Source organism: Kaistia dalseonensis (assembly GCF_030814715.1).
GTDB classification, from domain to species: domain Bacteria; phylum Pseudomonadota; class Alphaproteobacteria; order Rhizobiales; family Kaistiaceae; genus Kaistia; species Kaistia dalseonensis.
This window is the reverse complement of record NZ_JAUSVO010000005.1, coordinates 54,350-112,020: the sequence shown is the minus strand read 5'-3', so window position 1 is coordinate 112,020 and position 57,671 is coordinate 54,350. Positions and strand designations below refer to the sequence as shown.

General features: G+C 64.8%; 48 protein-coding genes, 2 tRNA genes and 1 riboswitch (2 of these 51 running past the window's edge). Of the genes, 27 read left to right on the top strand and 23 right to left on the bottom strand.

The window, feature by feature from the left end:
* Both QO014_RS17625 and serA read left to right on the top strand, forming a co-directional pair.
* Positions 1-884 carry the 3' portion of a phosphoserine transaminase gene (locus QO014_RS17625; protein ID WP_266350053.1) on the top strand. 292 nt of this gene lie to the left of the window's left edge, so only the last 884 of its 1,176 coding nucleotides appear in the window; its start codon lies off the left edge, out of view; the stop codon is at positions 882-884.
* A gap of 200 nt (positions 885-1,084) precedes the next feature.
* The gene (serA, locus tag QO014_RS17620) at positions 1,085-2,671 is read left to right on the top strand and encodes a phosphoglycerate dehydrogenase (RefSeq protein WP_266350052.1); all 1,587 of its coding nucleotides are present in this window, start codon (positions 1,085-1,087) and stop codon (positions 2,669-2,671) included.
* A gap of 56 nt (positions 2,672-2,727) precedes the next feature.
* On the opposite strand, the gene QO014_RS17615 is transcribed toward serA, so the two are convergent.
* Positions 2,728-3,651, bottom strand: a complete 924-nt coding sequence (locus tag QO014_RS17615) for a DMT family transporter (protein ID WP_266350051.1) — start codon at positions 3,649-3,651, stop codon at positions 2,728-2,730.
* Positions 3,652-3,910: 259 nt separating this feature from the next.
* Between QO014_RS17615 and QO014_RS17610 the strand changes: the two genes are divergently transcribed.
* From QO014_RS17610 to QO014_RS17595, 4 genes are all read left to right on the top strand, one after another.
* Complete coding sequence (locus QO014_RS17610; RefSeq protein WP_266350050.1) at positions 3,911-5,203, top strand: adenylosuccinate synthase; 1,293 nt, start codon at positions 3,911-3,913, stop codon at positions 5,201-5,203.
* A 48-nt stretch (positions 5,204-5,251) separates the two neighbouring features.
* A complete protein-coding gene (locus tag QO014_RS17605) occupies positions 5,252-7,285 on the top strand; it encodes a hypothetical protein (RefSeq protein ID WP_266350049.1) in 2,034 nt (677 codons plus the stop codon).
* A gap of 97 nt (positions 7,286-7,382) precedes the next feature.
* A riboswitch (TPP riboswitch) is annotated at positions 7,383-7,488 on the top strand.
* Between the two features lie 113 nt (positions 7,489-7,601).
* On the top strand, positions 7,602-8,357 hold the full coding sequence (locus QO014_RS17600; protein ID WP_370877176.1) for an ABC transporter permease: 756 nt from the start codon (positions 7,602-7,604) through the stop codon (positions 8,355-8,357).
* Positions 8,358-8,371: 14 nt separating this feature from the next.
* A complete protein-coding gene (locus tag QO014_RS17595; RefSeq protein WP_266350048.1) occupies positions 8,372-9,316 on the top strand; it encodes an ABC transporter substrate-binding protein in 945 nt (314 codons plus the stop codon).
* A gap of 49 nt (positions 9,317-9,365) precedes the next feature.
* On the opposite strand, the gene QO014_RS17590 is transcribed toward QO014_RS17595, so the two are convergent.
* The 3 genes from QO014_RS17590 to QO014_RS17580 form a co-directional block, all read right to left on the bottom strand.
* The gene (locus QO014_RS17590; RefSeq protein ID WP_266350047.1) at positions 9,366-11,150 is read right to left on the bottom strand and encodes a tetratricopeptide repeat protein; all 1,785 of its coding nucleotides are present in this window, start codon (positions 11,148-11,150) and stop codon (positions 9,366-9,368) included.
* Positions 11,151-11,319: 169 nt separating this feature from the next.
* Positions 11,320-12,231, bottom strand: coding sequence for an RNA polymerase sigma factor RpoH (rpoH, locus tag QO014_RS17585; protein WP_266350046.1), 912 nt, complete (start codon positions 12,229-12,231; stop codon positions 11,320-11,322).
* A gap of 122 nt (positions 12,232-12,353) precedes the next feature.
* A complete protein-coding gene (locus QO014_RS17580) occupies positions 12,354-13,364 on the bottom strand; it encodes an RluA family pseudouridine synthase (protein ID WP_266350045.1) in 1,011 nt (336 codons plus the stop codon).
* Here QO014_RS17580 and QO014_RS17575 point away from each other — a divergent pair.
* From QO014_RS17575 to QO014_RS17565, 3 genes are all read left to right on the top strand, one after another.
* Entirely contained in the window at positions 13,363-13,755 is a 393-nt protein-coding gene (locus tag QO014_RS17575) for a DUF6476 family protein (RefSeq protein ID WP_266350044.1), read from the top strand. The two genes, QO014_RS17580 and QO014_RS17575, sit on opposite strands and share 2 nt — an antisense overlap.
* Positions 13,756-13,885: 130 nt before the next feature.
* Positions 13,886-13,960, top strand: a tRNA-Glu gene (locus tag QO014_RS17570).
* A gap of 368 nt (positions 13,961-14,328) precedes the next feature.
* A complete protein-coding gene (locus QO014_RS17565) occupies positions 14,329-14,655 on the top strand; it encodes an NIPSNAP family protein (RefSeq protein WP_266350043.1) in 327 nt (108 codons plus the stop codon).
* 226 nt (positions 14,656-14,881) lie between these two features.
* Here the strand turns inward: QO014_RS17565 and QO014_RS17560 are convergent, their stop codons facing one another.
* On the bottom strand, positions 14,882-22,024 hold the full coding sequence (locus QO014_RS17560) for an autotransporter outer membrane beta-barrel domain-containing protein (RefSeq protein ID WP_266350042.1): 7,143 nt from the start codon (positions 22,022-22,024) through the stop codon (positions 14,882-14,884).
* A gap of 31 nt (positions 22,025-22,055) precedes the next feature.
* On the opposite strand from QO014_RS17560, the gene QO014_RS17555 reads away from it, so the two are divergent.
* The gene (locus tag QO014_RS17555; protein ID WP_266350041.1) at positions 22,056-22,340 is read left to right on the top strand and encodes a hypothetical protein; all 285 of its coding nucleotides are present in this window, start codon (positions 22,056-22,058) and stop codon (positions 22,338-22,340) included.
* A 198-nt stretch (positions 22,341-22,538) separates the two neighbouring features.
* Here QO014_RS17555 and QO014_RS17550 read toward each other — a convergent pair whose 3' ends face one another.
* A complete protein-coding gene (locus QO014_RS17550) occupies positions 22,539-24,851 on the bottom strand; it encodes a glycosyltransferase family 2 protein (RefSeq protein WP_266350040.1) in 2,313 nt (770 codons plus the stop codon).
* A 698-nt stretch (positions 24,852-25,549) separates the two neighbouring features.
* Here QO014_RS17550 and QO014_RS17545 point away from each other — a divergent pair.
* Complete coding sequence (locus QO014_RS17545) at positions 25,550-26,539, top strand: tetratricopeptide repeat protein (protein ID WP_266350039.1); 990 nt, start codon at positions 25,550-25,552, stop codon at positions 26,537-26,539.
* Between the two features lie 81 nt (positions 26,540-26,620).
* On the opposite strand, the gene QO014_RS17540 is transcribed toward QO014_RS17545, so the two are convergent.
* The gene (locus QO014_RS17540) at positions 26,621-27,547 is read right to left on the bottom strand and encodes an AraC family transcriptional regulator (protein WP_266350038.1); all 927 of its coding nucleotides are present in this window, start codon (positions 27,545-27,547) and stop codon (positions 26,621-26,623) included.
* A 94-nt stretch (positions 27,548-27,641) separates the two neighbouring features.
* Here QO014_RS17540 and QO014_RS17535 point away from each other — a divergent pair, with 94 nt between their 5' ends.
* Positions 27,642-28,640, top strand: a complete 999-nt coding sequence (locus QO014_RS17535) for an oxidoreductase (RefSeq protein ID WP_266350037.1) — start codon at positions 27,642-27,644, stop codon at positions 28,638-28,640.
* 58 nt (positions 28,641-28,698) lie between these two features.
* On the opposite strand, the gene QO014_RS17530 is transcribed toward QO014_RS17535, so the two are convergent.
* Positions 28,699-29,091 carry a winged helix-turn-helix transcriptional regulator gene (locus QO014_RS17530; RefSeq protein WP_266350036.1) on the bottom strand — a complete coding sequence of 131 codons (393 nt, stop codon included), beginning with the start codon at positions 29,089-29,091 and terminating at the stop codon, positions 28,699-28,701.
* Between the two features lie 83 nt (positions 29,092-29,174).
* On the opposite strand from QO014_RS17530, the gene QO014_RS17525 reads away from it, so the two are divergent.
* From QO014_RS17525 to QO014_RS17515, 3 genes are all read left to right on the top strand, one after another.
* Positions 29,175-29,507 (top strand): nuclear transport factor 2 family protein, encoded by a 333-nt coding sequence (locus QO014_RS17525; protein ID WP_266350035.1) that lies wholly within the window; start codon positions 29,175-29,177, stop codon positions 29,505-29,507.
* Entirely contained in the window at positions 29,504-30,307 is an 804-nt protein-coding gene (locus QO014_RS17520; RefSeq protein WP_266350034.1) for an SDR family oxidoreductase, read from the top strand. Before QO014_RS17525 ends, QO014_RS17520 begins: the two co-directional genes overlap by 4 nt.
* A gap of 206 nt (positions 30,308-30,513) precedes the next feature.
* Positions 30,514-30,590, top strand: a tRNA-Arg gene (locus QO014_RS17515).
* Positions 30,591-30,804: 214 nt separating this feature from the next.
* Here the strand turns inward: QO014_RS17515 and QO014_RS17510 are convergent.
* The 6 genes from QO014_RS17510 to QO014_RS17485 form a co-directional block, all read right to left on the bottom strand.
* Positions 30,805-32,682 carry a bifunctional sugar phosphate isomerase/epimerase/4-hydroxyphenylpyruvate dioxygenase family protein gene (locus QO014_RS17510; protein ID WP_266350033.1) on the bottom strand — a complete coding sequence of 626 codons (1,878 nt, stop codon included), beginning with the start codon at positions 32,680-32,682 and terminating at the stop codon, positions 30,805-30,807.
* A gap of 66 nt (positions 32,683-32,748) precedes the next feature.
* Positions 32,749-33,576, bottom strand: coding sequence for a shikimate dehydrogenase family protein (locus QO014_RS17505; protein WP_266350032.1), 828 nt, complete (start codon positions 33,574-33,576; stop codon positions 32,749-32,751).
* A gap of 103 nt (positions 33,577-33,679) precedes the next feature.
* On the bottom strand, positions 33,680-35,278 hold the full coding sequence (locus tag QO014_RS17500) for a tannase/feruloyl esterase family alpha/beta hydrolase (RefSeq protein ID WP_266350031.1): 1,599 nt from the start codon (positions 35,276-35,278) through the stop codon (positions 33,680-33,682).
* The gene (locus QO014_RS17495; protein WP_266350399.1) at positions 35,275-36,069 is read right to left on the bottom strand and encodes an ATP-binding cassette domain-containing protein; all 795 of its coding nucleotides are present in this window, start codon (positions 36,067-36,069) and stop codon (positions 35,275-35,277) included. Before QO014_RS17495 ends, QO014_RS17500 begins: the two co-directional genes overlap by 4 nt.
* 5 nt (positions 36,070-36,074) lie before the next feature.
* Positions 36,075-37,094 carry an ABC transporter permease gene (locus QO014_RS17490; RefSeq protein ID WP_266350030.1) on the bottom strand — a complete coding sequence of 340 codons (1,020 nt, stop codon included), beginning with the start codon at positions 37,092-37,094 and terminating at the stop codon, positions 36,075-36,077.
* Positions 37,095-37,123: 29 nt separating this feature from the next.
* On the bottom strand, positions 37,124-38,074 hold the full coding sequence (locus QO014_RS17485; protein ID WP_266350029.1) for a substrate-binding domain-containing protein: 951 nt from the start codon (positions 38,072-38,074) through the stop codon (positions 37,124-37,126).
* A 311-nt stretch (positions 38,075-38,385) separates the two neighbouring features.
* On the opposite strand from QO014_RS17485, the gene QO014_RS17480 reads away from it, so the two are divergent.
* Complete coding sequence (locus tag QO014_RS17480) at positions 38,386-39,366, top strand: LacI family DNA-binding transcriptional regulator (RefSeq protein WP_266350028.1); 981 nt, start codon at positions 38,386-38,388, stop codon at positions 39,364-39,366.
* A 289-nt stretch (positions 39,367-39,655) separates the two neighbouring features.
* Here the strand turns inward: QO014_RS17480 and QO014_RS17475 are convergent, their stop codons facing one another.
* Entirely contained in the window at positions 39,656-40,432 is a 777-nt protein-coding gene (locus QO014_RS17475) for an SDR family NAD(P)-dependent oxidoreductase (RefSeq protein WP_266350398.1), read from the bottom strand.
* A 468-nt stretch (positions 40,433-40,900) separates the two neighbouring features.
* Complete coding sequence (locus tag QO014_RS17470; RefSeq protein WP_266350027.1) at positions 40,901-42,226, bottom strand: MFS transporter; 1,326 nt, start codon at positions 42,224-42,226, stop codon at positions 40,901-40,903.
* A gap of 199 nt (positions 42,227-42,425) precedes the next feature.
* On the opposite strand from QO014_RS17470, the gene cyoA reads away from it, so the two are divergent.
* From cyoA to QO014_RS17435, 7 genes are all read left to right on the top strand, one after another.
* Positions 42,426-43,598 carry a ubiquinol oxidase subunit II gene (gene cyoA, locus QO014_RS17465; protein ID WP_266350026.1) on the top strand — a complete coding sequence of 391 codons (1,173 nt, stop codon included), beginning with the start codon at positions 42,426-42,428 and terminating at the stop codon, positions 43,596-43,598.
* A gap of 14 nt (positions 43,599-43,612) precedes the next feature.
* Positions 43,613-45,616 carry a cytochrome o ubiquinol oxidase subunit I gene (gene cyoB / locus QO014_RS17460; protein WP_266350025.1) on the top strand — a complete coding sequence of 668 codons (2,004 nt, stop codon included), beginning with the start codon at positions 43,613-43,615 and terminating at the stop codon, positions 45,614-45,616.
* A 2-nt stretch (positions 45,617-45,618) separates the two neighbouring features.
* Positions 45,619-46,245: a cytochrome o ubiquinol oxidase subunit III gene (gene cyoC / locus QO014_RS17455; protein ID WP_370877166.1), complete on the top strand. Its 627-nt coding sequence runs from the start codon at positions 45,619-45,621 to the stop codon at positions 46,243-46,245.
* A complete protein-coding gene (cyoD, locus tag QO014_RS17450; protein WP_266350023.1) occupies positions 46,245-46,610 on the top strand; it encodes a cytochrome o ubiquinol oxidase subunit IV in 366 nt (121 codons plus the stop codon). The genes cyoC and cyoD overlap by 1 nt, the downstream gene beginning before the upstream one ends.
* 128 nt (positions 46,611-46,738) lie before the next feature.
* On the top strand, positions 46,739-47,467 hold the full coding sequence (locus QO014_RS17445) for an SURF1 family protein (protein ID WP_442358276.1): 729 nt from the start codon (positions 46,739-46,741) through the stop codon (positions 47,465-47,467).
* A gap of 54 nt (positions 47,468-47,521) precedes the next feature.
* Positions 47,522-48,862 carry an ATP-binding protein gene (locus QO014_RS17440; RefSeq protein ID WP_266350021.1) on the top strand — a complete coding sequence of 447 codons (1,341 nt, stop codon included), beginning with the start codon at positions 47,522-47,524 and terminating at the stop codon, positions 48,860-48,862.
* The gene (locus tag QO014_RS17435) at positions 48,852-49,385 is read left to right on the top strand and encodes a response regulator transcription factor (RefSeq protein WP_266350020.1); all 534 of its coding nucleotides are present in this window, start codon (positions 48,852-48,854) and stop codon (positions 49,383-49,385) included. Before QO014_RS17440 ends, QO014_RS17435 begins: the two co-directional genes overlap by 11 nt.
* On the opposite strand, the gene QO014_RS17430 is transcribed toward QO014_RS17435, so the two are convergent.
* On the bottom strand, positions 49,378-50,280 hold the full coding sequence (locus QO014_RS17430; protein ID WP_266350019.1) for a transglutaminase family protein: 903 nt from the start codon (positions 50,278-50,280) through the stop codon (positions 49,378-49,380). The genes QO014_RS17435 and QO014_RS17430 overlap by 8 nt on opposite strands.
* A gap of 246 nt (positions 50,281-50,526) precedes the next feature.
* Between QO014_RS17430 and QO014_RS17425 the strand changes: the two genes are divergently transcribed.
* From QO014_RS17425 to QO014_RS17415, 3 genes are all read left to right on the top strand, one after another.
* Positions 50,527-51,045, top strand: coding sequence for a flavin reductase family protein (locus tag QO014_RS17425; protein ID WP_266350018.1), 519 nt, complete (start codon positions 50,527-50,529; stop codon positions 51,043-51,045).
* Positions 51,046-51,220: 175 nt separating this feature from the next.
* Positions 51,221-51,502 carry a helix-turn-helix domain-containing protein gene (locus QO014_RS17420; RefSeq protein ID WP_266350017.1) on the top strand — a complete coding sequence of 94 codons (282 nt, stop codon included), beginning with the start codon at positions 51,221-51,223 and terminating at the stop codon, positions 51,500-51,502.
* A gap of 226 nt (positions 51,503-51,728) precedes the next feature.
* Entirely contained in the window at positions 51,729-51,899 is a 171-nt protein-coding gene (locus QO014_RS17415; RefSeq protein WP_266350016.1) for a hypothetical protein, read from the top strand.
* Positions 51,900-52,014: 115 nt separating this feature from the next.
* Here QO014_RS17415 and QO014_RS17410 read toward each other — a convergent pair whose 3' ends face one another.
* The 6 genes from QO014_RS17410 to QO014_RS17385 form a co-directional block, all read right to left on the bottom strand.
* On the bottom strand, positions 52,015-52,230 hold the full coding sequence (locus QO014_RS17410) for a hypothetical protein (RefSeq protein WP_266350015.1): 216 nt from the start codon (positions 52,228-52,230) through the stop codon (positions 52,015-52,017).
* An 86-nt stretch (positions 52,231-52,316) separates the two neighbouring features.
* Positions 52,317-53,327: a Gfo/Idh/MocA family protein gene (locus QO014_RS17405; protein WP_266350014.1), complete on the bottom strand. Its 1,011-nt coding sequence runs from the start codon at positions 53,325-53,327 to the stop codon at positions 52,317-52,319.
* 24 nt (positions 53,328-53,351) lie between these two features.
* Positions 53,352-54,593, bottom strand: coding sequence for a Gfo/Idh/MocA family protein (locus tag QO014_RS17400; protein ID WP_266350013.1), 1,242 nt, complete (start codon positions 54,591-54,593; stop codon positions 53,352-53,354).
* Between the two features lie 23 nt (positions 54,594-54,616).
* Positions 54,617-55,450, bottom strand: coding sequence for a sugar phosphate isomerase/epimerase family protein (locus QO014_RS17395; RefSeq protein WP_266350012.1), 834 nt, complete (start codon positions 55,448-55,450; stop codon positions 54,617-54,619).
* Between the two features lie 13 nt (positions 55,451-55,463).
* On the bottom strand, positions 55,464-56,609 hold the full coding sequence (locus QO014_RS17390; RefSeq protein ID WP_266350011.1) for a Gfo/Idh/MocA family protein: 1,146 nt from the start codon (positions 56,607-56,609) through the stop codon (positions 55,464-55,466).
* A gap of 140 nt (positions 56,610-56,749) precedes the next feature.
* Positions 56,750-57,475: a TetR/AcrR family transcriptional regulator gene (locus QO014_RS17385; RefSeq protein WP_266350010.1), complete on the bottom strand. Its 726-nt coding sequence runs from the start codon at positions 57,473-57,475 to the stop codon at positions 56,750-56,752.
* A 156-nt stretch (positions 57,476-57,631) separates the two neighbouring features.
* Between QO014_RS17385 and QO014_RS17380 the strand changes: the two genes are divergently transcribed.
* A protein-coding gene (locus tag QO014_RS17380; protein ID WP_266350009.1) for an ABC transporter substrate-binding protein crosses the window boundary here: on the top strand, positions 57,632-57,671 show its 5' portion. The gene runs 1,274 nt beyond the window's last position; the window shows 40 of its 1,314 coding nt (coding positions 1-40); it begins with the start codon at positions 57,632-57,634; its stop codon lies off the right edge, out of view.

Genomic DNA, 57,671 nt, shown 5'->3' with positions numbered 1-57,671 from the left:
GGGAAAGCTTCGGCGAGGGCTGGGTTACCGATGTCGTCAAGCAGCTGAAGCTCGCCGATGTCCGCACCTTCACCGCCGATTACGGTAAGCTCCCCGATCTGAACCAGGTCGATTTCGACCGCGACGTCGTCTTCACCTGGAACGGCACCACCTCGGGTGTCCGCGTGCCGGATGGCGAGTGGATCGATGCCGACCGCAAGGGCCTGACGATCTGCGACGCGACCTCGGCCGCCTTCGCGCAGGATCTCGCCTGGGACAAGCTCGATGTCGTGACCTTCTCCTGGCAGAAGGTTCTCGGCGGCGAGGGCGCCCATGGCATGCTGATCCTGAGCCCCCGCGCCGTCGAACGGCTCGAGACCTACAAGCCGGCCTGGCCGCTGCCGAAGATCTTCCGCATGACCAAGGGCGGCAAGCTGATCGAAGGCATCTTCGTCGGCGAGACGATAAACACGCCGTCCATGATGGCGGTGGAAGATTATCTCGACGCGCTCGGCTGGGCGAAGTCGCTCGGCGGCTACAAGGGCCTCGCGGCCCGCGCCGATGCCAATCTGAAGGTCATCGCCGACTGGGTCGAGAAGACGGACTGGATCGATTTCCTTCCCGTTTCCGAGAAGACCCGCTCGAACACCTCGGTCTGCCTGATCATCACCGACCCGGCCGTCAAGAAGCTCGACGTGGACGGCCAGGCGGCCTTTGCCAAGGCGATTTCGTCGGCGCTCGACAAGGCCGGTGTTGCCTATGACATCGGTTCCTATCGCGATGCGCCGGCTGGCCTTCGCATCTGGGCCGGCGCGACCATCGAGGCGTCCGACCTCGAAATCGTGACCGAATGGCTCGATTGGGCCTTTGCGACGCAGAAGGCTGCCCTGAAGCAGGCGGCGTAAGCCTTTCGGCCGGGCGGCGCGCCCGGCCCTTTCCCGATATCAATTCAAGCGCCGGCTCTCTCCCTTCGGCGTCATCCCCGCGAAAGCGGGGACCCATCCATGAACAGGCTTCGGCTGAATGGATCCCGGGTCTCCGCTGCGCTTCGCCCGGGATGACGGCCTTTGCGAGAGGGCGGCGCAGGCCCAAGGAACCAAGTCCAATGGCACCCCGCGTTCTCATTTCCGACAAGCTCTCCAAGACCGCCGTCCAGATCTTCAAGGATCGTGGCGTCGAGGTCGACTATCAGCCGGATCTCGGCAAGGACAAGGAGAAGCTCCTCGAGATCATCGGCAATTATGATGGCCTCGCGATCCGCTCCAACACCAAGGTGACCGAGAAGGTCATCGCCGCCGCCAAGAACCTCCGCGTCATCGGCCGCGCCGGCATCGGCGTCGACAATGTCGACATCCCGGCCGCGACGGCGAAGGGCATCATCGTGATGAATACGCCCTTCGGCAATTCCATCACGACGGCGGAACACGCCATTGCGATGATCTTCGCGCTCGCCCGCCAGATCCCGGAAGCCAATGCCTCGACCCAGGCCGGCAAGTGGGAGAAGAACCGCTTCATGGGCGTCGAAGTGACGGGCAAGACGCTCGGCATCATCGGCTGCGGCAATATCGGCTCGATCGTCGCTGACCGCGCCGTCGGCCTCAAGATGCGCGTCATCGCCTTCGATCCCTTCCTCTCCGATGAGCGCGCGCTCGATCTCGGCGTGGAAAAGGTCGAGCTCGACGCGCTGTTCCGCCGGTCCGACTTCATCACCCTCCACACGCCGCTGATCGACAAGACGCGCGGCATCATCGACGCCAAGGCGATCGCGACGATGAAGGACGGCGTGCGCATCATCAATTGCGCCCGCGGCGGTCTGGTCGTCGAGGAAGACCTGGCGGAGGCGCTGAAATCCGGCAAGGTGGCGGGTGCAGGCTTCGACGTCTTCGTCGAGGAGCCGGCGACGTCGAACATCCTGTTCGGCCTGCCGAACTTCATCGCGACGCCGCATCTCGGCGCTTCCACGACGGAAGCGCAGGAGAATGTCGCGCTGCAGGTTGCCGAACAGATGGCCGACTATCTGGTCAAGGGCGCGGTATCCAACGCCCTCAACATGCCCTCCATCACCGCCGAGGAAGCCCCGCGCCTGACGCCGTTCGTCAAGCTCGCCGAACAGCTCGGCTCCTTCGCCGGCCAGCTCACCGAGACCGGCATCAAGGCGATCAAGCTCGAATATGAGGGCGATGTCGCCGGCATGAATGTTCGGGCGCTGACCGCCGCGGCGCTCGCCGCCGTGCTGCGGCCGCAGCTCCAGACCATCAACATGGTCTCGGCGCCTGCGATCGCCAGGGAACGCGGCATCGCGGTGGAAGAAGTCCGCCGCGAGCAGCAGGGCGCCTATGAGAACTATATCCGCCTGACGATCGTCACCGACAAGCAGGAGCGTTCGGTCGCCGGCACGGTCTTCGCCGACGCCAAGCCGCGCATCATCCAGATCAAGGGCATCAACATGGAGGCCGAGCTCGGCCCCCACATGCTCTATGTCACCAATAAGGACAAGCCGGGCTTCATCGGCCGCTTCGCGAGCCTGCTCGGGACGGAAGGTCTCAACATCGCGACCTTCAATCTCGGCCGCAAGGCTGCCGGTGAGGACGCGATCGCGCTGATCGAAGTCGACGAGGCGATCTCGGACAGCGTGATCGACCGCGTCAGCGCGCTCGAAGGCGTGGTGCAGGCGAAGCGCCTGAACTTCTGAACGCGTCTGGACGCAATCAATCCGAAGGGCGGCGGGCAACCGTCGCCCTTTTTGTTTCAGGCGCGACGGGCCCGTCCGAACCGCAATTGTGCCAGGCCGATTCCGCCGAGGATCAGCGCGTAGCCGACGCCGTGATACCAGCGCGGGTGCTCGCCGAGGAAAATGATCGCGATCGCCGAGCCGAACACCGGCAGCAGGTGGAAGAACGGACCGGCGCGATTGGGGCCGATCAGCTCGACGCCGCGGTTGAAGAACATGTAGGCGAGGACCGAGGGGATGAAGACGACATAGCCGACCACGGCGAAGGTCAGCGGTGTCGGCTGGATGAAGCGCCCGCCCGACATTTCCAGGAGAAAGAACGGCACGATCATCAGCGCGCCGGCGGGAATCGTGAAGCCGAGCATCGAGAGATAGTGCACCTTCGGCCGCTTCTTCAGCAGCGCCGAATAGAAGCCGTAGCAGCTGATCGCGACGAGCATGATGACGTCGCCGATATTGAGCTTCAGGTGCAGGATCACGAGCGGATCGCCACGGCAGATGATCAGCACGACGCCCAAGAGCGACAGCATGACGCCCAGGATCTGATTCGGTGTCATGCGGTCGCGAAACAGGATCAGCGACCAGACGCCGATGACCAGTGGCGCGATCGACTGCATCAGGAGGCCGTTGATCGCCTCGGTATATTGCAGCCCGTAATAGGCGAGGGTGTTATAGGCGGCGATTCCGGAGGCGGCGAGCAGCAGCATCACGGGCAGACTGCCGCGAATCGCTGGCCAGTCGCGCTTCAGATGCGGCCATGCGAGCGGCAGGATGATCGCCGAGGCGCCGATCCAGCGGATCTGCGCCAGCGCGACTGGCGGGATCTGGCCGGCGATGAAGCGCCCGAGCACCAGATTGATGGCCCAGAACAGGAATGTCAGCGCGAGCAGCAGATAGGGTCGGTTGAAGAACCAGGCGAACGCCCGTTGCAGGATTGGCATGTTGGCCTCAATGATCGTGCAGCTTGCATAGGCCAACTCGGCGCGTGGCGAAACCGTCAGGCTGTTTGCGCTGCACGTGCTGACCAGCATCCTGGGAGACGATCGCGCGATTCCGGCGGAAAGAAGCAGTTTCCGGGGGTCGCGCGGCGCAGACTCTGTCTATATAGTCCGCGCGCTTCGCCCGGGACGAGCCGGGTGGAGCCTGCCGCGCGCTTTTAGGCGGCGCGGTATCGTTAAGGTGTCGAGAAGGGCTGTATCAATGGCGAATGTGGTCGTCGTCGGATCGCAATGGGGCGACGAAGGCAAGGGCAAGATTGTCGACTGGCTTTCCGAGCGAGCCGACATCGTGGTCCGCTTCCAGGGCGGACACAATGCCGGCCATACGCTCGTCATCGACGGCGTGAGCTATAAGCTGAGCCTGCTGCCGTCGGGCGTCGTGCGCCCGGGCAAGCTGGGCGTGATCGGCAATGGCGTCGTGGTCGACCCGCATGCGCTCGTGGCCGAAATCGGCCGTCTTGCCGCGCAGGGCGTCGCCGTCTCGCCCGAGAACCTGCGCATTGCCGAGAATGCGGCGCTGATTCTCTCGCTCCACCGCGAACTCGATACCTTCCGCGAGAATTCGAATTCCGGCACGCGGATTGGAACCACCAAGCGCGGCATCGGCCCGGCCTATGAGGACAAGGTCGGCCGTCGCGCCATCCGCGTCATGGACCTCGCCGATCTCCCGGCGCTCCGCGACAAGATCGAGCGGCTGCTCGCGCACCACAATGCGCTGCGCCGCGGCCTCGGGCAGGAGGAGATCCTCGCCGAGACCCTCTATGAGGAACTCGCCTCGATCGCCGACAAGGTGCTGCCCTTCATGGATTCGGTCTGGCGGCTGCTCGACGAGCAGCGCCGCGCCGGCAAGCGCATCCTGTTCGAGGGCGCGCAGGGCGCGCTGCTTGATATCGACCATGGCACCTATCCCTTCGTGACGTCGTCCAACACCGTCGCCGGCCAGGCCGCGACCGGATCGGGCGTTGGTCCGGGCGCCGTCGGCTATGTGCTCGGCATCACCAAGGCCTATACGACACGCGTCGGCGAAGGCCCGTTTCCGACCGAGCAGGTCGGCGAGATCGGCGATTTCCTCGGCACGCGCGGCCATGAATTCGGCACGGTGACGGGGCGCAAGCGCCGTTGCGGCTGGTTCGACGCCGTGCTGGTGCGCCAGACGGTGCGCACCTCCGGCATCACCGGCATCGCGCTCACCAAGCTCGACGTGCTTGACGGCCTTGAAGAAATCAAGATTTGCGTTGGATATAGGCTTGATGGGCGCGAGATCGACTATCTGCCGGCCGCACAGGCCGCGCAGGCACGGGTCGAGCCGATCTACGAAACGCTCGAAGGCTGGAAGGACTCGACAGCCGGCGCCCGGCGTTGGAACGATCTGCCGGCTCAGGCCGTCAAATATGTTCGCCATGTCGAGGAATTGATCGGCGCGCCGGTTGCGCTACTGTCGACCAGTCCGGAACGCGACGACACGATTTTGGTGCAGGATCCATTTCAAGACTGAGCCCGTTGAAGGCGCCGGTCTGGACATGCCAGTTAGCAGAATGGGACGATGACCGACTATTATGCGGTTCTGAAGAAGGCGGTTGGGGGGCTCGAAGGCGAGGCCGGCGAGGTGCGGCGTGCTGTCTATGACAAGGCGCGCAACGCTCTCATCGGTCAGTTGAAGTCGATCGATCCGCCCCTGACGACGTCCGAGATTTCGCGCCAGCGCCTCGAGCTCGAGGAAGCGATCCGCAAGGTGGAGCGTGAGGCCACGACCATGTCGCGTGCCCGCGCGACAGCGGCGGTCGCTGAAGCGCTGCTTCAGCCGCCGGCGCCTGAGCCCTCTCCGGAGCCGGAACCCGAGCCTGAACCCGAGCCCGAACTGGTTTTCGAAGAGGATCCAGAGTCGGAATTCGAGGAACTGGTTGCGCCGCCGCCTCCACCTCCTCCGCCACCCGTGCGGCAAGCGGTCGCGCCGCGGACAACCCCCACGCGTCCGGCGGCCCCGCCAATGCCTCCTGCTCGCCAGCCGGCGCAGCCTTCGCTGACCCGCGCCGCGCCGCAGGCTCCCGTGCGCCAGGCGCCTCCTCCTCCGCCGCCACCTCCACCTGTCGAACATTTCGACGAGCCGGACTATCCGGTAGAGCCGGAGCCGGAGTTCGAGCATTTCCACGACGAGCCGGCCTATGAGCCGCTCGACGCGGAGCCGGAATTTGTCGATGTGACGCCGCCGCAGCCGGCGCCGCCGCCACCGCTGAGGCCGCAGCCGCGCGCCGCCGGCGGTTGGGCGCCGCAGGTCGCGCCGGAGGATGCGCCGCCGTCGCGCGGCAAGAAGGCAGCGCCCGCGCCAGCCGCCGGTCGCCGCGAGCCCTCTTTCGCGCCGTCGCCGACCTATCCGCCGGAGCCCAATTTCGACATTGGCGCCGATCCGGAGCCCGATTTCAGCGCCGACCCCGATTGGGGGCCGGATCAGCGCCCGGTCGCCCGGCCGCTCGACAATCCCTTTGTCGAGGAGCCGCGTGGCCGTGGCCGTCAGCGCCCGCAGCCGGCCGAGAACCGCGCGCCGCGTCGCCCGCCGCCCATGCCGCCCGAAGAGGATCGATTCGGCGAGCGGCCGCGCACCTCGCGTTGGCCAACGCTGATCCTGTTGATCCTGATCGGCCTGATGCTGGGCGGCATTGCCGCCTTGGCGTGGTCGCAGCGTGTGCTGGTCAAGGATGTGATCGGCGATCTGATCTCATCGGTCGACAAGACGGACACCGCCAAGCCGGCACTCAGCGAGGAACAGGCCAATAACGCCAGCGCCGCCGCCAGCAAGAATGGCGACCGGCTCGGCGGCGATCCTGCGCCCGAAATCGCGCCGAAATCGGTGCGCACGGTCGATCCGGGTCCGTCGCCGGATGGCGCTGAAGGCGACCCGCTGAGCGGCGTCGTCCAGCCCGACATCGCGCAGAATGCTCCGGCCGCCGCACCCGCACCGAGTCCTGCCCCGACCGATGCGGCCGCTCCAGCTGCCGCGGCATCGTCTGCGCCGGCCGCGGCCGGCCAGCCGGCGTCGATTGATGGCATTGTGGCGCAGAAGGCGATCCTCTACGAGCAGCCGACGGATGGCGGGACCAACGTTTCCGCGCTGCCGGCGAGTGTCGTCTGGTCGTTCAATGCCAACAGCTCGAACGGGCCTGAAGTCCAGGCGATCGTTCAGGTGCCGCAGCGCGACATGAAGGTCACGCTCAACATCCGCAAGAACACGGATTCGGCGTTGCCGGCGAGCCATCTCGTCGAGATCATCGTCGATACGCCGAGCAATTTCCCCGGCGGTGGCGGCGTCAAGTCAGTGCCGGCCTTCGTGATGAAGCCGACCGAGGAAGCGCGCGGACAGCCGCTCGACGGCGCCGCCGCGAAGGTTGCGGACGGCTTCTTCTGGATCGCCTTCGCCAATGATGCCAGCGCCATGGCGCAGAATATCGCGTTGATGCGCGAGCGGAACTGGATCGATATCCCGCTCGTCTACAATAACGACCAGCGTGCGATCCTGACGCTTGAGAAGGGCGCCCCGGGCCAACAGGCCTTCCAGCAGGCGCTCGCCGCCTGGGGTAACTGAGCGCTCCATTTCCACCTTCTCCCGCCGGGCGGGGGAGGGGCATTCCGGATTGGCATCAGACGCCCCTTGCGTCCTTCGATGCCATCCGCCATTCTTGACGCATTCCGAGGGGTGTTCGCGTACGCGAGCTGAGATGGCCCAGGGCCGAACCCTTCGAACCTGATCCGGGTCATGCCGGCGAAGGGACGGGAAGGTGCTCATGCCAGATTTCTGGACTCCATAGCTCGCTCAAGTCGCTCGCTCGTATGGCCTCGTCCGTATTCGGAGAGGCGAAACTGCCATGGCCATGCGTTTGCGGCGCAATCGAAGCCTGCTCATGGCCGCATTGCGCGTGCTGCTGATCGCGCTGTTCGTCATCGCGCTCTGGCAGGCCGTGATCTTCGTCTTCGCGCCGCCCCCTTTCATGCTGCCGCCGCCGGCCAAGGTCTGGAACGCATTGGTGAGCCGGCCCGAGCTCTGGTCGCGCGATGCCGTCGTCACGCTGACCGAGACGATCCTCGGGCTCGTCACCGGTTCGATCGCCGGCTGCCTGCTCGCGCTGCTGATGGTGTTCGTGCCGGCGATCCGCCGCCTGCTGATGCCGCTGCTGATCCTTACGCAGGCCTTCCCCGTCTTTGCGATCGCACCGCTTCTGGTGCTGTGGTTCGGCTTCGGCATCGGGTCGAAGATCGTCATGGCGACGATCGCCATCTTTTTCCCCGTCGCCTCCGCCTTCCATGACGGCCTCTCGCGCACTGATGAAGGCCTGCTCGATCTCGGGCGGCTCTATCGCGCGCGCCATTGGCAGGAGGTCGTGTTCCTGCGCGTGCCCAACGCCCTGCCGGCGCTGGCCTCCGGCCTCCGGGTCGCGGCCGTCTATGCGCCGGTTGGCGCGCTGATCGGCGAGTGGGTCGGCGCCTCGTCGGGCCTCGGCTACGCGATGCTGATGGCCAATGGCCGCGCCCAGACCGATGTCGTCTTCGCAGCCCTCGCGCTGCTCGCCGTCATGGCCGTCATCCTGCGTGCGGCCGTCGAGATCGCCACCCGCCACATCGCGCCCTGGGCGCCCGAAAACCTCCAACGATCGACCTGAAAGGACGCAGAACCATGAAACCACTGCTCAGTGCCGCCTCGGCGCTTCTCGCGGCCGCACTCTTCGTCACGCCGGCGGCTGCGGCCGACAAGATGACGGTGCTGCTCGACTGGTTCGTCAACCCGGACCATGCGCCGCTGGTCGTCGCCAAGGAGGGCGGCTTCTTCGAGCGCCAGGGCCTCGATGTCGAGCTGATCGCGCCGGCCGACGCGAGTGCTCCGCCGCGTCTCGTCGCCGCCGGTCAGGCCGATATCGCCGTCACCTACCAGCCGGACCTGATGCTCCAGGTGAAAGAGGGCCTGCCTCTGACCCGCATCGGCACGCTGATCGAAACGCCGCTCAACTGCCTGATTGTGTTGAAGGATGGTCCGATCAAGACGCTCGCCGATCTCAAGGGCAAGAAGATCGGCTATTCCGTCGCCAGCCTGCAGCAGGTCTATATCGACGCCATTCTCGGCTCCGCCGGTCTGACGACCAAGGACGTCGAGATGATCAACGTCAATTTCAACCTGTCGACCTCGCTGATGTCCGGACAGGTCGATGCGGTCATCGATGGCTATCGCAATTTCGAGCTGACCCAGCTTGCGATCGAGGGCAAGCCGGGCGTTGCCTTCTTCCCCGAAGAACACGGCGTGCCGCCCTATGACGAGTTGATCTTCGCGACGCGCAACGAACTCCGCACCGATCCACGCATGGCCCGTTTCATCACCGCGATCGAAGACGCCACGATCTTCCTGACCAACCATCCCGACGAGGCGCTGGCGATGTTCCTGAAGGCCTACCCCGATCTCGATGACAAGCTGAATCGGCAGGCCTTCGCCGACACGCTGCCGCGCTTCGCCAAGCGGCCGGCGGCGCTGGATCCTGGCCGCTATGACCGTTTCGCGCAGTTCCTCAAGGATGGTGGCCTGCTCGATACGGTTCCGGCGGTGGACAGCTACGCCATCACGCCACGCTAGGTCGACGCGACGGCCAGAGTGCGCGGCCGGCCATTCTGGCCGCGCGCTGCTACCCTTCCGGCAGGCCGGCGAGGCGAAGGCCCTCGAGATAGCGGTCGAAGTCCTTGCCGGTCAGATTGTGGACGGCCGCGCGGACATCGGCGAGCGTCATGCCGGGAATGTCGAGCAGCAGGCGCTCGACAGCCTTGCGCGCCTGGGCGAGATCGCCGCAGAGCGCGGCCGAAGTGGCCAGCAGCCGGTTGGCCCAGATCATGCCCGGCCGCTCGTCCAGCGCCTTGCGCGCCCATTGCGTGGCGTCGCGATAGCTTCCGAGCATGAAATGGCAGGTCGCCATGCCGGCAAAGGCGTTGAACTGCACCGGATCGCCGGGGCTGAGCGAGATCGCCTTGTTCAGGCATTCGATGCCGCGTTCCGGCTCGCCCGAATAGGCATGGACATAGCCCATGCGCGTCCAGGCCCAGGCAAAGGTCGAATCGAGCGACAGCGCCCGCTCGATGAAGACCCGGGCGCGCGACTGGTCTGCGTTGAGGATCGAGAAGGTCGCGCCGATCATCGTATAGACGAGCGGATCCGGCTCCGATGTCTCGGCTGCCTTTTCCGCCAGTGCCAGCGCCACCTTCTTGTCGCGCTCGATATCGTCCGACCAGAGATAGGTTACCTGCTGGCTGAGGCTCCAGGCCTTGAGGCCGAGCGCGGTGCCCGAGCGCGGATCGCTCGCCAGGGCCTCGTCGAGCAATTTGAGCGCGATCTCGTTTTCGCTGCGCCGATGCGCCCAGAAATGGGGCATGGCGCGCAGCACCAGATCGTGCGCGCGGACTGCATCGGCCTCCTTGCGCCGGGATCGCTCGATTTCCGCGGTACGGATGGCGGGGTGCAGCGCGCCGGCGATCTGGGTCGCGACATTGTCCTGCAGGGTGAACTGGTCCTGGATGGAACCATCGACACGGCCCGACCAGAGATGCGCACCCGTCTCGGCGTCGATCAGCTGCGCCGTGACGCGCAACGTGTCGCCGCCCCGCCTGACACTACCTTCGATGACGTAGCGCACGCCGAGATCGCGCTTCAGCGCGCGCACATCCGTCGGCTTGCCCTTGTAGAGAAAGGCTGAATTGCGCGCGATCACGCGGATGTCGCGCAGCCGCGCCAGCGTCGCCGTCGTCTCTTCGACGGCGCCATCGGCGAAGGTCTCGCAGTCCTTCCCGTGTGACAGATCCTCGAAGGGCAGCACAACCACGAGCGGCCTCTGGTCGGGCTGCTTCTCCGCGGCGAGGCCGGGCAGGGCGAGGACGCCCGGCGTCAGCATCTGGTTCTGCGTCGGCTGAGCATCGGGCAGCGTCTTGCCCGGCGGGGCCCAGAACCAGGCTTCGACGGGATAAGGGACGCTCCGCAGCATCAGGAAGCCGACCGGCTTGAAGGCCGAAGCCGGCTCGCCCAGCAATTGCCAGCGAACGGAATGGGTGATCGCAATGCCGCCGGGTGGTGCTGCCGTCTGCAGGCGCATCGCGAAACCGAGCGCGACGCCGAAGCGATCGTCCTCGCTCAGGATGACATCGGCCAGCACGATGGCGGCGCGGACTTCGATCGGCGGACGGCTGGAATTGGCGTTGCGCTCGGCCATCGTCGTCTGGAAGCCCATGGTCCACTCGACCGCGTCCAGAACGCTCGGAAACTCGACGAGGCCGCCATCGCCCATGGTCTTGATGATGTGCGCGCCGTATTTGGCAAGCGTTGGCCGCACGATTGTCTTGTAGACGAGCCTGATCTCGCGCAGCGTTCCGAGTTCATCCGCGCGGATCAACTCGGAATAGCCGACAACATCCAGTGCGGCGATCACCGTCAATCGTCGACGCGGACGCAACATTGCCGGACCTCGATTTTGGAAGCCGCGACAATGCATCAGTTCTTGGCGTACGACAAGTGAAGCCCAGACGCCAAAAGCCGCCGGCAGGCTGCCGTCGGTGTCACCTCACGCCCAATTGATCGCTATCGTGCCGCTGACGCCCTCAGGCGTCGGCCAACTCGTCCTCGTCATGATTGCGCTCGAGGTCGCGCGCCCCGCGGCGCACGGCCTTCTGCACCTTTTCGAACGCGCGGACCTCGATCTGGCGAACACGCTCGCGGCTGACGCCGAACTCGGCCGACAGCTCTTCCAGCGTGATCGGGTCCTCGGCCAGGCGACGCGCCTCGAAGATCCGACGTTCGCGATCGTTCAGAACGCCCATCGCGTCGCGCAGGAGCTGGCGCCGCGTGTCGGCTTCCTCCTGGTTGGCGAGGATCGTCTCCTGATTGTCGCTGTCGTCGACGAGCCAATCCTGCCACTCGCCGCCTTCCGCGTCGGCACGAAGCGGCGCATTCAACGACGCGTCGCCACCAAGACGGCGGTTCATCGAGATGACGTCCTCGGTGGTCACACCGAGCTTGGTCGCGATCTGCTCGACCTGATCCGGCTTGAGATCACCCTCGTCGAGCGCCTGGATCTGGCTCTTCATCTTGCGCAGATTGAAGAACAGGCGCTTCTGGTTCGCCGTGGTGCCCATCTTCACGAGGCTCCACGAACGCAGGATGTACTCTTGTATCGACGCCTTGATCCACCACATGGCGTAGGTGGCGAGGCGGAAGCCCTTTTCGGGCTCGAAACGCTTGACGGCCTGCATCAGGCCGACATTACCTTCCGAGATCACTTCGCCGATCGGCAGGCCATAGCCACGATAGCCCATGGCGATCTTCGCCACGAGACGCAGATGGCTGGTGACCAGCTTGTGCGCCGCGCTGCGGTCGTCATGTTCCTTATAGGCCTTGGCGAGCATATATTCTTCGTCGGGCGCGAGCATGGGAAAGCGCCGGATCTCTTCGAGATAGCGCGATAGACCCGCTTCGCCTGACGCAATGACGGGAAGACTTGCCCTGGCAGCCATATGTGCCCCTCCTTCTTGCCGGCGCTCCTGAAAAGCCAGCGCCGAACGCGGCCGTAGCGGCCCGCATGAGCATATATAGGCACGAATTCCACTAAAAACAGGACCCCTCTTTAAGGGGGCCTTCACATCGCCTTGAGGGCATCCACCAGTTCGGCCAGATCATCCGGCAGTTCGGATTCGAAGCGCATGGTTTCGCCGGTACGCGGATGCTCGAAGCCGAGCAGCCATGCGTGAAGGGCCTGGCGTCGGAAATTGCTGGCGATCGTGCGGGCGGGTTCCGGCAGGCGCGCCGCCTTGGTCAGGAAGCCCTTGCCATAGTCCTTGTCGCCGATCAGTGGCTGGCCGAGCGCCGCCATATGGACGCGGATCTGGTGCGTGCGGCCGGTCTCGAGGCGCAGGTCGAGAAGACTGGCGATCGGGGCAGCCGCATCGCCGAAGCGTTCCTCGACGGTATAATGCGTGATCGCTTCCTTGCCCCCGGTCTTCACGATCGCCATTTTGAGCCGGCTCGTCGGGGAGCGGCCGATCGGGGCATCGACGAGCCCGTAGGGCAGGGACGGAACGCCCCAGACAACCGCCTGGTAGCCGCGCTCGAGCGGACCCGTCCGACCATGGTCGGCGAACTGCGCCGCGAGGCGCTTGTGCGCGCGGTCGTTCTTGGCGACGACCATCAGCCCGGTCGTGTCCTTGTCGAGGCGATGTACGATGCCCGGCCGCTTGACGCCGCCAATGCCGGAGAGGCTGTCGCCGCAATGGGCGATCAGCGCATTCACCAGCGTGCCGGTCCAATTGCCGGCCGCGGGATGCACCACGAGGCCGGCGGGCTTGTCGATGACGAGGAGGTCCTCGTCTTCATAGACCACGTCGAGCGGTATTGGCTCGCCATCCGGCTCGGCCGGTTCCGCCGGGGGAACCGACACGCGGATCACGTCACCCGAATTGACCGCCTTTTTGGCCTCAACTATGGTCGCGCCGCCGACAGTCACATGGCCGGCTTCGATCAACACCTTCAGGCGGCTGCGGCTCAGCTCAGCGATCGCGCCTGCGAGATAGGCGTCGAGGCGACGGCCGGCCGCCTCCGGTTCGACCACGAGGTCGACGATTTCCTCGCCGTCATCCGGAAATTCATCCATGGTCCGCGTTTCTTCCCAAGCTTATTCCAATGCGCCCGGCGGGCCGGACGACGAGAATGATGCCCCGCTCGACCCTGCGGTCGAGCGCATCCGCCAAAGGCTGAAACGGCTGATCCTGGTCTCGAGCGCGACGCTGCTGATCGGCCTCGTCGCCGTACTCGCCGCCGTCATCTATCGCGTTGGGCATGGCGGAGACAAGCCCGCACTGCAGCCCATGGCGGCAGAGATGGTCATTCCCGGGGCGATTCCCGCCGGCGCGCGTGTGATTTCCTCCGCGCTCGACGGCACGCTGCTGGCCGTGACCGTCGATATGGGCGGTTCCACCCGCATTCTGGTCGTCGATCTCACCTCCGGCAAGATCGTTCGCCGCATCGCGCTCGGCCAGCAATAGCGCTTCTGGAAAGGCCGATCCCGGCGCTTTTCGATAGCTGTGATTTCTTCGGCACCAAGCGATGATCCCGGCTTGCCAAGCGCAAGCCGAGCGGCTATATCCGCCTCGTTCGCATCAAAGCGAGCTCGTTGCGCCCATCGTCTAGCGGTCAGGACGTCGCCCTCTCACGGCGAAAACCGGGGTTCGATTCCCCGTGGGCGCGCCAAAACAATCAACAGTCTCATGACGAATGGCAGCGTTGGCGTCCAGTGGATGCCTAAGTCCTGCGGACCTGCGTCGGACACCCTCCTCTGCGTCTGGTCCATGCGGCGTTGCCGCCGGCGTCCTCCTCGCGATTATCGAGCCCACATTGAGAGCATTCCGGCTTCTGTGCCTCTCGCGCTCAGCCGCGGTTTCCTCGCCGCCACTTGAGCGGCGCGCGCGATCTTGATCGCCGTTGAGCGCCCTGGGCGTGGGCGATTGCAATTTCGGTTGGCGAGCCATGACCGTTCCTGATCGGTTTGATAAGACTGCCGATGCTGGCGACTGGCGAGAGGGCTGTTGCCGGCTGCGACTGGCAGACGAGGAAAGCCAATGATCTATGAACTGCGCATCTACACCACGCTCCCCGGCCGGATGCCGAACCTGTTGAACCGCTTCCAGAACGCGACGCTCGCGCTGTGGGAGAAGCACGGTATCCGTCAGGCCGGCTTCTGGACGACACTTGTCGGCCCGTCGAACAACGACCTGACCTATATGATCGCCTGGGAGTCCATGGCCGAGCGCGAAACGAAGTGGGGTGCGTTCATGGCCGACCCGGAATGGATCAAGGCCCGGGCCGAGAGCGAAAAGGACGGGCCCATCGTCGCCAATGTGGCCAGCTCCTTCCTCCAGCCGACCGCGTTTTCCTCGGTCAAGTAATCCGGCTGCCGAAGCGTGCTCGCGCGTCGAGCTGGAGCAGGCAGGGAATGGGCCACTGAACGGTTGATGATCGGCTGCAGGGGGCATCCGCACCGGTCTTGTACCCTGTTACCGGATTGTCCTCCGCGCTGCCGCCAGCAAGCCTTCCCTTGGGCATTGGCTGAAATGACAACGCCCGGTCCGAGTGATCGGACCGGGCGTCATGGTCAGTCGTGGAACGGCTTGATCAGAAGTCGATGCTGAACTTGGCACCGAGGGTCTGGGCAGTCGTCGTCGAGCCGAAGGCACCCTGATAGTTCAGCCGCACCGTGATGCCGTTGCCGGCGATCATGTCGGCGCCGGCGCCCACCTTCCACAGCACCTGGTCGAGGGCGGTGCTGACGGTGAACGGATCGGTGATCGTATCGGCTGCGAACGTGCCGATGAGCTTCAGCTCGTCGGTCGAGTAGACCGTTACGCCGCCACGAACATAGGGACGCAGCAGGAAGCCGTTCGGCAGCGTGGTCTGGCCACCGACCTCGAGGGCAGGCGTCGCGCTGTAGACGGTCTGGCCGGAGCCGTCGACGCTGACCGCCGTGATGCCGCCGGTTTCGGAGAAGGATCCCTGGCGGGTGTAGACCGCGTCCAGATCGATCTGGGGCTTTGCATAGAAATCCCCATTCTGCAGCGTGTAGGCGGCGCGCAGGCGCGCATCGACAACGCCGAGATCCGAGCTGCCGCTCAGATAGTTGGCGATGTTGCCGAAGGCGACCGAGCGGTTGGCGTCGTACCAGCCATAGCTTCCCGAGAGCGAAGCGGCGAGCAGGAGCGGGCCGGGGACGTATTTGACGACCAGGCCGGTATTGAAGGCGTTGACCGAGCTGTAGCCGTTCTGGTTGTCGCGGATATTGCCCGACGTGCCGCCTGCGGCGAAGCCGACGCGCCATTCCGGCGCAACGGCGAATTGCGCGCCGCCAGCGAAATTCCACGTATCACTGTCATAGCCGACGCTGCCCGACGAGGCAGTCTGCTTCAGGTTGCGATAGTCGCCGCGCACCCAACCGCACTGACCTTCGGCGCCGAAGAAATAGGCGCCGTCCTCGACACGACAGCTCATGAGATTGTCCGAGAAATCGGAAATCCCGAGCGCCGCCGCCTGCTCGTTGGAGAGATAGATGTTCGGCGACATCTGGTTCACCGCGGCATTGACCGCCGTGAGCGAGTTCATATTGACCAGATTGAGCGCGATCGAATAGAGCGCGCTGTTGGTGTTGACGCTGCGCGACAGATAATTGCCGATCGCAATGCCGTTCCCGGTCACGCCCGCAGGCGCGAAGTTGAAGCCGTCGATGACGAGCGTGGCCGAGTCGGAGCTCGCGCCATAGTCGATATAGCTGAGCACCACGGGGTTGTAATAGGCGAGGCTCTTGTCGGAGACACCGTCGCCGGTCGTCAGGAAGGTGTAGCGCTGCGGGCCGCCCTTGAAGGTCTCCATATTGACGCCGAGCGTGCCGCCGAGGCTGGCCGAGCCGCTGGCATTGATCACGTCCGACGTGCCGTTGGCCATGTCGAGGTCGATCTTCAGCACGCCGGCGGCCGTGTTGACGAACGAGCCGGTGAAGGCCGTCGTCGTGATCGCGCCCGCACCGCCGACTGAGACCGTGCCGCTGTTGGTGAGCGTCCCGGTCGAGCCGATATCGACCGAATTGCCCATGTTGAACAGTGCGCCGCTCTGGTTGTTGAAGGCGTTGTTCGAATTGGTCAGGTCGATATTGCCGGTGATCGTGCCGTAATTGGTGATCGCCGTCGTGGTGTAGATATTGTCGACATTGTTCGCCTGGACGGCGAGGGCGTTGATGCCGGCGCTATTCTGCACCGTGCCGTTATTGACGAGCGTGTTGGTGGCGCCGATGTCGAACGTCACGCCGGCTCCCGATGCGCCGCCCTGCACGGTGCCGCTGTTGATCGCGACATTCAGATTGCCGTAGCCGCCGACATGAATGCCGTTCACGGCGCCGGAAAGGTTGCCGTTCGTGGTGACACCCACGGCAGCCTGCGAGGAGGTCGCGCGGATTGCGTCGCCGCTCGCGGCCGTGATGTTGCCGGTCTGGCTGACCGTGACCGCCTGGTCGTCGCTCTGATTGCCGGCGACGATACCGTCGTTTGCGGCGGTGATCGCGCCATTATTGGTGACGGTCACGCCTGCGCGGATGGCGGAGGCACTGATGCCCGTGCCGGTCGTCGCGGTGATGTTGCCGGCCTGGGTGACCGAAACGGCGTTCGTGTCGCTCAGATTCTTGGCGTCGATACCGTCGATATAGGCCGTGATGGCGCCGCTATTGGCGACCGTCACGCCGCCGCCGATCGAGGAGGCCGCGATACCAGTTCCGGAATAGGCGCTGAGGTCGCCATTGCTGTGGCTGACCGTCACGGCCTCACCGCCGAGATTGCCGGCGCTGATGCCGTCGAGTTGCGCGGTGATGGTACCGAGGCTCGATACCGCGACACTGCCCGTCGAGGACGATGCGACGATGCCGGACCCCGAATAGGAGGTGACGGACCCGCCCTGCTGGGTGACGCTGACGGCGCCACCCTCGCTGCTGGTCGCGGTGATGGCGGTGAGCTTGGTCAGCACCGTGCCATTGGTCGTGACCGTGACGTTGCCGCTGGTCGAGGATGCTGCAATGCCCGCGCCATCATAGGATGTGATGTTGCCCGTGGTGTAGACGCCGACGGCCGCACCGCTCTTGTTGCTGGCATCGATCGCGTCGAGCTTGGCGGTGACACCGCCATCGGCGGTGACGGTGACGGCGCCGTTCGGCGAATAGGCGTCGATACCGGTTCCGGAATCGGCGGTCAGCGCACCCGTCTGCGACACGGTGACGGCTCCCGAGCCGACATTGTGGGCATAGATGCCGGAGGCACCTTCGACGGCGCCGACCGAGGTGATGCTGACGGCCCCGTCAATGGCCGAACCGCTGAGCGCCGTGCCGTTCCAGGCGAACATGTCGCCCGTCTGGACGATCGTCACGCCCGTGCCGGTGCCGGAGGTCGTGGCCTTGATGCCGTCCTGATCGGCCGTCACGCGGCCCGTATTGATGACGCTGACCGAGCCCAGCGCCGACGTCGCGACGATGGCGCTGCCGCCCCAGGTGTTGATATCGCCGAAGCGATCGACCGTGACTGCCGCGCCAGCTCCCGTGCTGGAGGCGATGACGGCGTCACCGAACGAGGAGATCGAGCCGGAGCCCGTCACCGTCACTGCGCTCGCGGGCGAGCTCGCAAAGATGCCGTTGCCGCCCAGCGAGAGAAGGTCTCCCGTCTGGTTGACGGAGGCGGCGGCGCCAGGGGCGAGCGCATAGACGGCCGTGGCCTCTGCCGTAACGTCACCTGTGCTGACGACGTCGACCGTGCCATTCGACGAATAGGCGTAGATGCCGTAGCCGCCGGCCTCGATCGTGCCGGTCTGGTTCACCGTGACCGCACTCGAGGAGGAGTTCGTCGCGCGGATGCCGTCCTCGAACGCGTCGATGGCACCGACATTGGTGACGCTGACGGCGCCCAGTGCCGATGTCGCGACGATGCCGCTGCCGGTCTGCGAATAGATGTCGCCGGAGCGGTTCACCGCCGCGGCCGCACCGGCGCCGGTGGTGGAAACGGAGATGCCGGTATCCATCGAGGCGATGGAGCCAGAGCCAGTGACGCTTGCCGCGCCCGACGGCGCGGAGACGCGGATGCCATAGCCGGCATGGGAGATGATGTTGCCGGTCTGGTTGACCGAGGCTGCAGCGCCCTCAGCCAGCGCATAGACGCCAGTATCCTGCGATTCGATGTCGCCGGTGCTGGTCACGCTGACAATGCCACCCGGCGATTGCGCGTAGATGCCATAGCCGGTCTCGGCGTAGATCGTGCCGGACTGATCGACCGTCACGGCGCTCGAAGAGCCGTTCTTCGCATAGATGCCGTCTTTGAGCGCGGCGATCGTGCCTTGATTGGTCACGCTGACAGCGCCGAGCGAAGCGGTGGCGATGATACCGCTGCTTCCCCACGACAGGATGTCGCCGCTGCGATTGATCGTCACCGCCGTGTTGGCGCCGGTGCTGTTGGCGTAGATGCCGGCTTCCTTGGATGCGATCGAGCCGGAGCCGGTGATGTCGACCGTGCCGGCGGGTGCCGTGGCGTTGATGCCGTTGCCGTTGATCGAGAGCAGGTCGCCGGTCTGATTGACGGAGACCCCCGCGCCATTGCTGATGACCTCGACGGCATTGTCGAGTGCCGCGACATTGCCGGTGCCGAGAACGCTCACGACGCCGTTGGCCGAACGGGCATAGATGCCCTTGCCGCCGGCGAAGATCGTGCCGGACTGATCGACGGTGACGGCGCTCGAAGAAATATTTGAGGCGTCGATGCCGTTCTTCGCCGCGAAGATCCAGCCGTCATTGGTGACGCTGACGGCGCCGAGAGAAGTCGCGGCGACGATGCCACTGTCCGTCTGCGAGTAGATATTGCCGGAGTGATCGACCGTGGCGTTGCCCATGCTGGCCGCATAGACGCCGGTCTTGTTGGCCGCGATGTTGCCGGAGCCGGTGATGTTGACCGTGCTGGCGGGCGCGCTGGCATAGATGCCATAGCCCTCGACCGAGTCGAGATCGCCGGTCTGGTTGACGGTGACCGCCTTGCTGTTGGCGAGCGCGTAGACGGCGGTGTCCTTCGACAGGACATTGCCGGTGCGGGTTACGTCGACCGTGCCGCTCGGCGAATGGGCATAGATGCCGTAGCCGCCCGCGACGATCGTGCCGGACTGGTCGACGCTGACCGCCTGAGCCGAGGTGTTCTCGGCGAAGATGCCGTCCTTGGCCGCGAGGATCCAGCCATCATTGGTGACGTTGACCGCCCCTGCGGACGACGTCGCGACGATGCCGCTGCCGGTCTGCGAATAGATGTCGCCCGAGCGATCGACCGTCGCTGTGCCGTTGCTGGTGGCATAAAGCGCCGTGTCCTTGGCCGCGATGTTGCCGGAGCCGGTGATGTTGACCGTGCTGGCGGGCGCACTGGCGTAGATGCCATAGCTGTTGAGCGAGGCGAGATCGCCGGTCTGGTTGACCGTGACCGCCTTGCTGTTGGCGAGGGCGTAGACGGCCGTGTCGTTCGACAGGACATTGCCGGTGCCGGTCACGCTGACCGTGCCGCTCGGCGAATGAGCATAGATGCCATAACCCCCGGCGACGATCGTGCCGGACTGGTCGACGCTGACCGCTTGAGCCGAGGTGTTTTCGGCGAAGATGCCGTCCTTGGCCGCGAGGATCCAGCCATCATTGGTGACGTCGACCGCCCCTGCGGACGACGTCGCGACGATGCCGCTGCCGGTCTGCGAATAGATGTTGCCCGAGCGATCGACCGAGGCGGCGCCACTGCTGGTGGCGTAGAGCGCGGTTTCCTTGGCTGCGATGTTGCCGGAGCCGGTGATCGTGACGGTGCTGGCCGGCGTGCTGGCGTAGATGCCATAGCCGTTGAGCGAGGCGAGATCGCCCGTCTGGTTGACGGTGACCGCCTTGCTTTCAGCGAGCGCGTAGACAGCCGTGTCGTTCGACAGGACATTGCCGGTGCTGGTCACGCTGACCGTGCCGCTCGGCGAATGGGCATAGATGCCATAACCCCCGGCGACGATCGTGCCGGACTGGTCGACGCTGACCGCTTGAGCCGAGGTGTTCTCGGCGAAGATGCCGTCCTTGGCCGCGATGATCCAGCCATCATTGGTGACGCCGACTGCGCCGACAGCGGACGTCGCGACGATGCCGCTGCCGGTCTGCGAATAGATGTTGCCCGACCGATTGACCGTCGCCGTGCCATCGCTGGCGGCATAGAGCGCGGTTTCTTTCGCGGCAAGATCGCCGGAGCCGGTGACGGTCACCGTGTTGAACGGCGAGCTGGCATAGATGCCATAGCCGCCGAGCGAGACGATGTCTCCGGTCTGGTTGACCGAGGTGGCGGCGCCGTCGGCGAGTGCGTAGACGCCGGTATTCCCCGACACGATGTCGCCGGTTCCGAGAACACTGACGGTGCCGTTGGTCGAATAGGCGTGGATGCCATAGCCGGCGGCATAGATCGCGCCAGACTGGTCGATCGTCACCGAGCGGTCGGAGGTGTTCTCGGCATAGATGCCGTCGCCGGCCGCAACGATCTTGCCGTCATTGGTGACGCTGACCGTGCCGCGCGAGGTCAAAGCGACAATGCCGCTGCCGTCCAGCGAATAGATGTCGCCGGACCGGTCGACGGTGGCGGGCGTGTAGTCGCCGGTGCTGGAGACGTAGACGCCCGTCTGCCGCGAGATGATCGTGCCGGAGCCCGTCACGCTTGCCGCGCCATCAGGCGCGAAGGCGTAGATGCCATTGCCGGTTGCCGAAATGATCGTGCCGGTCTGGTTGACCGTCGCGCTGCTGCTCTCGGCCAGCGCATAGACGCCCGTATCGAAGGCCGCGATGTCGCCTGTGCTGACGACGTTCACCGTGCCGTTGGAGGAATGGGCGTAGATGCCCATGCCGCCCGTCGAGAGGATCTTGCCCGTCTGGTCGACGGTCACGCTGCTGGTGGATGTGCTTTCGGCATAGATGCCGGTATCGCTGGAGCGGATCGAGCCATCATTGGTGACCGATACGGCGCCATTCGACGCGATGGCGAAGATGCCCTGGCCACCCTGAGCCTTGATGTCGCCGGTATGCGAGACCGAGACGAGGCTGCCATCGCTGGAGGTCGCGTAGATGCCCGTCTGCGCGGCGACGATATCGCCCTTCACGGTGACGGAGACATCGCCGTTCGGGCCGGCGCCGCCGGAGGAGGCGGCATAGACGCCATTCGCCGACAGCGAGGTGATGTCGCCCGTATGGTTGACCGAGACGTCGCCCGATCCATGGCTCTCGAGCTGGATGGCGTTCAGATCGGCGACCACATCGCCCCGGCTGATGTCGGTGAGGTTGCCCTGGCCCCAGATATAGATTGCATGGGCGTCGGCGGAGGTGATGTCGCCGCTCTGCAGGAGCGAGACATTCCCGCTTTCATGGCTGACGAGGCCGATGCCGTCCGATTTGGCGTTGACGTCGCCGACGACGACTGCCGAGATACCGCCATTTGTATCGGCATTGATGCCGACGCCGCCGGTGGAGGTGACATCGCCGAACTGGCCGATCGTGATGGAGCCGCTCTTGGTCCCGTGCAGGCGGATCGCGTCATCGGCCGCAGTGACGTCGCCGATATTGACGAGCGAGATGCGGCCGCCGGTCTCGGCATAGATGCCCTTGCCGTTCCGAGAGCGAATGTCGCCGACATTGTTGATATCGATCGCGCCCGTGCCGGAGCTCTTGGCCTCGATGCCGTTAGCTCCGGTGCCTTTCACCTTGATCGCGTGATCGCCGAGGAAGCTGTTGATGTTGATCGCGCCGTTCGACGTGAATTTGATACCGTCGACGCCGGAGGCCGGGGTGATGTCCGTTCCTACGAAACCGACATTCAGCGTGTTGCGCGGTCCGGATACGGAAATGCCCGAGGAAACGTTACCGCCGCAGAAGACTGTCAATCCGAACGTGCTGCAGGCCGCCCAGGCGTCGCCGCCCGATGCCAGCATCGCCGTGCTCAGCGCTGCGCTGCACAGCAAGGTCTGGCGCCAGCTTCGGCCCGACCGGAATGCGGTGCGTGACTGCGCCGGCTGGTGAATGACACCACTCAACTCGACCTCTGACTTCAAGATTGCGTCCCCCGGTCTTCCCTCGCGACGAACGTTCCGTTCGGCGCGGATGCCCATTTTCTCTGGCATTCCAGTCGGCGCGAATGCGCCACCAATTCAGTCTGATCGCGACGCACCGGGCCGGGATCGGCCATGGTTCGCTTTGTCGATCGTCGTCTTGTCGTCGTCATTTCTGCAGGACCCCGCCGGCCTTGAGGGTGGGATCCCCGAAATTGGTATCAATGAGTGCCAACGAACCGGCATCTGAAGGAACAGATGCCGTCGATCCGCCCGGCACGATCGTGCCGCGCATTCCCATGGACGCGTCGGCTGGTGTCGTCGTGAAACTCGCTGGGCCGACGGGGCGCATACCGCGCGCCGAGGCCACGTCCGTCGAGGCGCCCGTCGCGCCGAAATGGTGCGGCGTCAGGATCAGGACGCTGGAGACGAGGGCCACGCCCGCAAGCCGTCCGCGCCGTCCGGCGAACGGCGCGAAGGATATTGCGGGCAGCCATTCCATCGCATCGGCGAGACGCGTGCGCAGGCTGAGCACGAGATCGGAAACGCCGTTGCGGAAGCCGATGAAGCGATGCAGGCCATAGAAGTAGAGCGTGACGTTGGCCGCCGGGATGATCGTGCCCAGATATTCACGCGCAAGCATGCCCTGCACGACATAGATGGACATGAGCGTCAGCATGAAGCTGTTGAACAGGAAGGCGTAGGGCGGGACGAAGGTGCGGTTCGCGACTTTCGGCGTGCGCGAGAAGCTTCCCTTGCGACCCGTCACCACCTGGCGGATCGATGCGGCGATGCCGGCAAAGCTCACCGGCAGCAGCATGAGATTGAGCGAGCAGACGGCGAAGAGATCGCGAATGCGATAGCCGAGCTTCTTGAGGTCGGTCCCGTAGAGCAGGAAATACGGGATCATGACGAAGGGCGTCCAGATCAGGGCGCGTCCGTCCTTGCTCGCCCACACCATCAGGGTGAAAACGGCAGCATTGCCGATCAGCGGCGACAGCAGATAATGCGAGCGCAATGTCAGTTCCGGCAGGCGGCGCAGCCGGCCGGGCGAGCCCAGGAACTGCCGCAGCAGCATCGGGAAGATGATCAGCCCGCCATTGCTCCAGCGTTTGCGCTGGATGGCAAGCGCGCCGAAATCGCCGGGCGTCGCACTATAGGCGAGCGGCGCGAAGAAATTGTGCACCGCCCAGCCCGCGTTGAGCAGATCGATGGTCGAGCCCGTATCCTCGATCACGGTCTCGTCCTGGATGTAGACCGGGCACGTCTTGTGGCCCTCGACCTGTTCGCGGCGGATATCCTCCAGCGCCTCGAAGCGGATCAGCGCATTGGCACCGACCCAGTAGGACGCATTGTAGAAGGTCGCGCCCTGATGGATCAGATATTGAATGTCGGTCGTGGCGCCGGCGATCCGCTCGACCACTTCGCGGCTGTTCGGGAAGGCGAGATAGGGGGTCTGCGCGACGCCGCGGCGGGGGTGGCTCTCCAGCACATGGGCGAGCTGCAGCATGTAGTCGCCGAGGATGACGCTGTCGGCGTCGAGCGTCAGCACATAGGTCGAGCCGGGAATCGCGATGCTCTCGGGCGAGGGCGCGGACGGCTCGAAGAAGCGCTGCCGGCCCGACTGGCGCACGACATAGGAGCCGCCCATCAGGCCGATATAGGCGTTGAGGTTCATCGCCTTGTTCGGCGCATGGGAAAGGTTGTCGAAGGCCTTGCGCTGGAAGCTGGTGATGTCGTCGCAGAAGAGCGACGCCAGCCGCTCATACTCGCCATCGATCTCGTCGACCGTCAGCGGACGCTTGGCGATCGCTTCCGAGACGCGGTGGTAGTGGCGCGCGAGGTCGCGCACGATGCGCTCGATGAAGAAGCTGTCGACATGCACGAATTCGGGCGCGATATCGGCCTCGAAGTCGCGGGCCCGTCCCTCGAGCCAGAGCGCGGCGCGCCGATAGTTCAGCGCAAGCCGCTCCGCCTCGTAGCGCAGTCCGATCTTGCCCGCGTCATAGCGGCGGTACCAGGCGTCGCGCTCGGACCGAAACGCGGTCATCGGGGTCGCGATGATCCGGCGCACTTCGGCCACGGCTGCAAGCGTGTTGGAGATCGAAGCGCGATCCTTCGGCGGATCGTCCACGAGCAGAACGATGCGGCGGTTCGAATAGCGCGCGATTGCCGCGGAGAGCATCGTCATGATGATGACGCGCTTCTCCTCCCGGTAGGAGGGGATCAGGATGGTGATTGTCGGCGCATCGGGAGAGAGAAGATAGTCGACTTCTTCGTCGTCGAACGAACGATGCAGGGCGGCACGGCTGGCCGATCCGTACCGGCTGACCTGGTAGGAAATGCAGCAATAGAAGAGTCCGATCAGCAATCCGTAATAGAGGACGCGATCAATCAGCTGCATCTCGACGTTCAGATGCAGATGGAGGCCAAGGGCGCTGAAGCAGATAACGGAAATGACCAGCAGAACGAGAACCCGCATGGGCTCGCTGGGGATCAGCCGTTTGAGAGGATTTCGCGCGATGGGCGCTGATCGATGCATTGCAACACTACCGAAAGACGTGCCGCGAGGCCGTCCTGAGACTCACATCGCTGGACGGATGACAGGCATCCAGCGGGCCGCGTGTGGATTTGTGGCTTGGAACCACGCGGATGAGTGGCGCGCCCCGGAGGGCCACCACATCATCCGCCAACCCTCATCCAGCGGGCGCGACGACGAGTTCGGTAAAGTTGATCCGGCTAAGAAGTGAAGTCAGGGCGACACTGCGCCCGTAGGATCTGGTCTGTTCAAACGGCACCGTGGCGGCACCAGACGCATTGCGACAACCCAAGATGTGGACCCCCGTCCCCCGAAAGATGCTCCCGCCCAAACACACCGCGCGGAGCCCCCTCCGCATGGCGCTAACGTCGCGAGACTCAGCCATCTCTCAATTTCACTGCGGTCTCAAAGATACCCGCCGCTTCTCGGGCACGCAACGTCATGCGACCTCTCCACCCCTACAAGGCGGCGCTTCGACGGGGCGCGCCATCGTTTGGTTTGGGGACTGTGGCGTTTCAGTCACGATCGCAGCCCGTATCGCGCGCCAATCGAAATCCGCAGTCCTCGATATGGCACCGCTCCGGCCTTGCCCGGTATGAGAGGGTCAACTCGGGCTCAGGTCGAAACAGGGGAGGCGGCGAATGACCGCGCAAAAGCTTAGCTGCCACAGGATGTTGATTCTCGCGGCGGCAATTCTGGGTGGGTCCTGCGGATCGGCGTTCGCCGGCCCGAATGAGGCCGGTGACCGCGCGCTGGCGGCGGGCGATTGCTTCCATGCGCTCGCCTATTATCGCATGGCCGCCGACAAGAACGATGCCTGGGGCCAGCTGAACATGGGCAAGCTTTACGAGGCGGGCACCTGCGTCAAGCAGGACTATAGGGAGGCCGCCAAATGGTACAAATGGTCGGCTTCCAAGGGCAATAGCTGGGCCCAGTACAGTCTTGGCGCGCTCTACGCATCGGGCTCCGGCGTCCAGAAGAACGACAAGCAGGCAGCGGCCCTGTTCCAGAAATCTGCGGCTCAGGACAATCCATGGGGCGTTTACAGCCTCGCCAAGGTGCTCGATTCCGGTGCAGGCCTGCCGGCCAATGCGGTGGAAAGCCTCAAACTGTACGAAAAAGCCGCGGCGCTCGGAAATGCCTGGGCCCAGTATAATCTCGGTGACAAGTATTTTGCGGGCGAGGGTGTCACGAAAAGCGTGCCGAAGGCTGTAGAACTTTATCAGAAATCGGCGGACCAGGGGAATGCGTGGAGCCAGCTCAGGCTCGGCGAATTGTATCTTTCGGGTCAGGGCGTGAAGCAGAACAGCCGGGCGGCCGCGGCGCTGCTGAAGGCGTCGGCCGATCAGGGCAACGGCTCGGCGCAGGCGGCCTATGCGGCGCTGCTCGAAAGCGGCAAAGGCGTCAAGGCGAACCGCAAAGAAGCCCTGCGCTACTACCGCCTCGCCGCCGCCCAGCCCGACGCGCCGGATTCGGTCAAGGCACGGATCAAGGCACTCGGCGGCTCTGCCGCGAGCGCCACAACGGATGCGGCCAAGCCTGCCGCAGCCAAGCCGGCAGCGGCCGCGACCAACCCGGTTGCCGCCTCGACAAAGCCTGCCCCCGCCACGACGACGCCGGCCGTTCAATAATCCACGAAGGGCAACCGTTCCCGCACGACGGCTCCTGCTGGAGCCGTCGTCGCGTCGCGGGTCGTTGATCGGGCTGCGTCCCTATAGGGTCGGGTCCGCCCCGATTCTCCGGTCACGCCGTGGCGAGCGCCCCATGACGCGCTTGAAGGCGGTGCTGAATGCGGCCTCCGAACCATAGCCGACCGCCTGCGCGACGCGCGCCACCGAGCTTCCCGGTTTCTTCAGCGCGCGGTCGGCCTGGCGCATACGCCACTCTGTCAGATAAGTCAGCGGCGGCATGCCCGCGACACTCTTGAAATAGGTCGCGAAGGCCGTTCGCGACATGGCCGAGGCGCGCGCGAGTTCGGGCAGTGTCCAGGCGTGGGCGGGGTTCGCATGCATGAGCGACAGCGCCGGCACCAGCCGGGGATCGCAGGCCGCCCGAAGCCAGCCGGCCTCGACTTGCGCGCCGCCGGAGAGATGGCGCCGCAGGATCTGGATCATCAGCAATTGCGCGAGGCTGGCGCAGGCGATCTCCGCCCCCGGCGCGCGCGACGCCGCCTCCTGGACCAGTTCGGTGACGAGCGTCCTCAACCGCCCCGCATCGTTCTCTCCCGCCGGCAGATGGAGTGCGTCTGGCAGGCTCTCGATCATCAGCCGCCCGCCCGCCTGGTCGGTATCGAGATGGGCGCCGAGGAACAGGAAGTCGTCGCCCTCGCCGACGGAGATGATCGTCGTATCGGCATTGGCGAAGACCTCCGCCGCCGGCAAGGGCTGCATGGAGAGATCGCTGGCAACCGTGAAGGCGACATTCTTCGTGAGCAGGAAGACATCGCCCGTGCCGAGCCTGAACTGTTCGTCGATGCCCTCCACCAGGAGCAGGCAGCGGCCCCGCGCTATGGCGAAGAACTTGATCTTCTCCGGCGGTGGAAAACGGATCGCCCAGTTGCCGCCGCCAATGAAGCCCCCGGCATAGACCGTTCGGGCATCGATCATCTCGAGGATCTCGGAAAGGGGATCGCGGCGCATCTTAGAACTTTCGCGAAGAAAATCAGAACGAATACGCATTCAAAGTACGATGACGGCTCCGTACATCCAAGCCATGGAAACCGGAGACAGCGCCATGAACACCCCTCAGCACCCGATCGGATCGGGTTTCAGCGCCCATAGCACGACCCTCGACGTCATTCGGGGGATCGATCTGACCGGCAAGCTCGCCATCGTCACCGGCGGATATGCAGGTCTCGGGCTGGAGACGGCGCGCACGCTCGCATCAGCCGGTGCGCGGGTCATCGTTCCGGCCCGCAATGTCGATCGCGCCCGTCTGGCCGTGGCCGAGATCGGCGGCGGGATCGAGGTCCGGCCGATGGACCTGACCGTTCCGGCCTCGATCGATGCGTTCGCGCGTGGCGTCGTCCAGTCCGGATTGCCGCTGCACATCCTGGTCAACAGCGCCGGGATCATGGCTCTGCCAGAACTCACGCGCGATTCCCGTGGCCATGAAATGCAGTTCTCGACCAACCATCTCGGGCATTTTCAGCTCGTAGCCGGCCTCTGGCCCGCGCTGAAGCGCGCCGGTGGCGCCCGTGTTGTTTCCGTCTCGTCGCTGGGCCATCTCTTCTCAGACATCGCCTGGGACGACATCAACTATGAGGCCCGCGCCTATGATGCGTGGAGCGCCTATGGGCAGTCGAAGACCGCCAACGCCCTGTTCGCGGTGGAGCTCGACCGTCGTGGCCGCGAGCATGGCGTGCGCGCCTTCTCGCTTCATCCGGGCGGCATCGTCACGGGGCTCGCCAGGCACCTCTCGACCCAGCAATTGCAGGCGGCCGGCAATCTCGATCAGGCGGGAGAACCCGTCATCGATCCGGACCGGGACATGAAGTCCGTGCCGCAGGGCGCGGCGACCCAGCTCTGGTGCGCCGTCAGCCCGCAGTTGGACGGCAAGGGCGGCGTGTTTTGTGCGAACGCCGATATTGCCGAGGTTCTGGACGGTGGCGTCTCCTTCGCGCTGGAAGGGATGGGGGCGCGCCGGATAGGCGTGGCGCCCTATGCCGTTGATCCGCAATCCGCCGAACGGCTCTGGAGCGTGAGCGAAGCCATGACCGGAGCGACGTTATGAGCATGGCTCACGCGACAACCGGATGGCGCCCAGCCCTCCGGCCAGTCTCGCGCCGACATCACCGTGGCTCGGTCGCCTCTCCGGCAGGCGGCTTGCTGTCGGCCCAAGTCAGCAATGCGTCCAGCGCCGGGCAGAGCGCCTGTCCCCACGCGGTCAGGCAATATTCCACCTTTGGCGGAACCTGATGGTGGACGATGCGGCGGACAATGCCGTCCTCCTCCATCTGGCGAAGCTGCTGGATCAGCATCTTCTGCGAGATGCCCTGAATGGCGCGCTCGAGTTCGGAGAAGCGCAACGTCCTGCCGCCGAAGAGGTGGAAGAGAATGACCAGCTTCCATCGCCCCTCCAGCATGCGCAGGGCGTCCTCGACGCCGGCCGCGCCGGCACCGGGCGTGGGGTACCGGTCCTTACTATCGGGTAAGTACCTTACTTTTTCGTCGGTTCTTGTCATGTCTTCAGTATGCCGCCACCTTGGCTCGTGAACAAGCGCCCTCCAACGGCGCCCTCCCGACATCAGCACTGACGAGACCGAGCATGACTGTTTCACTGCCTGCGCCGATCGCGCGTTACTTCGCGGGGAAGAATGCCCGCGACTATGCCACAGCTATTTCCGCCTTCGTTCCGTCCGCAGTCGTCCGCGACGAGGGACATCGCCATGAAGGACAGGCGGCCATCGCCGCCTGGATGGAGGAAACAACGGTTCGATATGACGACCGGGCCGATGTGACGGGCTTTGCCGCCGAAGCGGGGGGCAGGATCAAGGTCCGCGCCAGCGTCTCGGGCAATTTTCCGGGCAGCCCGATCGCGATCGGCTTCGTCTTCACGCTCGAGGGCGAGCGGATCGCCGAACTGGAGATCGGCTCGTGACCGCGCCGCTTCCCTTCAAGATCGACCCGGCCGAGTTCTCCGGCCGCCGCGTCCTCGTGACCGGCGGAACCAAGGGCGCCGGTGCTGCGATCGCGCAGCGCTTTCGCGCCGCCGGTGCACGCACGGCCACCAGTGCGCGGCGTGCGCCGGAGAGCGGCGTGGTGGACGAACTGTTCGTGGAGGCAGACCTCAAGACACGCCAGGGTATCGAAAGCCTGGCCGATGCGGTCGAATCGGCCTTTGGCGGCGTGGACATCATCGTGCACACGCTCGGCGGATCCGGTACGCCGGGCGGAGGCTTTGCCGCCGCGACCGAGACCTTCTGGCAGGACGAGCTCAATCTCAACCTGCTCGCCGCCGTCCGTCTCGACCGCCTGCTGGTGCCGGGAATGATCGCGCGCGGTTCGGGCGTGGTCATCCATGTCGCGTCGATCCAGCGCCGCCTGCCGCTTCATGAATCGACGATTGCCTATGCGGCGGCCAAGGCGGCGCTGGCGAGCTACAGCAAGGCGCTGTCGAAGGAACTCGGTCCGAAGGGCGTGCGCGTGAACACGGTCTCGCCCGGCTGGATCAGGACCTCGGCCGCGGATCATCTCGTGGCGCGGATCGCGCAGAGCGGCGGGATCGACGCGGAGGCGGCCCGGCAGAGCATCATGGATGCGCTGGGCGGCATTCCGATCGGCCGACCGGCCTGGCCGGAAGAAGTCGCGGAACTGGTCGCCTTTCTTGCCTCGGACCGTGCCGCCTCGATTCACGGCGCGGAGTATGTCATCGACGGCGGCACGATCCCGACCGTCTGACGGCTCGCCGCGCCGCACGGGCGCGGTCTCGCCTCTTGCCGCCTGACGCGAAGGCGGCGAGGGGAGGGGCTCGTCACCGCGTCGAGGCCGGGGACCAATGCACTTCCTCCGTCTGCGCTCTTGAAACGGCGATGCGATTCGGACCATAAGCCTATGGTCTCCGGCCGCGCCGCGTGCCGGCGAGACGCTGAAGACCACCAGCTTCAGTCCCGGTAGCTCAGCAGGATAGAGCAACGGTTTCCTAAACCGTAGGTCAGGGGTTCGAATCCCTTCCGGGACACCACATTCCGATCCAGCGCTGTTTGCTGTGGGCTATTGGAGCGAAGTTTTCAGCGGTTTTCAGCCATTCATCGTTTCTTTCGAATGTAGCTTGGTCCGATCACGTCCAGTGTGATCCAGCCAAATTGCTGGTGGCGTCATGTCGTTCTGCTGGCCGGGGCCGGGATCAAAGCGTATCCGCAGGACGATGCCAGAGAGGCCAGCGCATTGTGCGGGCGTCAATCGGACGGCCCGGGGGGCATTGTCCAGCGTTGCGCGGCGATTCGGAACGGTGCGTTGACGGCTCCATAGCCCTGATATCCACCGGAACGCTGCACTACTTCGAGAAAGAACCCTGCGTCCGACGTCCGACTGTAGAGTTGGAAGAACTCTCCCGTCCCGTCCTGGTCGTAGAGAATGTGCAGGCGCTTCAGCGTGCCGATGAACTCATCGTCCAGACCAAATCGTGCGGCAATATCGTCATAGTAGTTCTCGGATATCGGCAGGCTGTCGAATCCTGCTTGTCGCATCGCCTCAGCCGAAGCGAAGATGTCGTCTGTTGCAAAGGCCAGATGCTGGACGGCCGAGCCGAATGTCGCGGTAATGAAGCGGCCGGCAAGCGTGCGGCTGTTGTCCGCCCCATTGAGCGTCAGGCGCAGCGTGCCGCTTTCATTCTCGATGGCTTGGCTCCGCACGAGCCCTCCCGGATCAAGAACATCCACCATGGGACTCTTCCGAACGGCGAGGATCGACTGATAGAAGAGCAGCCAGGTCAGCATCTCGCCATAATCGGTCGTCTGGGCGATATGATCGACCCGTGTCAGCCCGAACCCGGGTTCCGGCGGCGCGGTGACGAAATCGACGTCCCAAAGGCGCCCGAGATCGCTTCGCTGGTCGACGAAATAGATGATGCCACCGCCGAGACCGCGTATCGCGGGGATCATCAGCTCGCCGGCCGCGACCGGCTGGCTGAACGACTGGGCGCCCAGCGCAACCCCGCGCTCGATGGTTCCGCAGGCGTCGGCGACGCGCAGGCCGATCGCATAGGCCGACGTGCCGTGGGTGATATAGGCCGAATGTGCCAGCCCCTCGCGCTCCGTGTTGACGATCAGGTTGATGTCGCCCTGACGGTAGAGCGTGACGTCTTTGGAGCGATGGCGCCCGGCCCGCGCGAAACCCATCTGCTTGAACGCGCGTCCGAGCCGCTCGGCATCGGCGTCGTCGGCGGCGAATTCAATGAACTCGACGCCCTCCACCTCGCCACGCTCGGGCAGGGCCGGCGTACCGACTGCAAGCGACGGTTCAGCGCGGCGGACCTGGTCCATGAGATAGACAAGCGAGCGATGGCCGTCGATCGCGATGGTCCCGGGCGAACCGCCACGGAACTGGTCGTTGAAGACTTCGAGCGAAAGCGGTCCGTCATAGCCGGTTGCAACCACCGCCCGCATGAAGTCGACGACGTTCAGATCGCCTTCGCCGGGCATGTTCCGGAAGTGCCGGCTCCAGGAGAGCAAGTTCATGTCGATCATCGGCGCATCGGCGAGTTGCACGATGAAGATCTTGTCGCCCGGGATGGAACGGATCGTGTCGGGGTCGATCCTTCGGGCCAAGGTATGGAAACTGTCGAGAACCAGCCCGACATACCGATGGTCGGCCCGCCGTACGATCTCCCAGGCGTCGCGATGATCGTTGACGTGACGTCCCCATGCCAGCGCCTCGTAGCCGATCCGCATCCCCATGCGCTCCGCAATATCGCCGAGCTCGTGCAGATCCGCCGCGGCGCGATCGATGCCGCCAAGCGCCAGGGGCGAAACGCTCGAGCAGACCAGCATCAGATCGGTGCCGAGTTCGGCCATCAGGTCGAATTTGCGCTTGGCACGATCGAAAGCACGCGTGCGGTGTGGCTCCGGCAGTCCCTCGAAGTCGCGGAAAGGCTGAAAGACGGTGATCTCCAGGCCGCGATCCTTGACCATCTGGCCGACCTCGCGCGGCGATCCATTGAAGGTGAGGAAATCAGTCTCGAATATCTCGACGCCGTCGAAGCCCGCAGCCGCGATGGCCTGCAGCTTTTCCGCGAGATCGCCGCTGATGGACACGGTAGCGATAGAGGTCTTCATGACTGATCCGATCCACGATCGAGTTCGCATATGTTCGAGTCGCGCCAGGCAGCGTCTGCCGCCGCTTCATGCCGGATCGATCGTCGATCCTGGCCGAATGCCCCAGAATTCCAGCTGGGTCGGCAGCTGAGCGAGCGTCATCGCGGCGCCCGCCTGTGTCTTCAGGCCGAGTCTTTGCGCCTCCTGCAGCCATGGCGTCACGGACGGCTTGGTCACCGCGTCGGCGATGATCTGCGCGTTCGACAGGCGCGACAGGGGAAACGGATACGGGTCGCCGGCGCGCATGCCGACCGGCGAGGCGTTGATCGCGATGTTGACCGACAGCCCGTCCGGAAGCGCGTCATGGATCGGAATTTCGGGATATCGCGTGGCGATCTGCCGCCTGAGACCCTTGAGCCGAGCGCCATCCCGCTCGATGAGGACGAGTGCCCGCGCGCCGGCTTCGGCCAGGGCATGACTGATCGCGGCTCCCGCCCCGCCGGCTCCGACCACCAGGGCCACTTTGTCGGCGACAGCGACGCCGTGCGCCGTGAGGGCCATGATCATGGCCTGCCCGTCGACCATGTCGCCGGTCAACGCTCCGTCGGCATCGCGCCGCATGATGTTGACGGCGCCGGCCAGCCTGGCGCGATCCGTCAGTCGGTCCGCATGCGCATAGGCCGCCTGCTTGTGCGGCATGGTGACGGAGATTCCCGCGCAGTTCTCCGTGCGCCGCATGGCTTCGAGAAAGTGCGACACGCCGTCGGCAAGGATGTCGACGGCGATCATGACCGCGTCGACCTGATGGCTCACAAACCAAGCGTTCACCGGCTTGGGCGACTGCACCTGGTCGGTCGGATGCCCGAGCAGGGAGATGAAGCGTGTGGTTCCCGTAATCGTCGGCACCGGTTGCATTCGTTCATCCTCACGCAGGGTTTCCGCGTCGCAGATCGCCGGCACCGGAATGGGCGGCCGCCTGTCGGAGCAGGGGGGCCTCCCGTCCGGCAGCCGGCCGGTATCAGTCGGTCGTGCCGCTTTCGTCGCCGTCGGACCTGTCGCGGCCAAGGCGAGCCTCCAGCATGATCGTCGTGGCGGACGACCCGGGGCGATAGTGATGCGCGCCGGCCCAGTCTGCCCATGGCGCGGACGCTTGCGGATCGGGCCGGAAACGGCGCACTGTGAACTTGAGGTCGCGGGAACCTGCGATTGCAAGATCGGCCACCTCGAGCCGTTCCGGGCGGATGCCTTGTTCGACCCACGCGATTAGCGGCGTGAGATAATCGCTGCTTAGCGCCCGCGGACCATAGCCGCAGTGAAACGCACCAGGGACCATGAAGAGTGCGAGATAGTCGTCGGGATCATCCGAGGCATGATTATGCACGGCGTGGAAGTAATTGAGGGTCGAATGCGGAGAAACCGACGGATCCGCCCAACCCTGCCACAGGATGACTTTCGAACCTCTTTGAGCGAGACCGCCGAGATCGGGATCCGTCGGATCGTAGATTGCGGCCAATTCATCCAGCCGCTCGAACTCGGCGCTGGAGAAGGTCATGTTCCGATAGGTGATCCCGGTGGGCCCATCGAGAGAGGCCATATAATCGGGGAACTCCGTCGAATAGCGTGCGTCCATGCTCGATTCCATCGAGAAGGCTTCGCCCGGCTGCAGTACGGCGTTTCCGGCCCATCCGAGCTCCGACCCATGGACGAGACCGCCAGGATGAAGAAGACGGCCATTCTCGTCGCGCGGCCCGTCATGCAGCCGGTTGACGGCTGCCGCCTGCTCGGAGGTGAGCCGGATGCCATATTGGTTCGGTCCGGTGAGCTGCACCGCGTCGAACCTGACCGTCCTGGGATCGAGGATGAGGTCGACGACCTCCGGATCGGCCGCACGGGCGGCGTCCATCACGGCCTCATGGATCGCCGGGAGCACGTCGGAGGTGAGGATCGGATGGCCCTCCTCCGTCTGATTCGACCGCACGTTCCAAGCATGCCACGCGGTATTGGTTGCGACCATGTCGATGTTCGGCGCCTCGCAGGCGATGCCGTCGAAGTCTTCGGGGAAGCGCTGCGCATGCACCAGCCCGGAGCGCCCCCCGGCCGAGCAGCCGATGAAATAGGCGCGATCAGGCATTCGGCCATAGAGCCGCTCCAGGATCCGTCGTGTGGCGATCACGACACGGTGGCCAGCCGCGTAGGCGAAATCGGCGATAGCGGCGGGATTGCCGAGCGCCCAAAGGCCGTCGGCATCGGGTTCAGGCGGAGAGAAGTGACCCGAATCATGCGTGACAATCGCAAAGCCGCCGCCAGCGATCGCCGGTTGCATCGCCCTGGCGCTGGTCCACAGGTCCAAAGATGTCTTGCCGGCATATCCGCCTTGCCCGACCATGAGCATGCGCCCCGACCAGCCCTCTGCCGGGACCCTCGACCTGAAGCGCACCGCGGGCGCTACGGTGCCGCAGAGGTCCCATCCTGAGGGACCGAGCGCATCGGCCGAAACGGCCTTGGCGCTCTCGACCCGGACCACGACCCGATCGCCACAGACGATCCGCTCGCCGACAAGCGCCGTCGGTTCGATCAGCAAGCTGGTCCGACGCAGGGATTCCATCATCACGGTCATCGAGCGTCCACGGCGGCAGCAAACTGCTCAAGTTCAAGGCCGAGCGATTCCAGTTCCTCGCCCCCAGCCATCAGGTTGAGGACTTCCTCGCGCGACTTCTGGCCGCGCAGAAACTGCGCCGCCACCTCGCCCTGGATCAGGACGGTGAAGCGATCGCCGATGCTGAGGGCATGGTGGGCATTGTGCGTGATGAACACGATGCCGACACCCCGGGCGCGCGCCTGATCCATGAGTCTCAGAACGACACCCGCTTCCTTGACGCCGAGCGCCGACGTGGGCTCATCGAGAATGAGCACCCTGGCGCCGAAATGCAGGGCGCGGGCAATGGCGAGCGACTGCCGTTCCCCGCCGGACAGGGTGCCGACCAGCTGGCTGCCGTCGCGCACGCGGGTGATTCCGAGCTTCTGCAGTTCCCCGAGCGCAATTTCGTCGGAACGCTTCCGGTCCACCCGCGTGAAGAGCCCACGACCCTTGGTCAGTTCATTGCCAAGGAAGAAATTGGAGGTGACGCTCATCAGCGGCACGGACCCGGCATCCTGATAGACCGTCGCGATGCCTGCTGCCTGCGCGTCGCGCGGGCTGCCGAACTGGTGCGGCTCGCCTCCGACCAGGATCGCTCCGCTGCTGGGGGCGTGAAATCCCGACAGGATCTTGATCAAAGTCGATTTACCGGCACCATTGTCGCCGAGCAGGCAATGTACCTCGCCCGGCTCGACGATGAGCGAGATGTCGGTCAGCGCGCGAACCGGCCCGAAGCGCTTCGATACCGACCGGAGTTCGATCAAAGCCATGATGGTCACCTCGATAGCGCAATGCGACGGAGCGCGCTGTTTGCAGCTACGGCGATCAGAAGGAGAACGCCAAGAAAAAGCTGGATGTAGTCTGTATTCCACCCGGTATAGAAAACGCCGAGCGAGATGATCGCATAGATTGCCGTGCCGATGACGACGCCGAGCACCGTGCCGTAGCCGCCCGAGAGCAGGACGCCGCCGATGACCGCGACGATCGGAGCCTGGAAGGTGTAGCCTTGGCCGTTGGCCGCGTTGCCGCCGTTGAATTCCATGGTCTGGATCGCGCCTATGAAGGCTGCGAAGACGCCGACGGCGATGAACAGGGCGATCTTGACGCCGTTCACAGAGACGCCGGCGGCGCGTGCGACCTCGCGATTGCCGCCCGTGGCGTAGATCCATGGTCCATATTTCGTCCGGGCGAGCACCCACCAGGCGACGAGGGCGATCGCGAAGGCCCACAGGATGACGACCGGGAAATTGTTCCAGTCCGAGGCGAGCGCGGTGCGGACCCAACTCTCCTGCGTCATGGATACAGTGCTGGTTCCCATGATCGCAGTCGATATGCCGAGCGTGCCGCCGAGAAGGATGAAAGAGGTGGCCAGGGTGACGATGAAAGACGGCAGGCCAGTCCTGACGACGGCATAGCCGTTGAACGCGCCGACCAGCCCGCCGCACGTCAGCGCCATTGGCACGGATAGCCAGAGGGGAACGCCGAAAGTACTGGAGCTGATGGCGATGATGATCGAACTCGAACCGATCATCGATCCGATCGACAGGTCGAACTCCCCCGCGATGAGCAGAAGCGCGACCGGAATGGCCACGACGCTGAGTTCGGCGGCAGAGGCGAGCCACGCTGCCGTCCCCTGCAGCGTCATGAAGTTCTGGCCCTTCGCGATGATCGTGAAGAATGAATAGACGATGATGAAGACGATGGCTGCAGCGAGCTCAGGCCGGCGGACGAGCCGCCCCCACAGGGGGCGGCTGTTCGCGCTTGGACCGATCGCCCGTGACGCGGTTGCAGTCATGGACATAGCCTTTCTCTCCGGGGCAATTCCTAGAGCGCGCCCCGGACGCCGGGATACTTCTTGATCGACTCGAGGATCGCCTCGACATTGGCCTTGGTGATCTCGACCGGTCCGGTGATCTGCGGCGCTGCTTGGTCGAAGCCGTAGCGGGCATGCATGACTGCGGCGACGACAGAGCTGTAGCCGAGGAGATAGGGCTGATTGTCGAGCGCGAGCGCTATCTTGCCGTCGACGATTGCCTGCAGGACCTGAGCGCTGTTGTCAGAAACGAAGCTCTGCACCTTGCCGTCCAAACCGGCAGCCTTGATCGCCTTCAGCCCGTCGATCGCGGCCGTCGACGACGTGTTGTAGAGGCCGTCGACTTCGGGATGGTTGACCAGATAGGCTTGAATATCGCGCGTGATGTTCGCGTCGTTGTTGGCATCCTGGTTCGGGATCGTCAGCGTATCGGACTTGCCGCCGTTCTGCTCCACGCCTTTTGCGAAGCCGGCGCAATAGCCCTCGAGGACCGGATTGCCCGCGGTCTGGATGACGCAAAGGCCGTGCTTGACGCCGGCCTTGACGGCGCCGTCACCCATGAGCTTGCCGATCATCTCGGGGTCGGCCCCGACATAGCCCATCGCACCGGTTTTGGCGACCGAGGAGCGACCATCACCCTGCATCAGCACGGTGATCCCGTCGGCGACCGCCTGCTTGGCGAGCGGATCCATGGCGTCCGGGAAGAAGTCATCGAGGATGATGATCGACGGCTTCCGCGCGATCGACTGCCTGATGACCTGGACGAAATCCGATTCGGTGCTGACCGTATTGGGGCCAGTAACAAACTGGTAGTCGACCTCAAGATCCTTCGCCGCGGCTTGCGCGCCAGCCTTGATCTGCTGGAAGTAGGGGAAGCCAAGCCCTCCGGATACATTGATGATTGAGATCTTGTTCTCGGAATCATCTGCGGCTCTTGATGCACCGCTCACCAGAATTGCCATGGCAGAAATCGCCACGGCCGACAAAACACGTCCCATTCTCAACATGAAAGTCCTCCCTCTGTCCTTGGATCCCGCGAAAGCTCCTACCCTGCGGGAAACTGACAACGTTGTCACTTAGCTATTAATCAATGCGCGGAATCGCGGCGGGCGTCAAGCCCGGAACCGTCCGGCTTGAATGGCGGGTGGCGCCGTCGCCGTCGCGGCCTGTTTACATCGCGCGCGACTTCGTGCGAATCTTCGCTTAAGGCACAGGCGACAGGTTCGACGGGAGACTATCGGTGCTCACTCGCCGCGGCGGCGCAAGGCCCACCATGATCGACGTGGCGCGCGAAGCCGGAGTCGCGTTCAAGACCGTTTCAAGGGTCGTGAACGGGGAGCCGGTCAGGCGTGAAAGCCTGGAGCGGGTGGACGCGGCGATCGCCAAGCTTGGATATCGTCGCAACATCGGTGCGGCGTCCCTTCGCTCCGGCCGGTCGCGGACCGTCGGTCTGCTGGTCTACGAAATCTCGGAATCGTTTCAGCTGTCGCTGGCTCAAATCGTCGAAGCCGCGCTGGCGGAGAAGGGCTATCGGCTCGTGGTTGCCTCCACCATGGGTCTCGGCGAAAGGGAGGCCGAGTTCTTCGAGTCGTTCTGCGCGAACAATTTCGACGGCCTGATCGTGCTGCCGTCGACCGTCGAACAATCCTATATGCGTCCCGAGCTCGAGGCCGGCGTCAGCATCGTCTTCGTCGATCGTCCGCCCAAAAATCTGGAAACGGACGTGGTGCTGGCGGAAAATCGCGAGGGTATGCGGCACGCGACCGAGTATCTGATTGCCGGCGGTCATCGGAGGATCGGGTTCTTCTCGCTGAAATTGGACAACTACACCGGCGTTGAGCGTCATGGCGGCTATCGCGACGCGCTGGACGCCGCTGCAGTTTCCTACGACGAGCGCTTGGTGTCGGAATGGCCGGAAACACGGCAGCAGGCTCTCGAAGCACTGGATGCCATGCTGGCGCTTCCCAGTCCGCCCACGGCGTTTCTCTCGGGTGCGAGCCCTCTGGCCAAGAGATTGCTCTGGGCGTTTCGGCAGCGGAAGATCACCCCGCCCTTCGTCAGTTATGACGATTTCGAGCTGGCCGATCTGTTCGAGCCGCCCGTCACGGTGGTCTCCCAGGATTCCCGACGGATGGGGCTGGCGGCCGTCGACCTCCTGCTGCAGCGCATGCAGGGAGATACCACGCCGCCGCGTGTTGTCAGGATTCCAACCCATTTCATCGAGCGGGGCGGCTCGATAATGCCGGAAGCCTGAACGGTTGATTTCGCTGCAGAAGAGCTCCCTCGATGGGAAATCTCTGGCGGGAGGCACCCTTGTGCCGTCGCCATGTCTCCCGCGGGCTGTTTGATCCCGGCGACTGGCTGGTGAGGCTCCGGCGCAGCCGCCGATCAGCGGCGTGGGCACGCGTTCACTGTCTCCGAATAGGGCCGCCGATCGAACCGCCGACAACGAGGATGCGAGGGCTCATGGCCGTTTCCTTGTGGGATGGGAGGGGACGGCCGGTTCGGCTCGATGAACCGCGCCGCCTTTGATGGTTCTGCGGTCAGACGAGCGAATCGATGACGCCGCCATCGACGCGGAGCGCGGCGCCGGTGGTGGCGGAGGCTAGCGGCGAGGCGATGTAGACCACCATGTTCGCGACTTCTTCGACCGTCGCGGGGCGCCGGAGGATCGATGACGGCCGGTTCGCGATGACGAAATCGGCGCCGGCCTGCTCCAGCGTCTTGCCGGCCGCAACCTCGGCCTGCAGCATCCCGGCCACGCCTTCCGACAAGGTCGGGCCCGGCAGGATTGAATTCACGGTGACGCCCGTGCCGGCCATGCGCTTGGCGAGCCCGCGGGCGAGCGACACATCGGCCGTCTTGCTGACGCCGTAATGGATCATCTCGACGGGGATGTTGAAGGCGGATTCGGAGCCGAGGAAGAGCATGCGGCCCCAGCCGCGCGCCGCCATGCCGGGCAGATAGGCGCGGGCGAGGCGGACGCCGGACATGACGTTGACCTGCCAGTGCTGGTCCCAGACCGCGTCGTCGGTATCGAAGAAATCGGAGGGCTGGAAGATGCCGACATTGTTCACGACGATGTCGAAGGCAGGCTCCGCCGCGATCAGCGCATCGGCGCCGGCCGCCGTCCCGAGATCGGCGGCGACGCCCCGCGCCGTGCCGCCGAGGCGGGCAAGCGCCGCGTCGACCTTGGCCTGCGTTCGCCCGTTGATGACGACATCGGCGCCTGCATCCTGAAGTCCCCGCGCGATGGCGAAGCCGATGCCTTCGGTCGAGCCTGTGACGAGGGCGGACTTGCCGGAAAGATCGATCTTCATCATTTGGTCCTCTGCCATTGCCTGTCGATCGCCGATCGATCCGGCGATGCCGGATGCGCCCGCGCAACCCAAATGGGCTGCCACTCTGCGGTTGTCGGTGTTGCGTGATCGCTCTGCCCGGATCGATAGACCGGCGGAGGTGCGATCTCTTCCGAAAACGCATCGCGGAGCGCGGCGACGCGTGATGGCGCGCGGCGTCATTCCGCCGGCTTGCTCAGATCGTCAGGGCGTAGAAAGAGGGTATCTTTGGCGCCGCTCAGGGGCAAGCAAAGCGGGGCATCGAACCGTCGTCGCGGCTCCCATGAGGAGCCGTTCGCCTGGCTCCAGGGAGGGCGCTGAGGCGGCAGGGGCGCCGCTGATGAACCACGCTCGTTCCGCGCCGGCCTTGGCGTCAAATGGCCGCGCAGGCGGGAGAACCACGTCGATAGAGATGGAAAAAGGGCCGGCGCGAGCCGGCCCCTTTCCGGATCAGACGCCGCGTTCGCGGCTGACCATCGCGAGGGCGACGAGTGTGCAGACCGCGCCGGAGAGCAGGTAGGCGCCGGCCGAGATCAGGCCGAAATGGCTGGACAGTCCGAGCGCCACCAGCGGCGCGAAGCCGGCGCCGAAGAGCCAGGCGAGATCGGAGGTCAGCGCCGAGCCGGTATAGCGGTAGGGCATGGCGAAGTTGGAGGCGACCGCGCCTGACGACTGGCCGAACGAAAGCCCGAGCAGGATGAAGCCGACGACCATGAAGATCGCTTCGCCGACATCACCGCCATTCAGCAATTGCGGCGCGAAGCCGCTGAAGGCGGCGATGGCGGCCGCCGTCACGGCGAGCAGGTTGCGCCGGCCGACGCGGTCGGCGACATAGCCCGAGATCACGATCGCCGCGACGCCGAAGACCGCGCTGATCACCTGGATGACCAGGAAGCGCGCCGGTGCCTGGCGCGTGAACAGGAACACCCAGGAGAGGGGAAACACCGTGACCATGTGGAACAGGGCGAAGCTCGCCAGCGGAGCGAAGGCGCCGATGACGACGTTGCGGCCCTCGGCCTTGATCGTATCGGTGACGGAGGAGGGCGCGAGTTCGAGGTCTTCGAAGGCGCGCGAATATTGCGGCGTCACCACGATGCGCAGGCGCGCGAACAGCGCCACCACATTGATGGCGAAGGCGACGAAGAAGGGATAACGCCAGCCCCAGCTCAGGAAATCCTCGGCCGAGAGATTGGCGAGAAAGAAGGCGAAGAGCGCGCTCGCGACGATCAGCCCGAGCGGTGCGCCGAGCTGCGGGATCATCGCATACCAGCCACGACGCTGTTCCGGCGAATTGAGCGCCAGCAGCGAGGCGAGGCCGTCCCAGATGCCGCCGAAGGCGAGGCCCTGGCCGATGCGGAAGAGTGCCAGCAGCAGGGCCGACGACCAGCCGATCGTTTCATAGCCCGGCAGGAACGCGATCGCGACGGTGGAACTGCCGAGCAGGAACAGCGCGATCGTCAGCTTGACCCCGCGTCCATGGGCGCGGTCGATCGCCGTGAAGATCAGCGTGCCGAACGGGCGCGCGACAAAGGCGAGCGCGAATATCGCGAAGGAATAGAGCGTGCCGGTCAGCGGATCGACATTGGGGAAGACCAGCTTCGGGAAAACGACGACCGAGGCGATGGCGTAAACGAAGAAGTCGAAAAATTCCGACGTTCGCCCTATGATGACGCCGATGGCGATCTCGCCCGGATTGACTTCTCCATGGTGGCCGCCTGAAGTCCGCGTGTCGCGTTCAAGCGTCAATGACGACGGTGCCGTTATCGGAGCACTCATGCCGGCTTATCCCTCATCAAGGCCGTCGACGCCTGGCTGTGGCGGCGATGGGCGTGTTCATTGTTCCTTTTGTCGCGCTATGCCGCGCTGCGGCATTGGGCAAATTGTCCAATGTCACTTTTGCTGCGCTGCAGCTAGCCGTAACGCGAAACCATATCGGGTCCGATCGACTGGAAGTGCCTTGTTCACGAAAAGTGCCTTGCGCCGTTTTCGCATCTTTGCCCTGCTGCCGCTCGCCCTGCTGCTGAGTGCCTGCAACTTCGTGGTGCTCAATCCATCAGGCCATGTGGCCGCGCAGGAGCGCGACCTCGTCGTCATATCTACCATACTCATGCTCATCATCATCATACCGGTGATGGCGCTGACGATTCTCTTTGCCTGGCGCTATCGTCATTCGAACAAATCGGCGCGCTACGAGCCGGATTGGGAGCATTCGACCCATCTCGAGCTGGTGATCTGGTCGGCGCCGCTGCTCATCATCATCTGCCTCGGCGCGCTGACCTGGATGGGAACGCACCTGCTCGATCCCTATCGCGCGATCGGGCCTGGCAAATCCGTCCATCCCTCGGCCGGCAATGCCGTGCCGCTGGATGTCGAGGTCGTGGCGCTCGACTGGAAATGGCTCTTCATCTATCCGCAATATGGCGTCGCCTCGCTCAATGAGCTGGCCGCGCCGGTGGATCGGCCGATCAATTTCCGCATCACCTCCTCCTCGGTGATGAACTCCTTCTATATCCCCGCGCTCGCCGGCCAGATCTATGCGATGCCGGGCATGCAGACCAAGCTGCACGCCATCATCAACGAGGCGGGCGAATATCAGGGCTTCTCGGCCAATTACAGCGGCTCCGGCTTCTCGGGCATGCACTTCGCCTTCCATGGCCTGGACGATGCCGGCTTCGAAAGCTGGATCGGCACGCTCAAGGCGAGCGCCGACCAGCTCGGTCGCGGCGAATATACGGCGCTCGAGCAGCCCAGCGAGAACGTTCCGGTCCGCCGTTACGGTTCGGTCGATGCCGATCTGTTCAAGGCGATCCTGAACCGCTGCGTCACGCCCGGAAAGATGTGCATGAACGACATGATGGCGATCGACGCCAAGGGCGGGCTCGGGCTTGCCGGCATCCCCAACCTGATGCCGGTCAGCTATGACCAGTTCGCCCGCTCCGGTGCCGTCCTCGGGCCGGCGCGCAGTTATGTCGCCGCCATCTGCACGCCGGAAGACAGCACCGCCGCCGGCATCGCCGGGCCGGTGACCCCGGCCCTGATCGGCACGACGCCGATCCTCGGCTCCGGCCTGCCGCTGCCGTCCTTCATGCTCAATCCGCGATCGACCACCTCGGCGATCGATCCGCTGCCCCAGCCATCCAATACCTGAACGGCGCGCCCCTCATGTCTCCTACGCCCGTCTCTCCGATCTTCGGCCGCTTCACGCTCGAGGCCCTGCCGATCCACGAGCCGATCCTGGTCGTCACCTTCGCGGTCGTCGCGCTCGGTGGCATCGCGGTACTCGGCGCGATCACCTATTTCCGCCTGTGGGGCTATCTGTGGCGCGAGTGGTTCACCACCGTCGACCATAAGCGCATCGGCATCATGTACATGGTGCTCGGCATCATCATGCTGCTGCGCGGCTTCGCCGACGCCATCATGATGCGCCTGCAGCAGGCAATCGCCTTTGGCGGGTCGGAGGGCTATCTCCCGGCGCATCACTACGACCAGGTCTTTTCCGCCCATGGCGTGATCATGATCTTCTTCGTGGCGATGCCGCTCGTCACCGGCCTGATGAACTTCGTCGTGCCGCTGCAGATCGGCGCGCGCGACGTGTCGTTCCCGTTCCTGAACAATTTCAGCTTCTGGATGACGGTCTCCGGCGCGGTCATCGTCATGATGTCGCTGTTCGTCGGCGAGTTCGCGCGGACCGGCTGGCTCGCCTATCCGCCGCTCTCGGGCATCATCTACAGTCCGGATGTGGGCGTCGACTATTACATATGGGCGCTGCAGGTCGCGGGCGTGGGGACGCTCCTATCCGGCATCAACCTCATATGTACGATCGTCAAGATGCGCGCCCCGGGCATGACCATGATGAAGATGCCGGTCTTCACCTGGACGTCGCTCTGCACCAACGTGCTGATCGTCGCCGCATTCCCGATCCTGACGGCCGTGCTCTCGCTGCTCGCGCTCGACCGCTATGTCGGCACGAACTTCTTCACGAACGATCTCGGCGGCAACCCGATGATGTACGTGAACCTGATCTGGATCTGGGGCCATCCCGAGGTCTACATCCTGATCCTGCCGGCCTTCGGAATCTTCTCCGAAGTGGTCTCGACCTTCGCGGGCAAGCGGCTGTTCGGCTATACGTCGATGGTCTATGCGACGGTGGTCATCACCATCCTGTCCTACCTCGTCTGGCTGCACCATTTCTTCACCATGGGTTCCGGCGCCAGCGTGAACTCCTTCTTCGGCATCACGACGATGATCATCTCGATCCCGACGGGCGCGAAGATGTTCAACTGGCTCTTCACCATGTATCGCGGCCGCATCCGGTTCGAACTGCCGATGATGTGGACGCTCGCCTTCATGCTGACCTTCGTCATCGGCGGCATGACCGGCGTGCTCCTCGCCGTGCCGCCGGCCGATTTCGTCCTGCACAACAGCCTGTTCCTCGTTGCTCACTTCCACAATGTGATCATCGGCGGCGTGCTGTTCGGCCTGTTCGCCGGCATTGCCTTCTGGTTCCCGAAGGCGTTCGGCTTCAAGCTCGATCCGTTCTGGGGCAAGATGTCGTTCTGGTTCTGGGTCATCGGCTTCTACTTCGCCTTCATGCCGCTCTATGTGCTCGGCCTGATGGGCGTGACGCGTCGCCTGCGCGTGTTCGACGATCCCTCGCTGCAGATCTGGTTCGTGCTCGCGGGCTTCGGCGCGTTCCTGATCTTCCTCGGCATCCTGTCGTTCCTGATCCAGATCGCCGTCAGCATCCGCAACCGTGAGAAGCTGCGCGATTTCACCGGCGATCCCTGGGATGCGCGCACGCTGGAATGGGCGACCTCGTCGCCGCCGCCGGCCTACAACTTCGCCTTCACGCCGATCGTCCACGACAATGACGCCTGGTGGGACATGAAGAAGCACGGCTACCAGCGGCCGCTGGAGGGCTTCAAGCCGATCCACATGCCGCGCAACACGCCTGCCGGCGTCTTCCTGGCCGGCCTCAGCATGGTGCTGGCCGTGGCGCTCATCTGGTATGTCTGGTGGCTCGCCGCGATCAGCTTCGTCGCGCTCCTTGCGACGGCGATCGGCCACACCTTCAACAACAATCGTGACTTCCACATTCCGGCGGAGGAAGTCGTTCAAACCGAAGGCGAGCGGACGCGTCTGCTGGCCGGCCATGCCGGGGCATGACGATGACCGTGACAACTGTTCAGGACGCCGGGGTCCAGCCCGTATTCTACGTCAAGGACGAGCACGACCACCCCGAGGGTGGCAGCACGATGCTCGGCTTCTGGATCTACCTGATGAGCGATTGTCTCATCTTCGCCGCGCTGTTCGCGACCTATGGCGTGCTCGGCCGCAGCTTCGCGGCCGGCCCGTCGCCGCATGATCTGTTCGAACTGCCGCTCGTCGCGCTCAACACGTCGATGCTGCTGTTCTCCTCGATCACCTACGGCTTCGCCATGCTCGCCATGGAGAAGGGCCGGGTCGGGACGACGCAGCTCTGGCTGGCAATCACCGGGCTGTTCGGCCTCGCCTTCCTCGGCATCGAGCTCTACGAGTTCACCCATCTGATCCTCGAGGGAGCGACCCCCCAGCGCAGCGCCTTCCTGTCGTCGTTCTTCACGCTGGTCGGCACCCACGGCCTGCACGTGACGTTCGGCCTGATCTGGCTGGTGACGCTCATGGTCCAGGTCGCCCAGCGCGGCCTGGTGCAGACCAATCGCCGTCGCCTGATGTGCCTCAGCCTGTTCTGGCACTTCCTGGACGTCATCTGGATCGGCGTCTTCACCTTCGTCTATCTCATGGGGATGCTGTGATGAGCGCCGATGCCCACGCCGAACATGCGCATGGCGAAGGTCACGCGGAGGGAACCCTGCGCGGCTATCTGATCGGCTTCGGCCTTTCGGTCGTGCTGACGGCGATCCCGTTCTGGCTCGTCATGACCGGCCATTTCGACAGCCAGACCACGGCGCTCGCCATCATGGGCTTCGCCATGGTGCAGATCGTCGTCCACATGGTGTTCTTCCTGCACATGAACACCAAGTCCGAGCATGGCTGGTCCATGATGGCGCTGATCTTCACGCTGATCCTGGTCGTGATCACGCTGACCGGCTCGCTCTGGGTCATGTATCACCTGAACACCAACATGATGCCCGGGCACGATATGAGCCAGATGCCGTGACCACGGCGGCAGCGGCGGGGAAAACCCCCGCCGGCTCTCCATCGACTGCTTCCTCTCATCCGGCGCGCCTGCCGGATGATGGTGACGAGGGAAAGGCGAAAGCGCCTCGTTCAGCCGTGTCCCTCGCGATCCTCGGCGTTTTGGCGGTCGCCGCCATTGCCGGGCTCATGGCGCTCGGCGTCTGGCAGATCGAGCGCCGCGCCTGGAAGCTCGACCTGATCGCCCGCGTCGAACAGCGCATCGAGGCCGCGCCGGTTGCGGCGCCTGGCCCCTCCGTCTGGCCCACGATCAACGCCGACAGCGACGACTATCGCCGCGTCCGGGCGAGCGGGCATTTCCTGAACAATCTCGAGACGTTGACCCAGGCCGCGACCTCGTTCGGCAGCGGCTATTGGGTGCTGACGCCGTTCAGGACCGATGACGGCTTCACCGTGCTGGTCAATCGCGGCTTCGTGCTGCCCGCCGAGCGCGATCCCACTGCCCGGTCCGGTACGACGCCGGAAGGGGAGACGGTCGTGACCGGCCTGTTGCGCATGAGCGAGCCGAAGGGCGGATTCCTGCGCAGCAACGACCCCGCCGCCGATCGCTGGTATTCGCGCGATGTGGCGGCAATCGCGGCGGCCCGCGGCCTGCCGGTCGTGGCGCCCTATTTCATCGATGCCGATCCGTCCTCCGGTCCGGATGCGGTGCCGCGCGGCGGTCTCACGGTGATCAGTTTCCCCAATAATCACCTTGTCTATGCGCTGACCTGGTTCGCCCTCGCGCTGATGCTCGCCGGCGGCCTTGCCTATGTCGTGCGCGAGGAACTGCGTCTCCGCCGGCCGCGCATTCGTCATGACTCGCGACGGGCATCGTGACGCCGGCTCAAAGCCGTTGGTGACAAGGCGGCGCAAGGCGTTTACCTAGGCGCCATGCTGAGCAGCACCCGAAACGCCGTCCTGCGCGGCGCGATCGTCGACGACGCCTCCCGTCAGGCCGACAGCGCGACCAATCGCAAGAACATGATCCTGCTGATCCAGTTGCGCTGGATCGCTGTGGCGGGACAGATCGTGACGATCGCGGTGGTCGATCGCGGCCTCGGCATCGTACTGCCGATCGCGCCAATGTCGGGCGTGCTCGCAGCACTCGTTCTGCTCAATCTGGCGAGCCTCGCCTGGCTGCGCCATCGCGAGGAGGTCAGCAATCGCGCCTTGCTGACGAGCCTGATGTGCGATGTGGCGGCGCTCACCGTCCAGCTCTATCTGAGCGGTGGGGCGACCAACCCGTTCACCTCGCTCTATCTGCTGCAGGTCACGCTCGGCGCCGTGCTGCTCGACGCCCTGTCGACGTCCGCCATTGTCGCGGTCGCCTGCGCGGGCTTTGCCATGCTCACCGTGTTCTTCCGCCCGCTCATGCTGCCGGATCATGGCACGAGCGGCCTGTTCAGCCTGCATATTGCCGGCATGGCGGTCGGCTTCGGCCTCGATGCGGCGCTGCTGGTCGTGTTCGTGACGCGGATCACGCGCAATCTCCGCGAACGCGATGCGCGGCTCGCCGCCTTGAAGCAGCATGCGGTCGAGGAGGACCATATCGTCCGCATGGGCCTGCTCGCCTCGGGCGCGGCGCATGAGCTCGGCACCCCGCTTTCCTCGCTCTCGGTCATCATCAATGATTGGGCGCGCATGCCCAAGATCGCGTCAGACCCCGACCTGGCGCAGGAGCTCGACGAGATGAAGGTTGCGGTGCAGCGCTGCAAGACCATCCTCACCGGCGTGCTGATGTCGGCCGGCGAGGCGCGGGGCGAGGCGCCGCGCGTCATGGCGCTCGGCGCGTTTCTCGACGAGATGGTGGCCGAATGGCGGGCCGCCCGCTCCGTCCGCACGCTCTCCTATGGCAAGACCTTCGGCGTCGATCTGCCGATCATCGCGGATTCGGCGCTGAAGCAGGTCATCTTCAACGTGCTCGACAATGCGCTCGAAGCCTCGCCCGGCTTCGTTGATTTTGCAGTCGAGCGCGAGGAGGATATGCTGGTACTGCGGGTGAGCGATGCCGGCAGCGGCTTTGCCCCTGAAATGCTGGCCCAGTTCGGCAAGCCGTATCAATCGAGCAAGGGCCGGCAGGGCGGAGGCCTCGGGCTCTTTCTCGTCGTCAATGTGGTCCGCAAGCTCGGCGGCGTCGTATCGGCAGAGAACAGGCCCGAGGGTGGCGCAGCCGTCACGCTGCGGCTGCCGCTCGCAACCCTGACCATTGGAGAGAGCGAGCTTGCCCGCTGACCGCCTTCTCGTCATCGTCGAGGACGATGCAGCTTTTGCGCGCACGCTGAAGCGCTCGATGGAGCGGCGCGGCTATGAGATCGTTCTGGCGAGCGGCTACGACGAACTCGTCGAGCTGCTCAAAACCCACCAGCCGGCTTTCGCCGTCGTCGATCTGAAGCTCGCCGGCGTTTCGGGCCTTGCCTGTGTCGAGGCGCTGCATGCCCATAGTGCCGCCATGCAGATCGTCGTCCTGACGGGATTTGCCAGCATCGCGACCGCCGTCGAGGCGATCAAGCTCGGCGCGTGCCACTATCTCGCCAAGCCGGCCAATGCCGACGATATCGAGGCGGCCTTCACCAAGGCGGCCGGCGATCCTCAGGTCGCGCTTACCGAACGGCCGACATCGATCAAGACGCTCGAATGGGAGCGCATCCACCAGACGCTGGTGGAAACGGATTTCAACATCTCGGAGACCGCGCGCCGTCTCGGCATGCATCGGCGCACGCTGGCGCGCAAGCTCGAGAAGCGGCGCGTCAGCTGACGGGCGGCTTTCCCGCCGGAATGGTCCTGACCGAGACGTCGACATAGAGGCCGTCCGTGTCGTTCGCGTCGCCGACATAGCCGCCAGCCACGGGCAGGGCCTGCGCCGCTGATCGCGCGACGCCGACGCGGATCAGATTGTCGCCGGCGAGGAGGCCGTTGGTCGGGTCATATTCGACCCAGCCGGCCCCTGGCAGGTAGACGCTGCACCAGGCATGCGTGCTGCCACCGCCCTGCACGGTTCCCGATGTATCGTCATAGAGATATCCGGTGACGAAACGGGCGGCGAGACCGAAGCTCCGCAGCGCCTCCATCATCAGGACGGCGAAATCCCGGCAGGTCCCCGAACCGAGCGCCAGCGTCTCGGCCGCGCTCTGCGTGCCTTCTTCGTGCCGCGCGCCATAGCGGAACTCCGCCTTGATCGCATGTGTCATCGCCTCCATCACGTCGAGCGTGCGGACATGGCGCTGATCGGCGATGAAGCGGCGCGCCCAGCGATCGACCGCGCGCTCCGGATCGGCCATCTGGCGCTCGGCCAGCCGGCCGAGATCGGGCACCTCGTCGACTGCATAGGAGAAGGGAAAGAGCTCGGCGGCGGGATCGAGGCTGTAGACGGGCAGGGGCGGCCCATCGGGATGATGCGTCAGATCGAGCGACGATACGATGCTGAGCCGCCTGGTCCTGACCGCTTCCGGCCATTCGACGAAGCAGATCGAGTTGTTGAACACATCATGCGTCCAGACGATCCGCGACGGCTCGGGGTCGATTGTCAGCGTCGCCTGGTGCAGCCTGAGATCATGGCTGTCATCGGGCCGGAGCATCATGCGGTGGCGCGTCAGCCCGACCGGATTGCGGTAGGCATATTCAGTCGTGTGGACGATGTTGATGCGCGCCATGGGACACCTGCGGCGGAATGAGTCCTGATCCTTATGCTCTATCATAGCAGCCGGCCATGTCAGGCGCGGAACGGCGCCTTTCCTTGACAGTCGCGGTGGCGGCGGGGAGATTGTCGGCCTGCCTTCCTTCCGGTTCGCCCGGACCTCCCGATCCTCATCCCGTCGGTCGGCGCGACGCGGTCCCGACCTCGCAAGACCTTCCGACCTCGCAAGACCTTTCGACATCGCAAGACATGGAACGATCTCATGACCGATACCCCCGCCGCCCCCTCCGTCGACGGCAAGACCTTCTGGCGCACGCTCGGGCAGCGCGCGACGGGCATGACGATCGTCACCGCCGACAGCGATGAAGGTCCGACCGGCTTCCTCGGGCTTTCGGCCGCCCATGTCACGGCCGATCCGGCCACCATGCTGGTCTCGATCGATCGCAAGACCAGCGCGCTTGCCGGCGTGCTGTCGCGTCGGCATTTCGCGATCAACTATCTGCCGGCCGGCGCCGAATCGATTGCCGACGCTTTCAGCGGCAAGGCGGGGATATCGGGCGCCGAGCGTTTTGCTGCCGGCGAATGGACCACGCTGGCGAGCGGGGCCCCCGTGCTCAAATCGGCGCTCGGCGTTTTCGATTGCGCCGTCGAGGACATCATCGAGCGCGGCAACATCTCGATCGTCATCGGCCGCGTGCTGGCGGCGCAGGCGAGCGCGGAGGGCGAGCCGCTGATCTTCTTCCGCGGCAAGATGTGGCGCGGCGTTGGCGAGGCGGCCTGAGGGCGCCCTCCGACCTCAGCCGCTCACAGCAGCGCTCCATGACCGGCCCGATACGTCGATATTGCCAGGGTACAACCGGATGATTGGCTGACCACGCGAAAATTTGCGTGGCGCGCGGAACCGAGCCGGCCTCAACGCCGTTTCAGCTTGAGGCCGTCGCGAGGAGGAGCAAGCCATGAATTCCATGAGCGTCCAGCAATATCGCCAACTGCCGGATATCGGGCCGCGTGATATCGGCGCCTTGCCTGCCCATGTCGCAGACAAGATTTCGGCCGGCGAGACCGCGGTCAAGGCCGTGAGGGAGTGGAGGGGATTGAGCCAGATCGATCTGGCCGACCGCTCCGGCGTGGCCATTACCCAGATTCAGCGCGCCGAAATCGGACATGATGCGTCGATCGCCATGCTGCGCTGTCTGGCGCGGGCGTTGCGCGTCCGGGACGACATATTGATCCGCTAGCCAGTCTGCATGGTGACGGGCGGGGACAAGCAACCGGCTTCGTCGACACACGGACGGCACTGCGGCGCCATCATCGGCGAAAGGGAGGCGGCGTCGAGGACGCATCCGCCGGATTGGGTCCTGATTCGCTCATCGAGGCGCCGGCCGAGGAGGAAGCTGAGCCGTCTGCTGACAGCGGCACGGCTTAGATCGGCTGAGCGCGAAACCAGAGTCGAAGGAGATGGATATGAGCTTCGTCGATGTGCCCGAACCACGGGACGATAAGAACGAAAAGGCCTCGGATGCGCGCCGCCATGCCATCGAGACGGAGCGCCGCCAGAAGAAGGACGAGGCCGGACAGGACGTGCCGGACAATGCTGGCGAGCGACCTCTGGACAAGGCCTCCACGGCCGCCTGAGCATGGCGATCGGCTAGATCATTTCATCGTTTCATGGAAACGACGAAATGCTCTATCTATTTGATTTGTCGCGCTTCCTTCACGCGAACCAGTGCCCGTTTCGCTCGGAAACGCTCTAGAAGTCGTTGGCGGCCGTGAGGTCGCTCGGCTTCAGCCCCTGATCGGGCGTGCGCTCCGAAGCGCCGCCCAGGCCCGCTGTGGCCGAATGCGCTTCGGTCATCGCGGCGGTCAGGAGATCGGCCAGGCGGAACTGGCCGAGTTCGGACGATTCGGCCGCCAGCGTGGCGAGCTGGGTAGCGATCTCGTGAAGGCGTTGGCTGCGATGGGGCATCGGAAAATCCTGCGAAGGCCTCAGTCTTTGACCGTTGCCCTGTCGCCGTCAAGCGATTGCTCGCCCGCGATCGACTATCCCACCGCTCAGGCGACGATCATGCGCCGTGCCGCCGATTGGGCGACGATCGAAAGCCGCGTCGCCTCGAAAGTATGCTCCATCGGGCAGGCCGTCTCGGTCCGTTCCCGAACATCCTCGATGATCTGGCGATAGTAGATCAGCGGCTCGCCGCTGCAGTCGATATAGCGCGTGCCGGCGCGATCGGCGATGAAGAGGTGGTCCTTGCCGGGCCGGCCTTCGATGTCGACATATTTGCGGAGTTCGATATAGCCCTCGGTGCCCAGGAGGGTCATGCGGCCGTCGCCCCATGTCGGCAGGCCGTCCGGCGTGAACCAGTCGACGCGGGCATAACCGGTCGCGTGGTCGCTGCGCAGCATGACATCGCCGAAATCGTTGAAATCCGGGTTTTCGGGCGTACCGAAATTGCCGACAGTGCTGGCGACGATCTCCGCCGTCTTCGAGCCGGTGTAGAACAGGAACTGGTCGAACTGGTGTGCGGCGATGTCGGTCAATATGCCGCCGCCGGCGTCCGTATCGAAGAACCAGGCCGGGCGGATCGCCCGGTTCAGCCGGTGCGGTCCGAGGCCGACCGTCTGAACCACCCGGCCGATCGCGCCGTCGACGACGAGCTTGGCGGCGACGAGGGCGGAGGGCACGCTGAAGCGTTCGGTGAACGAAACCGAATAGAGGCGCCCGGTCTCGGCGACGGTGCGCCGGATCGCGTCGAGCTGGTCGAGCGTCAGCGCGCCGGGCTTGTCCGACATCACGTCCTTGCCGCGCGTCATGGCGTCGATCGCGATCCCCGCCCGGTCGCGCGGGATGGCGGCGGTGCAGATGAGATCGATGGTGGGATCGTCCAGCAGGCGTTCGCGCGCGACGGGCTGGAGATCGGGGAAGTTCTTCTGGACATAGCCGAGCACGAGCGGATCGGACGTTTCCGGATCATAGCCGGCGCAGACGGCCCCGGCGGCCAGGAGGCCGCCGATCTGGTCGACGATATGGCCATGATCGAGGCCGATGGCGGCAAAGCGCAACATGGGAAGCTCCAGCTTGAAGGTCGATCAGATCAGTTCGGGCAGGGGTGTGATGCGCACGGCGCCGCCTGAGCGCGCGCTTTCGAGCGCGGCGAGGCCGCAAAGCACCGACATGGCGCCCGCACGCGAGCCGGCGCGCTGGCGCAGCCGGTCATTGGCACCGGGCCTGAAGATCATGTCGCGCATGCGGTTGTCGCCGCCATAATGCCCGCCCGGCTCGTGCGGCACCCAGATGCGCTCGACCGTGTTCGGGAAGCTCTTCATCAGCACGATCTCGTCGGCCGGCGGCGTGGTCCAGGGCTGCTTCTCATATTGCCTGAGCTCGATGCGGCCCTTATGGCCGTTGAAGGCGATGTGATGGCCCTCGATCGGCATGTAGGTGTTGAGCGAATAGGAGACCTTGACGCCGTTCTGATAGCGGAACGACGCCACCATCGTGTCGGGAATGTCGATCTCCTCCCGGAACACGCAGGCGTCCCGCACATAGCCGTCGAGGCGCGACGGCTCCTCATAGAGCGCGTCGAGGAAGGGGTCGGCGGCGAGGTCGAGATAATAGGGGCATTCGGCCTGGTGCGGGCAGGTCTTGCACCGCTCGCCGCGAAACGGCCCGTTGCGGCCGTAATGCACGAGGTCTCCGAAGGCCTTCACCTCTTCCGGGTCGGAATCGAGGTACCAGTTGATCAGATCGAAATGATGCGTCGCCTTGTGGACGTAGAGGCTGCCGGAATTCTCGGTGAAGGCGTGCCAGCGGCGGAAATAGTCGGCGCCGTGCTGGTTATCGAGATACCAGTGGAAGTCGACCGAGGTCACGTCACCGATCTCGCCGGCCAGCAGCAATTCCTTGATCCGCGCCGCAGTGGGCGAATAGCGATAGTTGAACGACACGTCGAGCCGCCGGCCGGTGCGCTTCTCGGCGTCGCGGATGCGGGCGATCTTCTCGGCCGTCGTCGTCATCGGCTTTTCCGAGATCACGTCGGCGCCGGCTTCCATCGCCTTGACGATGATCTCGTCATGATTGCTGTCGCGCGTGCAGACGATGACGAGCGCGGGCCGCGTCTCGGCAAGCAGAAGGTCGAGATCGACATAGAGCGGCGCGTTCGAGCCCATCATCGTGCGGGCGCGCTCGGCGCGCATCGGGTTCAGATCGCAGATGCCGACGAGTTCCACCACATCGCCCCATCCGGCGAGCAGGTCGCGCCCCCACATGGTGGTGCCGCGATTGCCCGTGCCGACGAGGGCATAGCGGATTTTCTTCACTGGCTGGGCCATGCGCGGCTCCTGGCTGGTTCGGTTCAACAGACGGTGCGAAAGCGGTCGACGATGGTGGCGAGAACCGCGTCGGCGGGGCGGGCGCCCCAATCATGCGAGAAGATCTCGACCTCCTGCGGCCCGTGAAAGCCGGCCGCCTCGATCATATGGCGGAACGCCTTGAGATCGATGACGCCGTCGCCCATCATGCCGCGATCATTGAGCGGATCGCGCGTCGGCACCAGCCAGTCGCAGATATGATGCGCCAGGATGCGGCCCTCCCGGCCGGCCCGCGCTATGCCCGCGGCGAGCGAGGGGTCCCACCAGACATGGTAGACGTCGATGGCGAGCCCGATGCCGCCGGCATGGTCGGGGTCGAGCCGGTCGCAGAGATCGAGCGACTGGCCGATCAGGTTCACGCAGGCGCGGTCGGCCGCATAGGCCGGATGCAGCGGCTCAATGCCGAGCGGCACGCCGGCGGCCCGCGCATGCGGCAGGATTTCGCTCAAGCCTTCCTCGACCATTTGCCGCGCGGCCGCGATGTCGCGCGAGCCGGCGGGCAGGCCGCCGACCACCAGCACGAGGCAATCCGCGCCGAGTTCGGCCGCCTCGTCGATCGCCCGGCGGTTCTCGTCGATCGCGGCGGCGCGGTCCGAGGCCCGGAGAGCGGGAAAGAAGCCGCCGCGGCAGAGGCCGGTCAGCCGCAACCCGTTGGCGCGGACGATCCGCCGCGCCTCGGCAAGGCCGATGGCGGCGATCTGCTCGCGCCAAGGCGAAACGGAGGTGATGCCGTGCCGGAGGCAGGCCTCCACCATGGCGCCGAAATCGCCTGCCTGGCGGATGGTGGCGAAATTGATGGAGAGCCCTTCGATCGCCATGACGATGGCCCGCTCAGAGCGCCAGCGGCGGCACGTCCAGCCAGCGCCGCTCGCGCCAGGAGCGGAGGCCGAGTTCGGCGAGTTGCACGCCCTTGACGCCCTCGATCAGCCCATAGGGCCACGGGCCATCCTCGAAGATATGACGGATGAACATCTCCCACTGCGCCTTGAAGCCATTGTCGTAGACGATGTTGTCGGGCACCTCGTCCCAGGTCTTGTAGAAGTCGATCGTCTGCGGCTGGTCCGGGTTCCAGACCGGCTTTGGCGTGTTGACGCGATGCTGGGTCCAGCATTTCGTCAGCCCGGCCACGGCCGAGCCATGCGTGCCGTCGACCTGGAACGTGACCAGATCGTCGCGGCGCACGCGCACGGCCCAGGATGAATTGATCTGCGCGATGATGCCGCCCTCGAGCTCGAAGGTGGCATAGGCGGCGTCGTCGGCATCGGCGCGGTAGCGCCGGCCGTTCTCGTCGACGCGCTCGGCAATGTGGGTGGCGCCGAGGCAACTCACGGCCTTGACCGACCCGAACAGATTGTCGAGCACATAGCGCCAGTGGCAGAGCATATCGAGGATGATGCCGCCGCCATCCTTCAGCCGGTAGTTCCAGGATGGGCGCTGCGCCGGCTGCCAGTCGCCCTCGAAGACCCAATAGCCGAACTCGCCACGGACGGACAGAATCTCGCCGAAAAAGCCGGAATCGCGCAGCATGGCGAGCTTGCGCAGTCCGGGCAGGAAGAGCTTGTCCTGCACGACGCCATTCCTGACGCCCTTCTCGGCGGCGAGGCGCGCGACAGCCAGCGCCGCCTCCACATCTTCCGAGATCGGCTTTTCGCAATAGACGTGCTTGCCGGCACGGATCGCCTTTTCGAGCAGTCCGGCGCGCATCTGCGTTGTGCCGGCATCGAAGAACAGGATGTTGTCGGGGTCGGCCAGCGCGGCATCGAGGTCGTCGCTCCAGCGCGCAATGCCGTATTGCCGGGCGATAGCCTCGACCTTGGCAGCGTTGCGGCCGATCAGGATCGGATCAGGCATGACGCGCTCGCCATTGGCGAGCAATACGCCACCCTGGGCGCGGATCGCGATGATCGAGCGGACGAGATGCTGGTTGAGGCCCATGCGGCCGGTGATGCCGTGCATGATCAGGCCGAGGCGCGCCATCGGACTTTCCTTCCCCGGTTGAATTGAGAGTTCTGAGAGAACCCGCGCGCAGCGTCTGATGCGCCACTTGTAACCAACTGGTTATAAATGAGCGCCGTTCGCCGGGCCTGTCAACGGGAAATGTGCACGGAGCCGGTCCGTCAGGTTTTGCGGACGCTGGCGAGCACGGTCGAAACGATATGTTCGCCCCAATTGTCGCGGGCCGTACGATCTTCGAGATCGCGCTGGAAGATCGTCGACAATGTGTGCCGGTTGGACAAATAGAAGAATCCGAGTGCCGCGATGGTTATGTAGACTTTCACCGGGTCGAGATTGGGCTTGAACGCGCCGCTGGCGCTGCCACGCTGCAGGACATTTTCGAGCTCTGAAATGAAGTTCGAATGCATGGCCGTGATCTTGTCCGATTTCTTGAGATATCGGGCGCGATTGAGGTTCTCGGTATTGAGCAGACTCAGGAATTCCGGGTGGTCGAGATAATAGTGCCAGGTGAAGAGCGAAAGCTCGCGCAGGCCCTCCTCGGGATCGCGATGGGTCAGGTCGAGACGGCGCTCGGCAAAGCGAATATTGCCATAAGCATGCTCCAATACCGCGAGATAGAGCGCTTCCTTGTCGCCATAGTAGTGATAGAGCATCCGCTTATTGGTATCGGCGCGGCGTGCGATGACGTCGACGCGTGCGCCTGCGAGCCCGTTTTCCGCGAATTCCCGCGATGCAGCATCAAGGATCGCAGCGCTGGTGCGTTCGGGATTGCGCGTCACGGTCCGGCTCCGCGATGTCGCCGCCCCGGCGGCAGGCTTTGCCGGCGGGGGGACTTCGGGTGACGCCGGTGCGGCGCTTTCAGGGTTCGGCTTGGTCGTCTCGGGCACGGATGTCCATCTCGATGTTGGCGGAGAAGGCAGCTTGACAAGCCGCCCCAACGATGTTCCCCTTGTAACTAAATAGTTATAAGACGGCAACAAGCCGTCCACTGTCGTGGTGCCTCGGCACCGGCGGATCTGTCAGTTCTGTGGGAGGGACGACGCATGACCAAGCCCGGAATCCATCTGCACGATGCTCAGTCTA

Coding starts and splice junctions, on each gene's coding strand:
- serA (WP_266350052.1), top strand. CDS start 1,085: ATGGCACCCCGCGTTCTCATTTCCGACAAGCTCTCCAAGACCGCCGTC.
- QO014_RS17615 (WP_266350051.1), bottom strand. CDS start 3,651: ATGCCAATCCTGCAACGGGCGTTCGCCTGGTTCTTCAACCGACCCTAT.
- QO014_RS17610 (WP_266350050.1), top strand. CDS start 3,911: ATGGCGAATGTGGTCGTCGTCGGATCGCAATGGGGCGACGAAGGCAAG.
- QO014_RS17605 (WP_266350049.1), top strand. CDS start 5,252: ATGACCGACTATTATGCGGTTCTGAAGAAGGCGGTTGGGGGGCTCGAA.
- QO014_RS17600 (WP_370877176.1), top strand. CDS start 7,602: ATGGCCGCATTGCGCGTGCTGCTGATCGCGCTGTTCGTCATCGCGCTC.
- QO014_RS17595 (WP_266350048.1), top strand. CDS start 8,372: ATGAAACCACTGCTCAGTGCCGCCTCGGCGCTTCTCGCGGCCGCACTC.
- rpoH (WP_266350046.1), bottom strand. CDS start 12,231: ATGGCTGCCAGGGCAAGTCTTCCCGTCATTGCGTCAGGCGAAGCGGGT.
- QO014_RS17575 (WP_266350044.1), top strand. CDS start 13,363: ATGGTCCGCGTTTCTTCCCAAGCTTATTCCAATGCGCCCGGCGGGCCG.
- QO014_RS17580 (WP_266350045.1), bottom strand. CDS start 13,364: ATGGATGAATTTCCGGATGACGGCGAGGAAATCGTCGACCTCGTGGTC.
- QO014_RS17565 (WP_266350043.1), top strand. CDS start 14,329: ATGATCTATGAACTGCGCATCTACACCACGCTCCCCGGCCGGATGCCG.
- QO014_RS17555 (WP_266350041.1), top strand. CDS start 22,056: ATGTTGATCGCGCCGTTCGACGTGAATTTGATACCGTCGACGCCGGAG.
- QO014_RS17550 (WP_266350040.1), bottom strand. CDS start 24,851: ATGCGGGTTCTCGTTCTGCTGGTCATTTCCGTTATCTGCTTCAGCGCC.
- QO014_RS17545 (WP_266350039.1), top strand. CDS start 25,550: ATGACCGCGCAAAAGCTTAGCTGCCACAGGATGTTGATTCTCGCGGCG.
- QO014_RS17540 (WP_266350038.1), bottom strand. CDS start 27,547: ATGCGCCGCGATCCCCTTTCCGAGATCCTCGAGATGATCGATGCCCGA.
- QO014_RS17535 (WP_266350037.1), top strand. CDS start 27,642: ATGAACACCCCTCAGCACCCGATCGGATCGGGTTTCAGCGCCCATAGC.
- QO014_RS17530 (WP_266350036.1), bottom strand. CDS start 29,091: ATGACAAGAACCGACGAAAAAGTAAGGTACTTACCCGATAGTAAGGAC.
- QO014_RS17525 (WP_266350035.1), top strand. CDS start 29,175: ATGACTGTTTCACTGCCTGCGCCGATCGCGCGTTACTTCGCGGGGAAG.
- QO014_RS17510 (WP_266350033.1), bottom strand. CDS start 32,682: ATGAAGACCTCTATCGCTACCGTGTCCATCAGCGGCGATCTCGCGGAA.
- QO014_RS17505 (WP_266350032.1), bottom strand. CDS start 33,576: ATGCAACCGGTGCCGACGATTACGGGAACCACACGCTTCATCTCCCTG.
- QO014_RS17500 (WP_266350031.1), bottom strand. CDS start 35,278: ATGACCGTGATGATGGAATCCCTGCGTCGGACCAGCTTGCTGATCGAA.
- QO014_RS17495 (WP_266350399.1), bottom strand. CDS start 36,069: ATGGCTTTGATCGAACTCCGGTCGGTATCGAAGCGCTTCGGGCCGGTT.
- QO014_RS17490 (WP_266350030.1), bottom strand. CDS start 37,094: ATGACTGCAACCGCGTCACGGGCGATCGGTCCAAGCGCGAACAGCCGC.
- QO014_RS17485 (WP_266350029.1), bottom strand. CDS start 38,074: ATGGCAATTCTGGTGAGCGGTGCATCAAGAGCCGCAGATGATTCCGAG.
- QO014_RS17480 (WP_266350028.1), top strand. CDS start 38,386: ATGATCGACGTGGCGCGCGAAGCCGGAGTCGCGTTCAAGACCGTTTCA.
- QO014_RS17475 (WP_266350398.1), bottom strand. CDS start 40,432: ATGAAGATCGATCTTTCCGGCAAGTCCGCCCTCGTCACAGGCTCGACC.
- QO014_RS17470 (WP_266350027.1), bottom strand. CDS start 42,226: ATGAGTGCTCCGATAACGGCACCGTCGTCATTGACGCTTGAACGCGAC.
- cyoB (WP_266350025.1), top strand. CDS start 43,613: ATGTCTCCTACGCCCGTCTCTCCGATCTTCGGCCGCTTCACGCTCGAG.
- cyoC (WP_370877166.1), top strand. CDS start 45,619: ATGACCGTGACAACTGTTCAGGACGCCGGGGTCCAGCCCGTATTCTAC.
- cyoD (WP_266350023.1), top strand. CDS start 46,245: ATGAGCGCCGATGCCCACGCCGAACATGCGCATGGCGAAGGTCACGCG.
- QO014_RS17440 (WP_266350021.1), top strand. CDS start 47,522: ATGCTGAGCAGCACCCGAAACGCCGTCCTGCGCGGCGCGATCGTCGAC.
- QO014_RS17430 (WP_266350019.1), bottom strand. CDS start 50,280: ATGGCGCGCATCAACATCGTCCACACGACTGAATATGCCTACCGCAAT.
- QO014_RS17425 (WP_266350018.1), top strand. CDS start 50,527: ATGACCGATACCCCCGCCGCCCCCTCCGTCGACGGCAAGACCTTCTGG.
- QO014_RS17420 (WP_266350017.1), top strand. CDS start 51,221: ATGAATTCCATGAGCGTCCAGCAATATCGCCAACTGCCGGATATCGGG.
- QO014_RS17415 (WP_266350016.1), top strand. CDS start 51,729: ATGAGCTTCGTCGATGTGCCCGAACCACGGGACGATAAGAACGAAAAG.
- QO014_RS17410 (WP_266350015.1), bottom strand. CDS start 52,230: ATGCCCCATCGCAGCCAACGCCTTCACGAGATCGCTACCCAGCTCGCC.
- QO014_RS17405 (WP_266350014.1), bottom strand. CDS start 53,327: ATGTTGCGCTTTGCCGCCATCGGCCTCGATCATGGCCATATCGTCGAC.
- QO014_RS17400 (WP_266350013.1), bottom strand. CDS start 54,593: ATGGCCCAGCCAGTGAAGAAAATCCGCTATGCCCTCGTCGGCACGGGC.
- QO014_RS17395 (WP_266350012.1), bottom strand. CDS start 55,450: ATGGCGATCGAAGGGCTCTCCATCAATTTCGCCACCATCCGCCAGGCA.
- QO014_RS17390 (WP_266350011.1), bottom strand. CDS start 56,609: ATGGCGCGCCTCGGCCTGATCATGCACGGCATCACCGGCCGCATGGGC.